This window comes from Paenibacillus sp. 10L310, from assembly GCF_056395745.1.
Window position 1 is genome coordinate 57672 of record NZ_JBFTKC010000018.1, and the last position, 57671, is coordinate 115342.

The 57671-nt window shown below is 46.4% G+C and carries 56 protein-coding genes and 1 riboswitch (1 of these 57 only partly in view); of the genes, 8 read left to right on the top strand and 48 right to left on the bottom strand.

Annotated features, from left to right (window positions below; all coding sequences use genetic code 11):
- Positions 1-343: 343 nt before the first annotated feature.
- Positions 344-2161, bottom strand: a complete 1818-nt coding sequence (gene thiC / locus AC1DE7_RS26180) for a phosphomethylpyrimidine synthase ThiC (RefSeq protein WP_477535494.1) — start codon at positions 2159-2161, stop codon at positions 344-346.
- Positions 2162-2545: 384 nt separating this feature from the next.
- Positions 2546-2659, bottom strand: a riboswitch (TPP riboswitch).
- Between the two features lie 149 nt (positions 2660-2808).
- Positions 2809-3552 carry an IclR family transcriptional regulator gene (locus tag AC1DE7_RS26185; RefSeq protein ID WP_017690772.1) on the bottom strand — a complete coding sequence of 248 codons (744 nt, stop codon included), beginning with the start codon at positions 3550-3552 and terminating at the stop codon, positions 2809-2811.
- Positions 3553-3911: 359 nt separating this feature from the next.
- Between AC1DE7_RS26185 and AC1DE7_RS26190 the strand changes: the two genes are divergently transcribed.
- Together AC1DE7_RS26190 and AC1DE7_RS26195 are read left to right on the top strand one after the other, a co-directional pair.
- Positions 3912-4937 (top strand): alpha/beta hydrolase, encoded by a 1026-nt coding sequence (locus AC1DE7_RS26190; protein WP_036614129.1) that lies wholly within the window; start codon positions 3912-3914, stop codon positions 4935-4937.
- 154 nt (positions 4938-5091) lie between these two features.
- Entirely contained in the window at positions 5092-6372 is a 1281-nt protein-coding gene (locus tag AC1DE7_RS26195; protein ID WP_477535495.1) for a Fe-Mn family superoxide dismutase, read from the top strand.
- Positions 6373-6519: 147 nt separating this feature from the next.
- On the opposite strand, the gene AC1DE7_RS26200 is transcribed toward AC1DE7_RS26195, so the two are convergent.
- From AC1DE7_RS26200 to AC1DE7_RS26235, 8 genes are all read right to left on the bottom strand, one after another.
- Positions 6520-6744: a hypothetical protein gene (locus tag AC1DE7_RS26200; RefSeq protein ID WP_477535496.1), complete on the bottom strand. Its 225-nt coding sequence runs from the start codon at positions 6742-6744 to the stop codon at positions 6520-6522.
- 70 nt (positions 6745-6814) lie between these two features.
- Positions 6815-7669, bottom strand: a complete 855-nt coding sequence (locus AC1DE7_RS26205) for a lipoate--protein ligase family protein (RefSeq protein WP_477535497.1) — start codon at positions 7667-7669, stop codon at positions 6815-6817.
- Positions 7670-7858: 189 nt separating this feature from the next.
- Positions 7859-8452: a GTP cyclohydrolase I FolE gene (gene folE / locus AC1DE7_RS26210; protein WP_036668229.1), complete on the bottom strand. Its 594-nt coding sequence runs from the start codon at positions 8450-8452 to the stop codon at positions 7859-7861.
- Positions 8453-8690: 238 nt separating this feature from the next.
- Positions 8691-8954 (bottom strand): YneF family protein, encoded by a 264-nt coding sequence (locus AC1DE7_RS26215; protein WP_017690778.1) that lies wholly within the window; start codon positions 8952-8954, stop codon positions 8691-8693.
- Between the two features lie 165 nt (positions 8955-9119).
- Entirely contained in the window at positions 9120-10151 is a 1032-nt protein-coding gene (locus tag AC1DE7_RS26220) for an HD-GYP domain-containing protein (protein WP_017690779.1), read from the bottom strand.
- 15 nt (positions 10152-10166) lie between these two features.
- Positions 10167-12047: a tRNA epoxyqueuosine(34) reductase QueG gene (gene queG, locus AC1DE7_RS26225; protein ID WP_477535498.1), complete on the bottom strand. Its 1881-nt coding sequence runs from the start codon at positions 12045-12047 to the stop codon at positions 10167-10169.
- Between the two features lie 172 nt (positions 12048-12219).
- Complete coding sequence (lepB, locus tag AC1DE7_RS26230; RefSeq protein ID WP_036614252.1) at positions 12220-12804, bottom strand: signal peptidase I; 585 nt, start codon at positions 12802-12804, stop codon at positions 12220-12222.
- 347 nt (positions 12805-13151) lie between these two features.
- A complete protein-coding gene (locus tag AC1DE7_RS26235) occupies positions 13152-13577 on the bottom strand; it encodes a GNAT family N-acetyltransferase (RefSeq protein WP_017690782.1) in 426 nt (141 codons plus the stop codon).
- Positions 13578-13997: 420 nt separating this feature from the next.
- Between AC1DE7_RS26235 and AC1DE7_RS26240 the strand changes: the two genes are divergently transcribed.
- Positions 13998-14609: a superoxide dismutase gene (locus tag AC1DE7_RS26240; protein WP_036614138.1), complete on the top strand. Its 612-nt coding sequence runs from the start codon at positions 13998-14000 to the stop codon at positions 14607-14609.
- Between the two features lie 138 nt (positions 14610-14747).
- Here the strand turns inward: AC1DE7_RS26240 and AC1DE7_RS26245 are convergent, their stop codons facing one another.
- The 5 genes from AC1DE7_RS26245 to acpS form a co-directional block, all read right to left on the bottom strand.
- Positions 14748-16463 carry a DUF2326 domain-containing protein gene (locus AC1DE7_RS26245; protein ID WP_477535499.1) on the bottom strand — a complete coding sequence of 572 codons (1716 nt, stop codon included), beginning with the start codon at positions 16461-16463 and terminating at the stop codon, positions 14748-14750.
- Positions 16454-16729 (bottom strand): ABC-three component system middle component 6, encoded by a 276-nt coding sequence (locus AC1DE7_RS26250; protein WP_477535500.1) that lies wholly within the window; start codon positions 16727-16729, stop codon positions 16454-16456. The genes AC1DE7_RS26245 and AC1DE7_RS26250 overlap by 10 nt, the downstream gene beginning before the upstream one ends.
- A complete protein-coding gene (locus tag AC1DE7_RS26255) occupies positions 16668-17642 on the bottom strand; it encodes an ABC-three component system protein (RefSeq protein ID WP_477535518.1) in 975 nt (324 codons plus the stop codon). Before AC1DE7_RS26255 ends, AC1DE7_RS26250 begins: the two co-directional genes overlap by 62 nt.
- Positions 17643-17914: 272 nt before the next feature.
- Positions 17915-19276, bottom strand: coding sequence for an A/G-specific adenine glycosylase (gene mutY, locus AC1DE7_RS26260; RefSeq protein ID WP_477535501.1), 1362 nt, complete (start codon positions 19274-19276; stop codon positions 17915-17917).
- Between the two features lie 29 nt (positions 19277-19305).
- Entirely contained in the window at positions 19306-19704 is a 399-nt protein-coding gene (gene acpS / locus AC1DE7_RS26265) for a holo-ACP synthase (protein WP_076216711.1), read from the bottom strand.
- A 250-nt stretch (positions 19705-19954) separates the two neighbouring features.
- Here acpS and AC1DE7_RS26270 point away from each other — a divergent pair, with 250 nt between their 5' ends.
- Positions 19955-20770 (top strand): alpha/beta hydrolase family protein, encoded by an 816-nt coding sequence (locus tag AC1DE7_RS26270; RefSeq protein WP_477535502.1) that lies wholly within the window; start codon positions 19955-19957, stop codon positions 20768-20770.
- A gap of 159 nt (positions 20771-20929) precedes the next feature.
- Here the strand turns inward: AC1DE7_RS26270 and nadE are convergent, their stop codons facing one another.
- The 3 genes from nadE to AC1DE7_RS26285 form a co-directional block, all read right to left on the bottom strand.
- Positions 20930-21739, bottom strand: a complete 810-nt coding sequence (gene nadE / locus AC1DE7_RS26275; protein ID WP_017690787.1) for an ammonia-dependent NAD(+) synthetase — start codon at positions 21737-21739, stop codon at positions 20930-20932.
- A gap of 139 nt (positions 21740-21878) precedes the next feature.
- Positions 21879-22313: a BrxA/BrxB family bacilliredoxin gene (locus AC1DE7_RS26280; RefSeq protein ID WP_017690788.1), complete on the bottom strand. Its 435-nt coding sequence runs from the start codon at positions 22311-22313 to the stop codon at positions 21879-21881.
- Positions 22314-22534: 221 nt separating this feature from the next.
- The gene (locus AC1DE7_RS26285; protein WP_477535503.1) at positions 22535-24211 is read right to left on the bottom strand and encodes a two-component system sensor histidine kinase NtrB; all 1677 of its coding nucleotides are present in this window, start codon (positions 24209-24211) and stop codon (positions 22535-22537) included.
- A gap of 213 nt (positions 24212-24424) precedes the next feature.
- Here AC1DE7_RS26285 and AC1DE7_RS26290 point away from each other — a divergent pair, with 213 nt between their 5' ends.
- Complete coding sequence (locus AC1DE7_RS26290) at positions 24425-25693, top strand: BaiN/RdsA family NAD(P)/FAD-dependent oxidoreductase (RefSeq protein WP_036668236.1); 1269 nt, start codon at positions 24425-24427, stop codon at positions 25691-25693.
- Between the two features lie 143 nt (positions 25694-25836).
- Here AC1DE7_RS26290 and AC1DE7_RS26295 read toward each other — a convergent pair whose 3' ends face one another.
- The 8 genes from AC1DE7_RS26295 to AC1DE7_RS26330 all read right to left on the bottom strand — a co-directional run bounded on the left by AC1DE7_RS26295 (position 25837) and on the right by AC1DE7_RS26330 (position 33375).
- On the bottom strand, positions 25837-26220 hold the full coding sequence (locus tag AC1DE7_RS26295; protein ID WP_127550857.1) for a hypothetical protein: 384 nt from the start codon (positions 26218-26220) through the stop codon (positions 25837-25839).
- Positions 26221-26332: 112 nt separating this feature from the next.
- Entirely contained in the window at positions 26333-27580 is a 1248-nt protein-coding gene (locus AC1DE7_RS26300) for an ABC transporter permease (protein WP_477535504.1), read from the bottom strand.
- A 21-nt stretch (positions 27581-27601) separates the two neighbouring features.
- Positions 27602-28333, bottom strand: coding sequence for an ABC transporter ATP-binding protein (locus AC1DE7_RS26305; RefSeq protein ID WP_477535505.1), 732 nt, complete (start codon positions 28331-28333; stop codon positions 27602-27604).
- 96 nt (positions 28334-28429) lie between these two features.
- Positions 28430-28597, bottom strand: coding sequence for a hypothetical protein (locus tag AC1DE7_RS26310; RefSeq protein ID WP_315373176.1), 168 nt, complete (start codon positions 28595-28597; stop codon positions 28430-28432).
- A gap of 2 nt (positions 28598-28599) precedes the next feature.
- Positions 28600-28863: an AbrB/MazE/SpoVT family DNA-binding domain-containing protein gene (locus AC1DE7_RS26315; RefSeq protein ID WP_315373177.1), complete on the bottom strand. Its 264-nt coding sequence runs from the start codon at positions 28861-28863 to the stop codon at positions 28600-28602.
- Positions 28864-29012: 149 nt separating this feature from the next.
- Complete coding sequence (locus AC1DE7_RS26320; protein WP_477535506.1) at positions 29013-30437, bottom strand: hypothetical protein; 1425 nt, start codon at positions 30435-30437, stop codon at positions 29013-29015.
- Between the two features lie 49 nt (positions 30438-30486).
- Positions 30487-31836: a hypothetical protein gene (locus AC1DE7_RS26325; RefSeq protein WP_477535507.1), complete on the bottom strand. Its 1350-nt coding sequence runs from the start codon at positions 31834-31836 to the stop codon at positions 30487-30489.
- A 207-nt stretch (positions 31837-32043) separates the two neighbouring features.
- Positions 32044-33375 carry an MFS transporter gene (locus AC1DE7_RS26330; RefSeq protein WP_282319496.1) on the bottom strand — a complete coding sequence of 444 codons (1332 nt, stop codon included), beginning with the start codon at positions 33373-33375 and terminating at the stop codon, positions 32044-32046.
- A gap of 347 nt (positions 33376-33722) precedes the next feature.
- Between AC1DE7_RS26330 and AC1DE7_RS26335 the strand changes: the two genes are divergently transcribed.
- Positions 33723-34184 (top strand): MarR family winged helix-turn-helix transcriptional regulator, encoded by a 462-nt coding sequence (locus AC1DE7_RS26335; RefSeq protein WP_017690799.1) that lies wholly within the window; start codon positions 33723-33725, stop codon positions 34182-34184.
- A gap of 459 nt (positions 34185-34643) precedes the next feature.
- Here AC1DE7_RS26335 and AC1DE7_RS26340 read toward each other — a convergent pair whose 3' ends face one another.
- From AC1DE7_RS26340 to AC1DE7_RS26350, 3 genes are all read right to left on the bottom strand, one after another.
- Complete coding sequence (locus AC1DE7_RS26340; protein WP_244988619.1) at positions 34644-36149, bottom strand: MDR family MFS transporter; 1506 nt, start codon at positions 36147-36149, stop codon at positions 34644-34646.
- Positions 36150-36421: 272 nt separating this feature from the next.
- Positions 36422-36994 (bottom strand): GNAT family N-acetyltransferase, encoded by a 573-nt coding sequence (locus AC1DE7_RS26345; protein WP_076254763.1) that lies wholly within the window; start codon positions 36992-36994, stop codon positions 36422-36424.
- Between the two features lie 198 nt (positions 36995-37192).
- Positions 37193-37489, bottom strand: coding sequence for a hypothetical protein (locus tag AC1DE7_RS26350; protein WP_036614170.1), 297 nt, complete (start codon positions 37487-37489; stop codon positions 37193-37195).
- A 185-nt stretch (positions 37490-37674) separates the two neighbouring features.
- Between AC1DE7_RS26350 and AC1DE7_RS26355 the strand changes: the two genes are divergently transcribed.
- On the top strand, positions 37675-38172 hold the full coding sequence (locus tag AC1DE7_RS26355; RefSeq protein WP_036614172.1) for a GAF domain-containing protein: 498 nt from the start codon (positions 37675-37677) through the stop codon (positions 38170-38172).
- 151 nt (positions 38173-38323) lie between these two features.
- Here AC1DE7_RS26355 and AC1DE7_RS26360 read toward each other — a convergent pair whose 3' ends face one another.
- From AC1DE7_RS26360 to AC1DE7_RS26390, 7 genes are all read right to left on the bottom strand, one after another.
- On the bottom strand, positions 38324-39136 hold the full coding sequence (locus tag AC1DE7_RS26360) for a MerR family transcriptional regulator (RefSeq protein WP_477535508.1): 813 nt from the start codon (positions 39134-39136) through the stop codon (positions 38324-38326).
- Between the two features lie 369 nt (positions 39137-39505).
- The gene (locus tag AC1DE7_RS26365) at positions 39506-40930 is read right to left on the bottom strand and encodes an aldehyde dehydrogenase family protein (protein ID WP_477535509.1); all 1425 of its coding nucleotides are present in this window, start codon (positions 40928-40930) and stop codon (positions 39506-39508) included.
- 246 nt (positions 40931-41176) lie between these two features.
- Positions 41177-41599 (bottom strand): universal stress protein, encoded by a 423-nt coding sequence (locus AC1DE7_RS26370; RefSeq protein ID WP_340388864.1) that lies wholly within the window; start codon positions 41597-41599, stop codon positions 41177-41179.
- An 18-nt stretch (positions 41600-41617) separates the two neighbouring features.
- Entirely contained in the window at positions 41618-42838 is a 1221-nt protein-coding gene (locus AC1DE7_RS26375) for an MFS transporter (protein ID WP_127551738.1), read from the bottom strand.
- 228 nt (positions 42839-43066) lie between these two features.
- Positions 43067-43519, bottom strand: coding sequence for a helix-turn-helix domain-containing protein (locus AC1DE7_RS26380; protein ID WP_101315043.1), 453 nt, complete (start codon positions 43517-43519; stop codon positions 43067-43069).
- Between the two features lie 194 nt (positions 43520-43713).
- On the bottom strand, positions 43714-44112 hold the full coding sequence (locus AC1DE7_RS26385; protein WP_282319501.1) for an SdpI family protein: 399 nt from the start codon (positions 44110-44112) through the stop codon (positions 43714-43716).
- A gap of 163 nt (positions 44113-44275) precedes the next feature.
- Positions 44276-46603: a heavy metal translocating P-type ATPase gene (locus tag AC1DE7_RS26390; protein WP_477535510.1), complete on the bottom strand. Its 2328-nt coding sequence runs from the start codon at positions 46601-46603 to the stop codon at positions 44276-44278.
- Positions 46604-46830: 227 nt separating this feature from the next.
- On the opposite strand from AC1DE7_RS26390, the gene AC1DE7_RS26395 reads away from it, so the two are divergent.
- Positions 46831-47202 (top strand): ArsR/SmtB family transcription factor, encoded by a 372-nt coding sequence (locus AC1DE7_RS26395; RefSeq protein WP_036614212.1) that lies wholly within the window; start codon positions 46831-46833, stop codon positions 47200-47202.
- A gap of 151 nt (positions 47203-47353) precedes the next feature.
- Here the strand turns inward: AC1DE7_RS26395 and AC1DE7_RS26400 are convergent, their stop codons facing one another.
- The 12 genes from AC1DE7_RS26400 to AC1DE7_RS26455 form a co-directional block, all read right to left on the bottom strand.
- Positions 47354-48514 carry an AI-2E family transporter gene (locus tag AC1DE7_RS26400; RefSeq protein ID WP_036614215.1) on the bottom strand — a complete coding sequence of 387 codons (1161 nt, stop codon included), beginning with the start codon at positions 48512-48514 and terminating at the stop codon, positions 47354-47356.
- Positions 48515-48823: 309 nt separating this feature from the next.
- Positions 48824-49858, bottom strand: coding sequence for an LLM class flavin-dependent oxidoreductase (locus tag AC1DE7_RS26405; protein WP_017690813.1), 1035 nt, complete (start codon positions 49856-49858; stop codon positions 48824-48826).
- Positions 49859-50017: 159 nt separating this feature from the next.
- Positions 50018-50329 carry an ArsR/SmtB family transcription factor gene (locus AC1DE7_RS26410; protein WP_017690814.1) on the bottom strand — a complete coding sequence of 104 codons (312 nt, stop codon included), beginning with the start codon at positions 50327-50329 and terminating at the stop codon, positions 50018-50020.
- 114 nt (positions 50330-50443) lie between these two features.
- Positions 50444-51025 carry an NAD(P)H-dependent oxidoreductase gene (locus tag AC1DE7_RS26415; RefSeq protein WP_477535511.1) on the bottom strand — a complete coding sequence of 194 codons (582 nt, stop codon included), beginning with the start codon at positions 51023-51025 and terminating at the stop codon, positions 50444-50446.
- A 166-nt stretch (positions 51026-51191) separates the two neighbouring features.
- On the bottom strand, positions 51192-51635 hold the full coding sequence (locus AC1DE7_RS26420) for a MarR family winged helix-turn-helix transcriptional regulator (protein WP_477535512.1): 444 nt from the start codon (positions 51633-51635) through the stop codon (positions 51192-51194).
- A 161-nt stretch (positions 51636-51796) separates the two neighbouring features.
- Positions 51797-52474 carry an NAD(P)H-dependent oxidoreductase gene (locus tag AC1DE7_RS26425; RefSeq protein WP_282319505.1) on the bottom strand — a complete coding sequence of 226 codons (678 nt, stop codon included), beginning with the start codon at positions 52472-52474 and terminating at the stop codon, positions 51797-51799.
- A gap of 210 nt (positions 52475-52684) precedes the next feature.
- The gene (locus AC1DE7_RS26430) at positions 52685-54430 is read right to left on the bottom strand and encodes a methyl-accepting chemotaxis protein (protein ID WP_477535513.1); all 1746 of its coding nucleotides are present in this window, start codon (positions 54428-54430) and stop codon (positions 52685-52687) included.
- A 195-nt stretch (positions 54431-54625) separates the two neighbouring features.
- A complete protein-coding gene (locus AC1DE7_RS26435; protein WP_340937095.1) occupies positions 54626-55084 on the bottom strand; it encodes a 2-thiouracil desulfurase family protein in 459 nt (152 codons plus the stop codon).
- Between the two features lie 59 nt (positions 55085-55143).
- On the bottom strand, positions 55144-56232 hold the full coding sequence (locus tag AC1DE7_RS26440) for a hypothetical protein (RefSeq protein WP_477535514.1): 1089 nt from the start codon (positions 56230-56232) through the stop codon (positions 55144-55146).
- Between the two features lie 45 nt (positions 56233-56277).
- A complete protein-coding gene (locus tag AC1DE7_RS26445; protein WP_477535515.1) occupies positions 56278-56427 on the bottom strand; it encodes a hypothetical protein in 150 nt (49 codons plus the stop codon).
- On the bottom strand, positions 56424-57002 hold the full coding sequence (locus AC1DE7_RS26450) for an RNA polymerase sigma factor (RefSeq protein ID WP_477535516.1): 579 nt from the start codon (positions 57000-57002) through the stop codon (positions 56424-56426). The genes AC1DE7_RS26445 and AC1DE7_RS26450 overlap by 4 nt, the downstream gene beginning before the upstream one ends.
- A 230-nt stretch (positions 57003-57232) precedes the next feature.
- Positions 57233-57671, bottom strand: partial view of a class I SAM-dependent methyltransferase gene (locus tag AC1DE7_RS26455; RefSeq protein ID WP_477535517.1) — the 3' portion only. The gene runs 296 nt beyond the window's last position; only the last 439 of its 735 coding nucleotides appear in the window; its start codon lies off the right edge, out of view — the gene reads right to left on this strand; it ends in the stop codon at positions 57233-57235.

Genomic DNA, 57671 nt, shown 5'->3' on the forward strand with positions numbered 1-57671 from the left:
CTATGCAACTATGAACTCACTTACTTAGTAACACCACAAATTAACGAGGTGAACTAATATGCGATTCCTCTATATTGTTTTACTGTTTATAGTAGGTTTTTCCTGTTCCGCATTTCTATACGGAGGAGCACCAAAACTCAGTGATGCTCTTTTATTCGTTATCGCAGGAATTCTGTATAAGATATGGACCACACTTAATCACAAAGCTAATTCTGATAAAGGCTGAGTATGGTTAAGAATACATACATGACATAAAACTAAAAAAAGCCGTTCTTCTCTGCAATGACAGAGAGAAACGGCTTTATCTCTATTTCAGACTGCCCAGCTTGCGCTGTACCGGCGCCTAGGAGCGTGTCCGATATTCCTCGGCCTTTTCCTGCATCCCGGCAGCTACAGCCTCATTCTCGGACAACCCTTTGTCTGCGGCAAAGGCACGAATGTCCTGCGTAATGCGCATGCTACAGAACTTTGGTCCGCACATGGAGCAGAAATGAGCTTCCTTGGCCCCTTCTGCTGGCAGCGTCTCGTCATGGTAGGATAATGCCCGTTCCGGGTCCAGTGACAGGTTGAACTGGTCCCGCCAGCGGAACTCAAAGCGTGCCTTGGACAATGCGTCATCGCGGCGTTGAGCACGCGGATGGCCTTTCGCCAGATCGGCGGCATGAGCTGCGATCTTGTAGGCGATGACCCCTTCCCGCACATCATCCTTGTTGGGCAGGCCCAAATGTTCTTTTGGCGTAACATAACAGAGCATGGACGTGCCGAACCAGCCAATCATGGCCGCACCAATGGCGGATGTGATGTGATCATATCCTGGCGCAATGTCGGTCGTTAGCGGCCCAAGTGTGTAGAACGGTGCTTCTTTACAGATCTCCATCTGCAAGTCCACATTCTCCTTGATCTTATGCATCGGCACATGACCCGGGCCTTCGATCATCACCTGCACATCATGCTTCCATGCGATCTGCGTCAGTTCCCCAAGCGTAGCCAGTTCCGCCATCTGAGCTTCGTCATTCGCATCGTAGATACTGCCTGGACGAAGTCCATCTCCCAGCGAAAACGCCACATCATACCTTTTCATAATCTCGCAGATTTCTTCAAAATGGGTGTACAAAAAATTCTCCTGATGATGCGCAAGGCACCATGCTGCCATAATGGACCCACCTCGAGACACAATGCCTGTCATCCGCTTGGCGGTCATGGGGATATAACGCAGCAGTACACCTGCATGAATCGTAAAGTAGTCCACGCCCTGCTCTGCCTGCTCAATGAGTGTGTCACGGTACAACTCCCAGGTCAGCGCTTCCGCTTCGCCATTCACCTTCTCCAGCGCCTGATACAGCGGCACCGTACCAATCGGCACAGGTGAATTGCGGATAATCCATTCCCGGGTGGTATGAATGTTTTTGCCTGTGGACAGATCCATCACCGTATCCGATCCCCATCGTACCGCCCAGGTCATCTTCTCCACCTCTTCCTCAATGGAAGAAGATACAGCAGAGTTACCTATGTTGGCATTGATCTTCACGTGAAAATGACGACCGATCAACATCGGCTCACTCTCCGGGTGATTGATGTTGGATGGCAGAATGGCCCGTCCACTCGCCAGCTCCTGCCGCACAAATTCCGGTTCCACGCCTTCACGAATGGCGGCAAACTCCATCTCTGCCGTAATGACTCCCTGCCTCGCATAATGCATCTGGGTCACACAGCGTCCTGGCTGTGCTCGCAGCGGTTTGCCTCGTAATCCGGGGTACTCTTCAGCGCCAGCTCTCTTCCCTCCGGGCTTTAGTCCGTTATCCTCCGGTTTAACTGTACGGCCTTGGTAAGCTTCGACATCGCCACGCTCTGTGATCCAACGGGTGCGCAGAGCTGGCAAACCTGCACGGATATCCGCATGAAATGCGGGATCGGTCATGGGGCCGCTCGTATCGTAGACACGCAGCGGTTCGTTATGCTCCACCCCTTGGGGAGTATTCGTGTCATGAAGGGCTATCTCACGTTCCGGTACAGCAATGTCCGGCCGTGAGCCCTGAATGTAGACTTTGCGGCTGCCCGGAAAGGGCTGAACCCGTCCGGCCGCTCCTGTTTCTTTTTCCACCTGCTGATCGTTATGTCCCTGCTCCGTCGCTTGTTGTCCCGTTTGATTTCCTGTACTCATGTTCGCTTGTCTCCTCCTCAGTGTTCGTCGCTTGTTTGGTTGGTTTCATCATTAGCTCGCTTACGTACCTGTCCCAAATCATGCGCAATGCAGAGAAGAAAGAGCGATCCTACACCAGACCAGGGGAGACACTTTTCATGTACAGTTAACAACAGACGGAGGCTGCCACAGATCATCGATCTATAAGACTTCCCTCCTCATCCAAGCCCACTTCCGCAGGTTATCGAAAAAGAGGCCCATAAAATCCGCGCTATATCGCCCGTTCCCTGTATATAAAAAAGCCGGTCCCCGAAGGAACCGACTTTTATGTCCATCACCAATAATGCACCTTCAATCAGCTCCTTAACAGAGCCCTACAAGGGTCACATCATGTGGTGGTTGTGGTCATATCGCCGATTACTTCCCTACGCTGGTATGATCCAGATCAGGTGCAAAGGGTCCGGAATCTCATGCGATTCCGTCTCAGTCCGGACAATTCGGACTCCCCCAGTAACGTTAATAAGTTGCGGCTTACATAAGCCGCCGTTCATATTCAATGAAGCTGGCCCCGTTGGGCCGTCCATTACAGAGTAGCGCAACCGGAACATAAAAACAACCTTTATATTCCAAATGATCAAACTCTATTGGAGAAAAAACTTACATCAACATCAGGATAACATGAGCCCCATTTGCGTAGCAGCATCCTTCAACACAGGTGCGTATTCATGCAATGTCTCCTGCGAGAGTCGACTGACAGGTCCTGAGACCGAGAGCGCAGCTGCAATATTGCCTCTGCGATCCATAATCGGTACAGATACCGCGGCAGCTCCCGGCTCACGTTCCTCATAACTTGTGGCATATCCGTTATCCCGGATATCTCCCATCTGCGCTAAATACACCGCGGGATCAATAAACACCGGCCATTCCGGCCCGTTCATCAGTTCTTCACGATCCTCGTCCGTGGCAAACGCCATCAGGACTTTGCTGGAAGCGCCCACAGACAGCGGCAGTCTAACACCAACGGGGGCAACTCGGCGAATCGCCTGATCACTTTGCACAGCCTGAATCCGAATCCGTTCACTGCCATCACGCAGGTACAGACTCACGGTCTCCCCCAATCGATCTCTCAGTCGCTCCATCGCAGGCAACAGCAGAATAGCGGGATCATCACTGCGGGACATATGAGCTGACAGCTCCCAGATTCGGATGCCAAGTCGGTACTTCTCTGTTGCTGCATCGCGGATCACGAACCCTCGATCCTCCAGCGTAGCCATCAAGCGGTGGACTGTACTTTTGTGCAGGCCGATCTGGCTGGCAATTTCGGTGAGTCCCAGATCACTGCGTGTGGTAAAACATAATAATATATCCAGCGCCCGTTCCACAGCCCGGACGGTTAACTTGCGATCTTCCATGGCATAATGCCCTCCTCATGTTTCATCACATGAAACTTGGTTACATAAATTATATGAGAAACGGTCTCATCTGTAAACCAAAAAGAGCCAAAATCAAAATAGGCCAACCTGAAAATTTTTCCTTTTTATAAGACTTAATCCCCTGTAATTTACACACTAAGGTAATGTTACCCATATATCTTAAGAACTATATAACAATTGCGTAACAAATGCCCTCAATCAATTGACTTTGACTATATTGGAACATACGATAAAGATATATTACATTAAGATATCGCTCTGAAGCAGGCTCTGAAATCGACGCAATTCTCTTTACATGTCGTTGTTATCTTCAACTGAACTTCAAAGGAGGGGCATTCATGTATCAATCATCCCAGAGCGAAGCCCCGCTGCAAACAAAAGTGTCCGATCTGCCCTCTTCCCTATCACCGAGGCTGATTCGGTTCAAACATATTATCGTAGCGTTGCTGCTCTCCGTTGTATTTTTTCTACTGTTTTGTTTTATTGCACTGCATGGTTATATCGCATGGGTATTATCCAATCCAACGGTAGCGCCAGTCTTCTCCAATCCGATGCAAGCCAAGAACATGAAGTATGAAGATATCACGTTCCCGGCAGCAGATGGCAGCCGGACGATGCAGGGATGGTATATACCTGCTGACAATGCTGCAAGCAAAACGATTATTTTCAGTCACGGCTATGGTGCCAATCGTGAAGAAACATGGGTACCCATGTATGACCTGGCACACTATGCCCATCAACTTGGGTTCAACGTGGTCATGTTCGATTATGGCTTCGCCTCACAGGTGAACAAAGCTGTAGCCACAGGTGGCAAAGCTGAGTCACAGCAATTGCTCGGTGCGATCCAGTTCGCCAAGCAACGTGGTGCGCAGGAACTAGTTGTCTGGGGTTTCTCGATGGGTGCCGGTACAGCGTTACAAACCGGACTGATTACGAAGGAAGTGGATGCAATGATTCTGGACAGTGCGTTCCTGCTGGAGCCTGATACGCTGTACCACAACATTCACAACCAGATCGATCTGCCACGTCAGCCTACACTGGAGATCATGAAACTGTTGTTCCCTGTTCTGAATGGTACCGGATTACAACAGATTCCATACCAGGAAGTGAAAAAGGAAGATTATCCGTTCCCGATTTTCTTCATCCATGGTACAGAGGACGAGAAGGCGCCTTATCCAATTGCGGAGCAACTCGCTGCCAACCAGACCAATCCGTACTCGGATGTATGGATTGTCCAGGATGCGCATCATGAGTTGATCTTCCGGGAGCATCCAAAGGAATATCTGCGCCGTGTCTCAACTTTCCTCAGTCATGTAACGAAAACAAGCAGTGACGATGTGCAGAACACGAATAATGGAGAATAACCAAATTTCAATCCCGAACTTTTCGTTGATTCCAGAGCCCTCAGGGGCTCTTTTTTTTCACTCATAGGACAACAAGCTCGGAGAATATACTCTTAGGACGCATGAACAGAGGGTCTGCATGCAATGAATTTCATCTGAAGGAGGTTCAACATAGATGAACTGGTATGAATATGGTCACCTGCTGCCTCTGCGGACATTGGAGGAAATCCGTTTCTGGAAAGAGCAGGAGAAAGAACATACACTCGTCATTCGTGCCCTGGTTCCTGATCTGGAGCCCCCATACGTCAAGCTACTGGAGGAATGGGAGGTTACCTTTGCAAACAGTGAGCGAGTAGCCAATCAGCTTTTAAAACAGCTATTGCCCGCAACCCATCCACCAGCCCCCTACATCGTTCGTTGTATCGATCAACTTGTGGCGGCAGCTCGTAAGCAATCGAGGGAGTTCATCAAACAGCTGTATGTTCTTCTGGAGCAAAGTGCTGCTGTGCAAGTTGTTCCGCTTGCCAAAGTACTCATTCTGCATTTTATCCGCGAGTCGGAGTATTTTCTGGGCGTATTGGATACGCTTGGCCAACCTGGCATCTTGCGTGAAACGGATTCGGAACCGTCACTTTTTCTGGAAAATGCGCTGCATACGTCAGGGCCAGGAAGCATCCATCGCCAAGCTTCAGAAGCCCCAACTTCTCCAGAGGGAAATGTAAATGCACCTGCCGGTTCAGCTCATATCCAATCCGCAACCATTCAACCACCTTCTACCGGAACAACACAAGCCACACCCAGCTCTACAGCACCTCCTGTAAAAGAAAAGCCGGTTCCCATTGGAGGACACACACTGCCGCCTCTCCCCTATGCATACAATGCGCTGGAGCCACATATTGATGAGCTGACGATGCGTATCCATCATGACAAACACCATCAATCTTATGTGGACGGACTAAATGTAGCAGAGAAGAAGCTGGCGGAATCGCGAAAAAAGAATAACTTTGAACTCATCAAACATTGGGAACGTGAACTTGCCTTCAACGGGGCAGGCCACTACCTGCATACGATCTTCTGGACAATTATGAATCCTGCTGGCGGCGGCAAACCTTCCGGTATGCTCGCAGAGCAGATCAAGCGAGATTTCGGGAGTTATGAAGCGTTTAAGAATCAATTCACAGAAGCCGCGAACAAGGTGGAAGGCAGTGGTTGGGCGATGCTTGTCTGGAGCCCGAGAGCACATCGTTTGGAGATTTTGCAGGCGGAAAAACACCAGAACCTGTCCCAGTCCGATATCGTACCACTCCTGCCACTGGATGTGTGGGAACATGCCTACTATCTGAAACATCAGAATGAACGCAAAAAGTATATCGAGGATTGGTGGAACGTTGTCTACTGGCCCGCTGTTGCCGAGCGTTACGAAACGGCACGCAAGTTGTTGTGGCCGCCTTATTAAGCTTGGGGTTAGATGGATTAGAGAAAAAAGAGATATCTCCAGCCGAATGACTGAACGATATCTCTTGCCGTGTATACAAAAAAGCAAGCCTCCTGTAAAAAGAGACTTGCTTGTATTTTGAGAGACTTCCTATTTCTAAATGTTCACTTAAGAAGCACAGCCCTCGCACGCCACATAGTTGTCGCCAACCTGTTTGCTAATGGAGATCAGATCGCCCAGCTTGATATCAGACTCATCTGTAAACTCCAGATCGGCTATACGTGCAACGATCAGTGAAGCAGCCTCTTCCTTGCTTGTTGCCATTTGGCTGAACTCGGATTTTTCGCCTGTTGATACAACCTCATATAAATACGTATATCTCAATGTGTCCATCCTAACACTCTCCTTCCGAAATCACATCATATCATCTCTATTAACCAATTCCAAGCCCTAGTAAAAAGTGTTAATCGTAGCGCAGCTTCATCTGCTCAGCTGTCAGGCGTACTTCTTCAGAGCCAACGCTAAGCACCCTGCTGGTCTCCGCAAGTGGATAGCGATCGCGCAGTGTTCGAACCAAAGCCGCAGTATATGCCGCAGCTGAAGGTACACCTGCCAATTCTTTCAGACTTGCCATCGTGCCAGGCTGAACATCGGGATATCCTTCACTCGCCCCGCCTGCTGCATGCTGATAGAATTGTCGCACATCTGCTGCCAATTGATCACCCTGACCGTCCACGATGATAAAAGCCGTAATGATATACGCCTTTGCCTGCCTGCGCTGGGCAATACCACAGAATTTCAGGCCACCTACACTGACATCATAATCTCCCGGGCAAAAAGCACCCTGAACCTCGCCAGTTTGCGCCTGATTCGACCACGGCTTTAGCGACTCGGCAATAATCGAAGCCATCTCCCGGAAATCATCATGAATATTGATGGCATGTCCGGGATTAGGCAGAATCAGCGACACATTAACTACCCCTGGGTTCAAGGGTACTGCCGCTCCACCGGAAGGCCGAACACAGACCGCTGTCCCTTGGCTTCTAATCTGTTCCATCGCTTCTACAGCCTGTGGCAACCTGCGGTCACGCAGACCCGCTACAAAGGCATCTGGGTGTCTCCATATATGTGCAACTGGTAGATGCCCTGCCCCAACCCGCCTGCACATAACTTCTTCCCAAGCAAAAGCTTCGAGTACACTACTACCTTGTCGCATGAGTGGTGTCTCCCAGATTTGCAGACGCAATGAAGCCTGTTGATCTGCCTGTAGTCCCTTTTCCGGCTGAACCGGTTGATCTGAATGGGAAGGTACACTCATCGTTCCATTACCTCCGGCTTAACGAATTCATATGTATCCAGTATATAGGAATGACAACGCATATATAAATAAGCCGGTTCCCAGGGAACACGGCTTATTTATATCATATCCTATGGCTTAGAAACTGCTGCTTCCAAAACCAAAGGAACTTACTCATCCGGCTTGTCCAGCGAGTGGACATACCAGATCTTAATCTTTTACCAAAGACAAGAACTCTGCACGTTGTGCCGGATTCTCACGGAAAGAACCACGTACAGCAGACGTCACCGTCTTGCTTCCCGGTTTCTTCACGCCGCGGGAACACATGCACAAGTGCTCGCCTTCCACAACGACCATAACTCCATGAGGTTCAACGGCCTCTGTCAGAATGTCAGCGATCTGTGAAGTAATACGTTCCTGAACTTGAAGGCGACGTGTTACTGCTTCGACCAGACGAGCCATTTTGCTCAGACCAACGATCTTGCCGCTTGGTACATACCCAATGTGCACCTTGCCGAAGAACGGCGCCATGTGGTGCTCACACTGACTGTAGTAGACAATATCCTTGACGATAACCAGTTCTTCATGATTCTCGTCAAACGTGACACCGAGCACATCGCGTGGATCTACTTCATATCCACCAAAAATTTCTTCATACATTCGCGTCACACGTGCAGGCGTTTCAAGTAGCCCTTCACGTGTACTATCTTCTCCGATCAATTTCAGGATCTGCTCTACATGATACTCGATCTTCTCCCGATTGTCGGATACTTTTGAATTCAAATAATCTTTAACGCCAGCCACTGCCAAACGCCTCCTTTCGAACCACATACTTTAAGAGGTTGTTCAAAAAGTACGCTTTTGATTACGATGGATGCCTAACGGCATCATCAACGTCGAATATGAAATTCAGCCGAAATGTCCGTTGCTCACGTAGTTTACTACGCTCCGCTACTCCATTTCTAGCTTCATCCCATCTTCTCGGTACTGAAAACCCAACTTTTTGAACACGCACTTTAAGCAGTTATTCACTTCACTGCTATTATTTTCGGCGGCCCGAACTTTTACGCGCAGGATGCTGTTGCGGCTGAGGCATTTTCGCTCCTGGCTGCTGATTCTTCATCATCTGCTGGGCACGCTGCATTTGCTTGCCATTCAGGTTGTAGCCCATTTGCTTCGCCATTTTCTGAAGCATGTCCGGATTGCTTTGCATTTTCTCAAGTTGTTTACGCAAGTAGAACACCCCGATGAAAAATCCCCCGACCAGACCAACAATCAATGTAATAATCGGTATAACAATATCCATCTCTTAGACACCTCTGTATGCATTCTAAAAAGCCTGATAATCCGTGTCACTTCATGATGTTTGACACACATGTTGCAAACCTGACACAGAGCGGATTTCCTGAAAGTATCATAGCATTTCCGCACGCCTTGAGCAAACGGATTTTCCAGTTGAACCGCACACAAGCTACGTCATGACAGCTTCAATGAAAACGGTTGTATGCTGAGCCAGATCGATTTCAACCACATCCAGAGAATAACGCGTACTTCCGCGTGCCACCCTGATTACAGGTCTGCCGGGCAATCCCCGATGTTGACGCACAATGACTCCAGTCTCTTTGGTGGACAGTCGTACCGCTGTACCATTGGGATACACGGATACACTCTTGTTGAACTCAATCAGAATGTCCCGATCCAGCTTTGTACCAGACAACGCCATCATCTCTTCACAGGCCTCATGTGGCATCAAACTGTCCTTGGATAAACCATTAATGAGATTATCATAGATATTAGCCACGCTAACGATTCTCGCAAACAGATGAATGTCACTTCCCTTGATCCCTCTCGGCATGCCTGTACCATCTACATGCTCATGATGTTGCAGGGCTGTATGGGCGACCAACAGACTGAACTCCCGTTTGTTCTTAATCACTTCGAATCCACGCCATGTATGATGCAGCGAAGAATTTGCAGCAGAGCCACTGCCAGGAGGTTCCCCCACTTTTCCAATATCATGCAATAATGCCCCCACAGCAAGGTCCTTCAGTTGATTATAATTGAGTCCCATATTCAGTCCGATGACCGAAGACAACAAACATACATTCATCGCATGAACATACTGTGCATTGTCTTTGGTACGAATATCGGTGAGCTGCACAAGCATTTCACGCCCGTTCAGTACATCATTCAGCAACTTTTCTATACTGAGGGCAACTTTTCTCGGACTCCAGTCTTTCCCGGATCGAATGGATTCGAGTGTGACACTCATTTCGTTAATTATTGCCCGTTTCGTGGTTTCATCCAGAATGTCTTCTGCATCCACATCTTTATACGCTTCATCCTGGATGTATAACATGGTCACGCCAATACGCTTCAGCGTATTGACCATGTATACGGTGAGCTGGACTCCGGCAGACAGCAGTACCGTGCCGTTACTGGAATATACCGTCTTGCCCAGAAGCTCCCCCGCTTCCACGCTCTCCACGTTTACATACTTCATGAACGTCCCCCGCTCTTACGATAGCTGCTCCAATGCGAGCAATTGCTCCTTGGTTTGCAGACCGCCTACATAACCCACCAGGGTACCGTCTTTACCACTGATACGGTGACAGGGAATAATAATCGGAATCGGATTCTTGCTAATGGCGTCCAGAACTGCACGAACAGCCTTGGGTCTGCCGATGATTTCCGCAACCTGTTGGTGTGATGAGGCCTCTCCATAAGATATATCGGACAGAACTTGCCATACTTGTAGCTGGAATGGTGTTCCAAGCCGATCAAGTTGCAAGTCGAACGTTTTTCTCTCCCCTGCAAAATACTCCTTTAACTGCTTTGCAGCTTCGCTGAGCTTCTCTTCATTCTTCTCATATCGATACTCGCCAATCCAGATGCGTGCCCATTGTTGCAGATGAGCTTCGCGTACGTGAAAGGCGCCAAAATCGATGTGACACAGCCCTTCATCCGTCGCGCATAACGTAAGAGTACCAATCGGTGTCAGTACCTCATCGTAGTATACGGGCTTGCCATGAAGACCTGTAACGGCTGAAGGTTTCCACGCTGCGGCTTCCGGTTTGTCAGGCTGTGCAGACTGCTCACTACCCGGTTCAATCCCAGCTTCCATTTTCAAATCCTGTTGTAACGCACGTAAGGAATTGTTCTCGTTGTTCTGTTCCTCTGGCTGCTTCTCACTCACTTGCCCAGCCTGTGGCTGTTTGGGTAAGGTCTCGGACGAACTCAGTCGCTCCTCGGCCTTCTGCAGCATGCTTAGTACGTTCCCATCTTGTTCGTTAGCGGCAGCTTCCCCAATTGCTCTCATGGCGTCTTCTCCTCCAATTCTGCTTAACGCCCAGGCTGCAGTTCCCCGCAACTCGGGGCGCGGATCACGTTTTAATACTTCTGTAAGTTTGGGTACAGCACTTTTGTCTTTGAAATTGCCCAGGGCAATAACGGCGTTGCGTTGAATCGGTTTTTTGCCCCGCCAAGCGGCGGAACTCTGACCGAAACGTTCCTTGAATTCCCGGTTACCGATGTCCAGCAGCGGCAGTAGGAGTGGCTTCACAATCTCCGGATCGGGATGAAACTCGGGATGGTGATCCCAGTTCTTGCCCCGGTTCTTCGGACAAACAATCTGACACGTATCACAACCGTATAGACGGTTGCCTATTTTCAGCATAAATTCTTCATCCACGAACCCTTTCGTCTGGGTTACAAAAGAAATACAACGCTGTGCATTCAACTGCCCCGGCCCCACCAATGCTCCTGTAGGACAGGCATCAATACATTTTGTACATTCACCGCAGTCTTCGGTCACAGGTGTGTCTGGTTGAAAAGGAATATTCGTTACCAGTTCTCCGAGAAAAATCCATGAACCAAATTTGGGTGATATAATGGCACAGTTTTTGGCACTAAAACCAATCCCCGCACGCTGGGACACCGCACGATCCACCAATGCTCCGGTGTCTACCATGCTTTCGATCATGGCTTCAGGTACGCGTTCCTTTATAAAATTGACCAACTTGTCCATCGCTGCACGCAGGACCTGATGATAATCCTGACCCCAAGCCGAACGGGCAAAAATGCCTCGATACGCACCAGGCTCCGATTTCGGCGGATTCACCATTTTGGATGGGTATGCCACGGCTATTGCAATAAGTGAAGCGGGCTCGCCATCTTTTAAGGCGGGGTGCACCCTTTTTTCAATATCCGGCTCTTCAAAACCTGAAGCATACCCTTTATCCCGCGACTGCTCCAGTAGCGACTTCAGGGAAACAAAGGGATCAGCCGAAGCAAAACCGATATCATCAATGCCCAGTCCGGGGCCAGCTGCCTTGATCTCCTGTTTTAACTTTTCCCATACGGAGGCATCCTGTGCTACCTCGGTCTGTACGCTCGTCATTTCTCTTCCCTCTCTTCTTCCGACACTTATTCCGTAAATAGTGAACGCCCGCCTCACGGTAAGAGGACAGGCGTTAATTTCTATATATGCCTTGCATACTTGAATTCAAACGGAACGAACTCTATATGGTTTAACGCAAAATGCAGTCTGAAGTTGTTGTCCTGTAAACATTTTACAATTTCTTCAATTCAGAAAACGGCCAGAAAATAAATTCAGCCTTGCCTACAATCTGGTCGGATGTAATACTGCCAAACACTCGGCTATCCTTACTTTTGCCTTCATGACGATTATCCCCCATCACGAAGAAATGATCCGGCTCCAAGGTGATTGGGCCAAAATCTGGGTCCTGCACCTCAATATCGGTGTACGTTTCCGCTTGTTGCTCGCCGTTCACATATAGATGGTGATCCCTAACTTCAATTGTATCTCCCGGAAGTCCAACGATCCGTTTCACCAGAAAATCCTTCTTCTCCACACCTTCGCTTGGATCACGAAGTACGATCACATCTGATCGGGAAGGATTACCCAGATGGTATACGATTTTGTTGACGAAAAGGCGATCTCGCTCAACCAGTGTCGGCTGCATGGACTGTCCCTTGACCATTGACAGATTAAACACAAACAGGTTCAGCAGCATCATAATTACAAAAGCAACAACAATCGTTTTGACCCAGTCCCACAGCTCGACAACCCAGGATTTCCCCGGTTGTTCAGGCTTTGACGGTTCATTTCGTTGCTCGGAAGTCACATGTTCCATTGAATGATTATTGGAATTCAAAGGGACACCTCATTTATTAAATAGTTGAATTAAACTTGTAACATGGTAACCATACTCCCTTTCAGTCTACTCCATTTGGGAGAGTGAAACAATTGGTTATGAGCACCAATACCTTGGTTATCGTGAATACAGCCGGGATAGTCAGGGTGATTTAAATAGAATTCAGGGACTCCGAAGCATGTTCAGAAAATGAGGAAACCAGAGGAATATGACGTGAAGAACACTCATATAAATAGAAAGGCACATCCCTCACGTTCTTACACGTTAAAGAGATATGCCTAATATGAAATGAAAATCTTTTTTTTATTTCTTTTTAAACATGCAAACTAAGCTTTGGACAAAATACTAAGAGTCTGGAAAGCGCTCATAATCTGATTGGCACCGTAACCCATTGCTTCATATAGAGGCATGGCTACTTTGTTGTGCTCATCACCCGCCACCCATACTTGGCTGACTTTACGCTGCTGGAACCGCTGTTCCATAGCCTCGACAAGTGTTTTGCCGACTCCACGGCGACGATAGTCTGGATGTACCGCAATACGGTAGATACAACCCTGGTTGTGATCAATCGTACCGATCAAAGCGCCTACGAGGTCTCCCTCTTCTTCCGCAACCATGATCAGGTCAGAATCCCATGACAATTGACGGGCAAACGGGCCCATTGTGTTCTCATAACACTCTTCCGATAGTGCAACCTGGAGAAGCTCCGTCATCTGGCTTGCATCACTCAACTGAAAGGAACGAACGTGCATGTCTTAAATCTCCCTTTTCGTTAGCTTAGATGAGGTTTTTTACAAAAAGGGAATCCCTTTTTACCAAAAACCCAATGTTCATATAATGACAAAAAACGAGAAAATACCGCTTCTTCGTCAATTAAACCATACTTTTCTCCATAAAACACGCATTTTCTTTTGAAAGCGCTTAATTGTAACCGTTTACATACGAATATTAAACTTTTCATCTATTTAAACGCCTGAAAACACATAAATAGTTGCATAAAGGGTAAAATATGTTTGTTATCTCTGGCCCATCATTAGATCAACGCTTCGGGGGACTTAATAAACAAAAATGTTGCTTAATTAGCTCGAATGCGGTTTAATATTAGTGGCAAGGGTATTATTACATATGTACCTGTTTTCAAAAAAACCTAAAATCTCAGGAGGTATTTCATTATGACTTTTCAATTACCAGCACTTCCTTACGCTAACGACGCACTGGAACCACATATCGATGCAAAAACGATGGAAATCCACCACGATCGCCATCACAATACTTATGTAACTAACTTGAACGCAGCTCTGGAAAGCGCTCCTGAACTGCAAGAAAAAAGCTTGGAAGATCTGATTGCTAACCTTGACAGCGTACCTGAAGGCATCCGCACAGCGGTTCGCAACAATGGTGGTGGACATGCTAACCACAGCCTGTTCTGGGAAATCATCGGACCTAACGGCGGCGGCGCTCCTACAGGCGATATCGCAGCAGCTATCGATAGCGAACTGGGTGGCTTTGATAAATTCAAAGAAGATTTCGCTAAAGCAGCTACAACTCGCTTCGGTTCCGGCTGGGCTTGGCTCGTAGTTGGTAAAGATGGCAAGTTGTCCATCACTAGCACACCTAACCAAGACAGCCCTCTCTTCGAAGGTCTGACTCCGGTTCTGGGTCTGGATGTATGGGAGCACGCTTACTACCTGAACTACCAAAACAAACGTCCTGACTACATCGCCGCTTTCTGGAATGTAATCAACTGGGATGAAGTGAACAAACGTTACGCTTCTGCAAAATAAGACTGTTAGTTCAAATTCAAAAAAGCCCAACATGGTATATTTTCCATGTTGGGCTTTTTTACTTCCTAAATCCATATAATCCATGAATCTCACAGTAGCAAAAAAATAAACTGCTATTTAAGTCACTTATGTTTTCTCTTACTCAATTTTGAAGAGTTTTTCACTCTGTGACAATTGAACTACGAAATATCGTTCATCCTTAAGTGCAAGTGGTAGTTTATCTTTGAGAATTGAAGTAACCATCTGCATACTTTTATCCTCAATATATTTAGAAACATTTAATAACTGATTATCATGCATAAGTTCTTTTTTATCATTGAGTAAAAAATGTAAAGTTGGTATGCTCTCTGAGTCAGCAAACATTATATAAGCTAAGTCAAAACATAGTATTTCACCTTGCTTTTTCCCAGAACTTAAATTGGCATTAAAAGCAGTGAATTTATATAGTGGTTGATTGTTCTTATTATTAACAATGTCGTGTTTTAATGCATATTTTTCTCCATACAATTCATTCGAAATTGCAGCAAAGAATTTGTTAAACTTATTCATTTGATTTTTTACAAACTTCTCAAAATCTTGAGAGAATATCATTCCATCAAGAGATTTTAATCTAGTATTATAATTTTCTATATTAGATTCCACTTCTTCAATTTGTGAAATTATGCTCTCGTACTCACCTTTCCTTCTATACATTTCATTAAGTTCATTAAGTAATTTCTCCAATTCTGAAAACGAATCACTTTTCGCAACAATCTCAGTTAGTTCTTGTTCCTTTGCTAGTAGATCCTGCATTTTTTTTGTTTCTTGATCAATTTTCAACTGAAGATCCGGAAGTTCTTTTGTTACAAATTTTTTCTTTTCAAATATCATCTTATTATGATAAGTTAGTAATTCTTCAAATGACCTTTGAATTGGACCAATAAGATCGGTGGCCTGATCATAAATAAATTTGAGCTGTTGAACATCAATTTTTGAAACATCTGTATCAAGTTCTTCGATTGTTTCTATAATTAATTCTTTCCGAATCTTATGATTTCCCAGGACAGAACTTGTTCGATTAATCCGATATTTTATATTGTTAAGTTCCTCGAAATCCCTCTCATAATTTTCATTAATATTAAACTTTTTTTTAGCATCATTTAAATCATTAATCTCAGAGTCAATTAAAGAAAGAGCTGCCTCGTAAGCATTTTTAGTTTGAAATTTTTCTAGCCTGTTCTTATAAGTTTCTTCTTGCTTAAGCTTATGAAGGAGTACTTGTTTATCCTCTCCCCCTTCAAAATCACAGCCTAATAAGAACAGATATAGAGTTTCGTATTCGGCATCTGTTGTATAGCGGTCTAACGTCTTAGTGGTGTTATTAATGCTATGGTCACTATATCTAATATTATGAGAAATAATCTGTCTAAATGTCGGTTTACTATGTTTGTGATGTGGGAATAAAAGTTCCATTAATTTATTAAAAAATTCATCTTCTGTTAATTGTTTTCCGTCTATCCGACGGATAATTTTGTTTCTCTGCAGAAAATTCCTCTCAATTTTTATTTCTTTTGAATCTTTTTTATCTAAGTCTTCTTTTAAAACAAGTGTTACTATCACTTCATTGTTAATTAAAAAGTCTTTAACGACTGCGTAGGTATCCTTCTTAGACTCGGTATCCGAATAAACAATAGCCGGTTTTGCTCCTAAACAAACATCAATTAGTTTTAGAACCGTTGTCTTACCAACATTATTTCCAGTGCTTTTCGAGTCATCACTCGGTGTCTCATCCACAATTAAATTGAGTCCCATATGAAATTCAATATTACGTATAATCTCACCAAAAGAAGAGATTATCAATGTCTTTAAGAACATAACTGTACATCTCCCCTACTATTTAGTTCCGCTACTCCTATTAGATATAGCCAATCCAAACATAAAATATAGACTGGAAAAGATATTTTTTTACGATTAATTACATTCTCGTATAAATCAAGAATACTTTGAGTTGAGTTATTGTGTAACTGTTCTAATAAAAAGGAAGAGATATAATATATGCTATGGTCAGGATGAATGTTGTCAGGAAGTAACATAAATATACCCCTCCGGATTATTAAAAATTTTACAACGAACGAATGCATCCACTACCAAAATATTTATACAAACGTCTAATTCCTCATATGGTATTTCATTACACTCATTGTTGCTTTTTAAATACTTATGGATTTCATCAATTACACCAAAAAAAGTTTGATCTGAGCTATATTTCCCCTCGTTACACAATCTCATATATCTACCTCGAATAAATTGAAGAACAGATAAACTCTTATTTTTACCTTCCAGGTCATACTGCTTGTATTTGGTATCCAATTTCACGTGATGAATAACATAATCATGGATAATCATACCAGCGGTATTAAGCTCATTAAATTGGATCTTACTTTCGACATCAAAACTTTTCTTTACAGAAATATCGGCACTATTGAGGTCTTCCTTTGACAATACATTAATTATAGTCGCCAAATTCGAATCTAACTTAATAATGCTGGGCTCCTGTCCTAATTCTTTTTTTATAAATTCATATACATGAGCCTGTTCATCAATATCAATTGAAGAAAAATATTTTAAGATACTTACAATATCTAGAATATCTTTTGTTGGAGAAAATTCAAGACCATACGGATTATCAAATGTCTGTTTTCTTAAATTAGATGCATCTTTAGAAATAGAAATAAACTTAAAACGATAAGATGAATGATTTTTCAAGTACTCTTTATTTAGTGAATTTCTAACTTTCGCTGGAGTACATGTTGCAGAGACTTGAACTACAATTTTATTATCTTCATCGAGTAAATCAATCCCTTCAACATTTTGTTCAGAAACATTCAAATTTTTCAGTTTCCAACCATAAAGTAGATTTACAAAATGCATGTAGAAATCTTCAGAGTGCAGATGAAGATCCAAAATATTTAATCTCCCTCTGACACTGATTCTTGTTGCTAAATGAGACAATTTATCTTCTATGTAATCAAAATGCTGAGACCTATTCACCATAACCATCCTTTCTTGCTAGTACTATAAAAGAGTTATATACCTATCCCTTTTCTACTTACCTTTTCTTATTATAGCATTTGCGTCTAGTTCCTAGCATAGTGTCAAATGATCGTGATGAAACAGACTATTAAAAATCTATAAAAAAAGTAAATTTAATACAAAAGGAAACACCACCCAGTTAATGGTAAGGATGGTGTGGTTTTATTGATCCTTTATAAGTAGTATGAAACTTTACTCAGGTCTTCGATTTGCTAGAACTGACATTAAATCTTTCAATTTTTATCATAAGCCCCGGCAAAATAACTGCTGATCAGCTTCAGGAAGATATTCGGGAATGCCATCTTGTCCATATCTTCCGGACCGATCCAGCGGTAGGTCAAGCCATCGCCTTTACCTGTCAGTGTCGGAGTGCTCAGCGCTAGGTCACTAACATCAGATGATGACATCAACATCTCTCCATCGTTAAGCGATGTTGAGATGTTCTGCGCATTAGGCGTGCCTGGCTCCGATGAATGCGTCGTGTCTGACTCAGGTGACACAGCTGATGATGAGGCTGTGCCCTCCCTTGTTGCCGCCTGTGCATCGTAGGCGGCTCTGGCTTCCGCTGCGATCAGCGGAAGCTCACTGCTCTGGTCCTGCTCGGTACACTTGTACACCTGCAGGCTCCAGACAATGTGGCTGAACACATGCTCCGCATGGGTAGCCAGCCCTTCCGGGCGGGCAGCGAAGCCTTCCGCCCATAGACTGCCGGCCAGCAATGCCATGGCCGGCTCATCCGCCAGCGGCGCCGCCTTCTTGCTGGCTGCGGCGGGCGCCGCGAGCACATGCGGCAGCTCCCACATACGGGCCAATAGGCCCGTGTCTGGGCGCTGGCGCACAAGCACTTGGCCGCGATGAGCACCGCGGCCCTCCACAATCGCGACCAGCCGCTGCTCAGGGCGCGGCGGCTTCGCCTTGGTCTTGACCGGCAGTGTAAGCTCTCTTCCGGCGATGCGGCCGGAACATTGCTCCATGACCGGGCAAGTCAGGCAGTGCGGCGCTTTGGGGGTACATACCAGCGCGCCAAGCTCCATCAGCGCCTGATTGAAATCACGCGCCCGCCCTTCCGGAATGAGCTCTCCTGCGAGCTCTTCCATCAACACCCGGGTGCTGCCCTTCATAATGTCCTCATCGATGAGGAAGTATCGGGACAGTACCCGCATGACATTGCCATCTACCGCAGGCTGCGGCTGGTTGAAGGCAATGCTGAGAATGGCCCCGGCCGTGTAGGGGCCAACCCCTTTTAATGCAAAGACAGCCGGCTTGTCCTGCGGCATCTCGCCTCCGTGTAGCTCCATGACTTGTCTCGCGGCTGCCTGAAGATTACGTGCACGGGAGTAATAACCGAGTCCCTCCCAATTTTTCAACACATCCTCTTCGGGTGCCTCCGCTAACGCTTGCACGGTCGGGAAATTTCCGATAAAACGATTGAAATACGGAATTACCGTATCTACCCGAGTCTGCTGAAGCATAATCTCCGATACCCATGTGAAATACGGATTGTTGTGGCGACGCCACGGCAAATCCCGTCGGTTGACCATATACCAGTCCAGCAAATTCACGCTGAAATGTTGTTTCTGTTCCTGTAAACCCATATTTCCGTCCTCTCCTATTGCCAAGCTAACTACTTTTCCATCTGCTCCACGATCGCAAAGGCCGCTGCCAATTCCGTCTGATGCGTAATACTCAAATGAATGTCATATTGCTTATCATATGGCAGCTGCAGACGTTCCCAGGCTTGACTGGACAGCGAGGCCACGGGACGTCCTGTCCCATCAGGCAGCACTTCAATGTCAGTGAAGCCCATGACACCACCAATACCGCAGCCAAATGCCTTAGACACCGCTTCTTTAGCTGCAAATCGACCGGATACAAACTCCGTCATACGCTTCCCTCGACGAACTGCGATCTCCCGCTCTGCTGGCGTTAAAATTCGTTTCAGAAAAGCTTCCGCATGGCGACCGGACAGTAACTTCCGCATACGTCCAATCTCCAGCACATCATTACCTATGCCATATATCATCAACGCTTCACCCGCTTAATCTTTTATACTGTAAGAGGTTATTCAAAAAGTCCCATCTTCTTGGTACTGAAAACCGCTCTTTTTGAACCTTCATTGTAAAAGATCTCCATTCAATCACATGATCCGTAACTCTCCGAACACGTATTCTATTGTAGCAGGAGGGGCGATCAGAAGCGAGTACCTATCCGCATTACCATATATGCTAAAATATGAATTAGGAATCGTCTGAAATTCTTAGGAGGTCTGAATAATGCCCATAACTTTTGAATTGCCCACTGACGTAGATGCGATCATTCGCGGGGACTTTTTCCCTGCACAACAACCCGCTCAAGGTGTTATCGTTCTGTCTCACGGATACAAAGGCTTCAAAGACTGGGGCATGTTCCCCTATGCAGCTTCACAGCTAAGCCAGACGCATCATGTGCTGACCTTTAATTTCTCTCACAACGGTATCGGCGAATATCTGGAGCAATTCTCTGAACTTGAAAAGTTCGCAGTGAATACCTACAGCCGGGAGCTTGCCGATCTGGCCCTGGTATTGGAACATGTGGCTACACAACCTGAACTCACTGGACTTCCTGTATACCTGGTTGGTCATAGCCGCGGTGCAGGCGTAAGTCTCGTCTATGCACTGGATCATCCCGAGCAGGTGGCAGGTGTCATCTCCTGGAATGGCGTAACCAATCTGGATCTCTTCACAGCGGAGCAAAAAGAAGAAATGCGTACGCATGGCCGTAGCCATGTCGTTAACGGACGAACAGGCCAGCAGATGCCACTGGACGTGGCTATTCTGGAAGACCTGGACAAGCATAGCAAACGTTACGCTATCATTGACCGCTTGGCTTCTTCAACTTTGCGAGTCGCACTCATTCAGGGAACAGAAGATCCCCAGCGTCTGCGGGACGGTTCTGCCGCACTGGTTCAAGCCCGCCCTGATATCCCATGGCACCAGGTACCTGAAGGGAATCACACCTTTAATACGGTACATCCATTTAAAGAAACCACTCCGCAACTGGAGCAAGCCATCACCCAAACCCTGCAACAGATCAAAGACTGGAATAGTTAACTCATCTTTAATATAGTAATCACCTGGATTTTTGCGGTTTCTTGCTCCACATAACAAAAGAGTCACTGCGTGAGCAGTGACTCTTTTGCATTCCCTAAGAGGGACGTTATTTCAATGTTGGTGTTAACAGCCTATATCAATCATGCTCATTCATCCGTATTAGATACCAGGAATGGCATTGCGTTTGTGATGTGTACGCGTATAGAACGCTTCAAGACGCTCTTGTGCAGCCGGATCGATCTGTTTGCCTTCGAGATAGTCGCTGTTCGCTTCATACGAAATTCCCAGCTCATCTTCGTCCGTCTGACCTTCCCATAGCCCTGCTGATGGTGCTTTGTCCAAAACAGCCTGTGGAACGTTCAGATATGCTGCCAACTGGCGTACCTGACGTTTGTTCAGGGTGCTCAGTGGTGTGATATCCACAGCACCGTCGCCCCATTTGGTATAGAAGCCTGTAATGGCTTCAGAAGCGTGATCCGTACCTACAACGAGCAAGTTCTCTTCAAACGAAAGCGCATATTGCATAACCATACGAGTTCTCGCTTTGACATTACCTTTGCCTTGGTGAGTCATATGACGTGGGCTACCCAAGGATTTGAAACCTTGCTCCACCTCCAGCGCAATCTCGTTAACTGCATCTTCGATATTGGTTTCCACGACATGCTTCAGATCGTATGCTTTGGCTACAGCGTAGCTGTGGTCGATATCGGATTGTTCACCATAAGGTTGGAACACACCAAGCGTTTTGTACTCTTGGTTGTTCTCTTGCGTAAGCTCGTCCGTCGCTTTTTTGCAAAGCGCCGTAGCCACTGCACTGTCAATACCGCCGCTGATCGCAATCAGCAAACCCTTTGCACCCGCATTTTTCACATACGTCTTCAGAAAATCAACACGCTTGCGTACTTCCTCTTCTTCATTAATGCTTGGTTTAACCTTCAATTCAGCGATGATCTGTTGTTGCAAACTCATCGTTCACACACCCCGTTTCTAAATGAATGAAATTTGATGTCCAGCTTGAAAGGTCCGAATGGTTCAATAACCTTATCTATCCAAAATGAAACGCCCCGGCATCGGTGATCCGAAGGGCGGGGCGTTCTATTGGAGCGAATTAACGGCAGTAACGGTCAAATGCACTTTTGAGATCAGCCGCAATATCCTCTGCAGAACGGTCTTCCACTTGATGACGCTCGATAAAGTGAACGAGTTCGCCGTCTTTCATCAGAGCGATGGACGGTGAAGATGGAGGATACGGTGCAAAGAATTCACGTGCTTTTGCAGTTGCTTCTTTGTCCTGACCAGCAAATACAGTGTACAGGTGATCCGGTGTAATATCGTGTTGCAGTGCTTGGGACACACCTGGGCGACATTGACCTGCGGCACATCCGCATACAGAGTTAATGACAACCAGCGCTGTTCCTTTTGCATCCGGAAGACTTGCTTCCACTTCTTCAGGAGTACGCAACTCCTGGATTCCTAGACGAGTTAAATCATCCCGCATCGGTTGAACCATATCTTTCATGTATTGATCAAATGACATCGACATTCGGCTTCACTCCTTATAAATGGTTGTTCTATGATCTCGATAGAATTAAAGGCCAATTACTCTCCAAAACAACGTTACATTCATATCGAACATTATGGATGTAATGATGTGCTATTCCTATTATACATCCATAAGCAATGAAAGCAAGATTCAGAAACCGCCTGCGGAAAGGCTTCTTCCATAATATTATGTCTCAATGTCTGGCAATATATGCTGAATGACTAACGTTCAAATGCCACTTTGAAGGTTGTGCCCTGGCCTTCCTCCGATTCCACAGTAATGGTTCCATTATGTCGTTCCACAATACTCAGGCACATGGACAATCCAAGTCCGGTTCCCTTGGCTTTTGTCGTATAGAAAGGTTCAAACAGCTTTTCCTTCTTCACTCTGGGTAAACCAGGTCCTGTGTCACGTACACACAGTTCCACCTTATCATCCACTATCCGCGTCTCCAGCGTAAGCACACCCTTCTCATTCATGGCTTCCATCCCGTTACGGGCCAGGTTCAACACCACCTGTTTGATTTCCTTAGAATTGAGATGCAGCTTTGGCACATTATGGGCCAACATGAGTTCTATACTCTGACCACGCAGGTTCGCATCCGCCCATAACAACGGACTGAGTTCATGGATGATATCGTGCAGCTGGGATTCTTCTTTCTCGGCAATACGATTCTGAGCCAAAGACAAGAAATCATTAATGATACTATTGGCCCGGTCCAGCTCTTCCAGAACGATCCGGTAATAGTGATCGAGGGAATCAGGACTCTTTTCCTGCATGAGTTGAAGAAAGCCACGTACAACCGCCATTGGATTACGCACCTCATGCGTAATGCTTGCAGCCATCTGCCCCACCAGACTGAGACGATCCACATTATCCAGTTCACTTCGCAACATCTCAAGCTCCGTGATATCCTGGATGATCAGCATGGCTCCTGTAACTTCTCTCGCAGACTCTGTTGAAAAGGCATAAATCGGTACGGTTCGGGATTGAAATACGTGTGCACCGTAACGAACGGTCAACCCACTAATCTCACCATGAACGACGGCTCTGCGAATGCTTTTATCCATCTTGTCCGCCTGACCTTGTTCAACAAATTGACTGGCAGGCTGTCCAATGAGATCAGGCGTGGAGGTACAAGGTAGCTGCTCCCTTGCCGTTTGCTCCATCATCTCATTGACAAACATCACTGTGCCTTGTTTATCTACGGTGGCAATGGAGAGAGGCACTGCGTTCAGAATCTGATGAAGTTTCTCCGTTTCGGCTATGTATCGCTGGTGGACTTCCGAGAGATGCTGCTCCAGCCCGCGATAGTGTTTCATCCGTTCCAGCCATAGCAGACTCAGACTGCCCGCAACAATGGCTCCAGCGGTATATCCAAGTGCTGTAAGTATCATGTAGGTCGCAGAGTATGTGGATTCATTCTGGAGGGATGCGATCCATAACAGACTCGTTACAATCAGTTCCATTGTAATCAGGATGATGAGGATCGCCATTTTGCGTGAAGGTGTATTATGCTTGAATCGTTTGGCAGACAACCATACAATAGGATAGAGAAGAATGCCCGTATGAAGGAGAAATCCGTACAGATCATAGGGATGCGCAAAAAGAAAATAGAAGAGAATATGTAGAATGGACAGCGTTACGCCAATAGCGGACTTACAATACAAAATAACAAGTATCACAGGTACGATGCTTAATGATATGGGTACGGCCACCGGGCTTGCATAGAGCGCAAACAGCAGACACAATAACATGCTCAGGGCACTTGTCACAGCAAAACTGGTATGAACAGTTCCGGCATGTTCCATTCTGGCAATAGCCCGCTTGGAGAGTACCAGGCGGAATAAGGGAATCAGAAATACCGCCGACCCTGCCAGCAGTACTTGTAAAAGCATGTCCTTTAACGCAACCACAATGCCATCTCCTCCTCTGCCTGCACATTCCCTCATGTATTTCTGATTAAAACATAGGCGACAGTATATTACAATATATCCCTTAAGACTGCGCAATAGAACTGCTCATAACTCCATTATATTTCAGAAAAAGCCAGGAGTAGACACATTTTTCGTAAAACAGACAAAATCAATGAAAAAAGAGGGTAATAACATATGTATGATGTCATTGTAATTGGTGGTGGATCTGCGGGCCTGATGGCTTGCGTTGCTGCTGCCGAGCATGGAGCCTCCGTGCTTCTGCTGGATAAAGGAGATCAACTGGGTCGTAAACTCGGCATCTCTGGCGGAGGTCGATGCAATGTAACCAATGCCAAGGAAACGGATGAACTCATCCGACATATTCCGGGTAATGGACGCTTTTTATATAGTTCGTTTCAAAATTTGGACAACCAGGGAATCATGCGTTTCTTCGAGAATCTCGGAATTGCCCTGAAAGAAGAAGACAACGGCAGAATGTTCCCTGTAACCGATAAAGCGAAAACAGTTGTGGATGCGCTGGTTGGCAAAATTGTCTCCCTCGGCGTTGAGATTCGCACCAAAGAACCGGTCAAGGAAATTATTCAGAATGGTCAGCAGATACAAGGTGTTAAATTGATATCCGGTAAAACCATTCTTGGGCGCTCTGTCATCATCGCTACCGGCGGCAAGTCCGTACCCCAAACGGGATCTACCGGAGATGGTTATCCTTGGGCTGAGGCTGCGGGTCACACGATAACGGAGTTATATCCGACCGAAGTGCCCATTGTGTCTGGAGAGAGTTGGATTCAGTCTAAAGAACTGCAAGGTTTGTCTTTAAGGGATATCGCTCTATCCGTAGTAGATGCCAAAGGAAAAACAGTCATCTCTCATCGCGGGGATATGATCTTCACGCATTTTGGCGTGTCAGGACCGGTTGCACTGCGCTGCAGCCAATTTATCCGCAAGGTTCAGATGAAGTCTGGAAACCCACAGGTCATTATGAGCATTGATCTGTTCCCGGAACTGTCCTTAGGTGCATTAGAAGCACAGGTGCAACAAGTATTGGAACAAGAGTCCCGCAAAGCTGTCAAAAATATTTTAAAAACATGGGTTCCTGAACGTATGATTCCCTTAATGATGAAACGGGCAGAGATCAGCGATGACCTCACGTTCCACCATTTCCCCAAAGGTATGTTAAGCAACTTGTGTGGGCTAATGAAAGCTTTTACCTTCCGTGCAGACGGAACAAGATCGCTCAAAGAAGCCTTTGTTACTGGGGGAGGAATCCACTTAAAGGAGATATACCCAAAAACAATGGAATCCAAGCTGCTGCCTGGACTATTCTTTTGCGGTGAAGTTTTGGATATTCACGGCTACACCGGAGGGTATAATATCACCGCTGCATTCTCCACGGGATATACGGCTGGCATGCATGCGGCTGAATATAAACACGTTACATCATAATAGTGTATTACACCTTTTAACCCGATAATGAATTAGCTCAGATGCCAAAAACCCCGATATCCACTATTGTGGACGATCGGGGTTTTTGGGCATTGTTCCATTTTAGAAAAATTGGCTCGAACTGCTCTTAGCTTGTGATGCTTCTATGCTTTCACACTGCCTGAGAATCCATCAGCCGAATCATCGTATGTTGGGTCATCGCTATAGTTATGTCTGCCTTGCTCCGTCTGGCTTCCCTGGTTTTGGCTCGCATAACCCTCATTCCAGTCTTCATTCACGAGATGAGCCGGAATCGATATATTCTGAAACTGATCCAGCTCTTCCGTTTGCGAGGCAAATACGGCACTTCCTCCATGAGATTGTACAATCTCTACGGCAGACTGAGGATCTTGGCGATCTGTAGGGATGTACAGTTCCAGCGGCCCGGACTGATACGGCTTATATCCCAACTCCTCCAAGGTTGCCCTGGCGGCATTCAACGCTGAATCGTCTGAGAAGTGCACCTGTAGTTCGCTATTATCCATCATCGTCTCTTCCTCCTTGCTACAGCTAATCTCTCATCATCCATAGATGAGATTCTTCTTCTATAGCATGGTCAGTTATAGCGCACGATATGCTCCGAATTAGAAAGGAATTCCTTTAGCCCCGGGTCAGCCGGACCCATCCGGCAATAGATAAGACACAGAGTCCGAAGGCCACCGCACCTGCAGCTGTCAGAATACCGACGATCCAGCCGAGCCAGGCCAACCCCAGCGTGAATCCCATAAGAATACCAATCGGGATGAACAACATCCGAACCATCATTGAACCTGCAAGATGCAGCGCCTCCGTGTCATACGTTATAAGCTGAACATAGTCGGACGTGGCAAAAACATCCCAGGAACGATAAAACATCACCGTCAACATGATGATTAATAACGCACACACAATGACATTGACCGGAAAAGGTGGTAATGCAACTGCTGCGATGGATAGTCCGCCAAGCTGCAGATACAATTTCATCGTGGCCGAGTTTCGGAAAAATGCCTTGAATGCAATCTCCGCTGTCCGATTCGCGATGGAACGATTACGTAACAGTTTACGCGGTTTACGGAAGATGATGGACCGTGTTCGTGGGGCTTTCGGCTTGCTCACCGCCCGGCTTAACATTAGAGCTGTAAGCTGCAGCCTGCTCCGCAGATCCTCCCGCACATCCCCTTCAAACGTTCCCTTCATCAATAGCCTCATCTGTCCAACTGTAATTAGAAGAAGCATGATAATTACGATTCCAAAACTGATTTTCCACGTCTGTCCATGCATCCATGATGTCGCATGAATGGTCATGTAACCTATGCCAATGACGAGAGGGATCATCTGAATCCAGCGTCGCCATCCAGTATGTCGAACCTTCGTCATATGTAGTGTTATGGCTTGGAATGAAGCTACCGCACCAAACCAGACAGCCATAAGTGCAATCTGGAGATTCGACATCTCATAGACACGGGACCACAGGGGTGCTGTCAGCGCTGTAATCAGGATCATTTTGCCCAGATGTTGCAGACAGGACCGGTAGAGCCCTTGCCTCATTAGCGTTCGCATCCACAACGGTCTTGATTTCAAAAACAATACATCCGCTTCCTCCACAAATATCAACACACCACCGGTAAGCATAACCACGTCGATCAGCCCAGTCAGTACGGGGAGCGGTAATCCTGTCGCCCATGCAGGCAGCGGTTTGGTCCACAGACTCGTGTACCATCCAATCAGATAGAGCAGACCCGGAACAAGCAGGTATACCCACACTGTCCAATCCACGACGAGTCTGAGATTTTTCATCTGTTCCTTGAAATGCTCTTTGCGTCTTCGTCTGTATAAACGAAGTGGGGTATAACGCTGGGAAGTTTCCATTCTCTCTCACCCTCTCTCTATCTAAGACGTCAGTACATCAAAACAGTCAAACAAAGAGGCTTCCGGCAATCCTGCCACTTCACGGATCTCATCCAATGTTCCCTCGGCAGCAGATCTGCCCGAAGCAATCAGAATAAACCGGTCGCAGATTCGTTCAGCGGTATCCAGTACATGCGTAGACATAAGCACACCCGCGCCGCGGCGACGTTCATCATCAAGTAATTTTAGAAAATCCTTGGTTGCACGAGGGTCCAGTCCGATGAACGGCTCGTCCACAATATAAATATCCGGCGAAGACAGAAATCCGATCATCAACATCATTTTCTGCCGCATGCCCTTTGAGAAACTGGCTGGAAGATCATTCCGAACGTGGTCCATACCGAAACGAACCAACAGTTCCTCCGCTCGGGCAACAAAAGCTTCTTCCTCCATTTCATACGCCGCTGCGGCCAGATCAAGATGTTCCCATAGTGTCATATATTCATAAAAAACCGGTTGCTCCGGGATATAGGCATAACGACCATCTCCCCCAATCGTCACTTCATAGTTCGCATGTTCCAGCAGACCAAGAAGCGTTTTGATTGTGGTACTTTTGCCCGCACCATTGGGTCCGATAATACCCACCAGTTCTCCTCGCGCCACATTCATTCGAATATTGCGTATGGTTGATTGTCCCGGCTCGTATCCTGCCTCTGTAATATGTACGTCCAATATGGACTCCTGTACTTCCGTGCTTTTATATTCCGTTTCCATATCATTCACTCCCTGTTCTGATCAGGTGTTTATTTCATTCTTTATGTTTTATTGTAATCGAGTTGCGGGCTGTGTGTTTGATCATTTTGAGCATTTCTATATAGATGGGTAGGCTTCGTTACCAAAAGCTGGTGATTGTGCTCTTACAACCGCAGATTCAAGCAGATCAGAATCTTTAACTCCAATCTGCTCTCCAGGACTGTAACGCTTAATCATAGCGACGTTGATCGCAATAACCTCTTGAATACTCAAATACCGGGTCATGATCATCTGTCCTTGAGACCTTTCAAGGTTTGATCATATTCACCCATCACATCAGCCAATGTATCCATAAAATCACTACTGATTCCGTTAGGCAAATTAACTTTTGCAGACTTTTTAATAATAATCTCCCCATTGGACTGATTTACTTCGATTTGAACCATATCGCCTTGCTCAAGACCAATTTGTTTGAAGGCATCCGTCATTTTTAATCCAAGACTATTACCGAATTTAGTTACTTTTCGTTCCATCTCACTCACCCTATTCATTCATTAATCCCCACTAGTTGTACCATTCAACTGTTATAACAATAACACTGAAACTTTTGTCTATTTGCATATTATTTCAAATTTTATAATAAAAAAGAAGCAGGGGTTCCGGAGCCCCTGCTTCTTCATATTACAATGAAAATCTCATATTACCGATTTGTCTCCACCACAAGAGTAGTTTCATTCTCTGCATCTGCATCCACGTTCAGATCCAGTGCGCCGCGGCTTTCGCTCGCAGTGCTACTGTTTACGTTACGCTCACGGTCATTCACGCTATTGTTGCGTTCGGATTGAGTCCATGTCGCACTCTCTCCTTCGGCTTTGGCGTTCAGCCCCAGATCCAGTGCTCCGCGGCTTTCGCTCGCATAGCTGCTGCTGTCGGTACGCTCACTGTCATTCACACTGTTGTTGCGTTCAGATTGAGCCATCGTTGCACTCTCTCCTTCGGCATTCACGTTCAGACCGAGATCCAGTGCGCCACGGCTTTCGCTCGCAGTGCTACTGTTCGTGTTACGCTCGCCGTCTTTCACGCTGTTAGTGCGTTCAGATTGAGCCATCGTTGCACTCTCTCCTTCTGCTTTTGCGTTAAGACCTAGATCCAGTGCTCCACGGCTTTCGCTCGCAATGCTACTGTTTACGTTACGCTCACGGTCATTCACGCTATTGTTGCGTTCGGATTGAGTCCATGTCGCACTATCTCCTTCTGCTTTCGCGTTCAGACCCAGATCTAGTACACCGCGGCTTTCGCTCGCATAGCTGCTGTTCGTGTTACGCTCTCTGTCTTTCACGCTGTTGCTGCGTTCAGATTGAGTCCATGTCGCACTCTCTCCTTCTGCTTTTGCGTTCAGACCAAGACCCAGTGCTCCACGGCTTTCACTCGCGTAGCTGTTGTTTACGTTACGCTCACGGTCATTCACGCTGTTGCTGCGTTCAGATTGAGTCATCGTTGCACTCTCTCCTTCGACTTTTGCATTCAGACCGAGATCCAGTGCGCCACGGCTTTCACTCGCATAGCTGCTGTTCGTGTTACGCTCGCTGTCTTTCACGCTGTTATTGCGTTCAGATTGAGTCCATGTTGCACTCTCACCTTCGGCATTCACGTTCAGACCGAGATCCAGCGCTCCACGACTTTCACTCGCATAGCTGCTGTTTACGTTCCGATCATCGCCGCCTCGTGAATAGTCGCTCATCGTTGTACCTTCTCCCGACACATTGGCATTCAGGCCAAGGCCCAGCGTGCCAGAACTGTTACGCTCAGCAGTGTGATTGGAAGAACGATCATTGTATCGGTTTATGCTCTCTGAGGATAAGCCGGCATTAAGGCCAAGATCCAAATTCAATGCTCCAGTTGCACTGGATGAACCTCCGTAGCTACCATGGTTTCCGTAACCTGTGTCACGGTGTCCTGACAGAAGAGATCCCAGTTCCAGGCGCAAACCTGCATTTAGATCCAGATTGCCACTGCTGTTATTGCTATAGCTATCTGCATAAGTTACCTGCGAAGCTCCCAGCAATCCAGCTACCAAAGTACCCGACAATACCGACAATTTTACCCAACGATTCACTTTTTTCATGATTATATACACTCCTTCTCAATTTTGGTTGAATTAACGCCATTGTTGCCTAAGAGAAAGAGGTATATTGCGGCGGCCGCCCCGGCGGTGCCTGTGACCATTGACTGAACCCATCGAGCCGTTCCATTCGGAAGGCAAAATCGTAATCTGGCGTAACCAGACCCGTTGTTGCTCCCGGAAGTGCAGCGGCTGGAGCGGTTGCTCCACCTCCAGTTACACCGGACGAACCGGAGCTTGTCCCGGCGGAAGCATTAGCTGCTCCGGGAGAAGTTGCTGCAACAGACCAACTGGTTGGTCGTTCTGTGCGAGGCTGCAATGGAGATGTTGCATCGACATCATCTTGTTTCAGATTGGCTTCCTGGTTACTCTGCACTTGTTCAGTGACAGCTGGTTTAGCAGCTGTCTGATCTACGAGGAATAACTCGTTATCGGGAAAACCTGCATTAACATCGGAATCCTGCGTCAGATCGGTTACTTCCACAGGCAATGCCTGCGGGACAACAGGTTGTTCTGGACGTACTTCTGGTTCCGAGGCGACTTCAATCACTTTGCCCGTAACCTGTACTGCGTCTTGTCCTTCCTCGTTGTTCTGAGATGAGACAGGATTTGCGAGCGCACTCGTATTGGAAGTTTCAACATTCGGTGTTTTGACGAGCGTCGGCTTTTCCGGAGTGACTACAGGCGGTTCCGGCTTCACACTTGGAATCTCCACCTTTTCCTGATCAGGATTGAGTTCAGCGGATACGTCTACAACTGGAACTTCTGCTTTCACAGAAGGCAACTGTACATATCCCTTACTCAGATCCACACGGGATGAAGAGATATTGACCGAAGTAACTTCAGGTACATCCACCTTCACGGAAGGCAATTCAACCTTACCCTGCCGAAGATCTGTTTTCACAGCAGACGTCTCTGCCTTGATCACCTCGGGTACCTCTGCGGTAACGCCAGGCAAGGAAGCTGTACCTTCGTTGAGGTTCACCTGACTGCTTGATACATCGGCTTTGATCACCGGTGTATCCGCCTGTACAGACGGCAGTTCGACGGTTCCCTTCTTCGCATCAATCCCAATCTCTGATGTTCCGGCCGATCCAAGCGGTGTATCTACTTTCAGCTCAGATACACTCAGCTTACCTGTCGATTCATTTCCTTTGATCGACGGAACTTCAACATCCAGCAGTGGTGTGGATACCGATACTGACGGAGTCAGGTTCAACCCGCCATCCGAATCACGTGAAAACAAACTGAGCGACAATCCGCTGGAAGGTTTTTCAGAAGATACCTGAGCCTCGTCTGCGTATACATGTGATGATCCAAACCCCAGCATCAAAGTCCCGGCAAGTATAGCCAGTGGTATGCTTCCAAGACGCACAATCGATTTTGGTAACTTTACATTCAAGTTGCTTCACCCCCTTTCCGCTAATGCGTTGGTGGGACAAGGCATATGAGTTTTCCCCTAGGAATAATTAGAATACAGGGATTTCTGCCTGTTCCTCATTAAACGTGAAGGCGTTTACTCAAACGCTTTATAATCATAAACTTAAAATTTGAAGTAAATTCAAACCTTCATTTCAACTGTTCTAACCTGAGCAGATCCGGCCTGTTTTCAGTCGCCTGCAATCATGGTCTTGGCTTCAATGGAGCCAGTCAAATCGGCTTTTTCCCCGCTACGTTTCATCAAATAAATCAAACCAAGCAGGGTCAGCAAAATGCCTGAACAGACAAAAGCCGGCACTACACCAAATGAGGTGACCATAAATCCGCCTACCACCGGGCCCATAATATTACTGGCTGTCATCACGCTGCCTACCGTTCCAAATACCCTGCCTGTCATCGCCTCAGGTGTTTGTTCCTGCAACAGGATCTGAAAGGGGACAATCGCAAACCCAATTCCGACACCTGCCAGGGCAAAGAGGGATACTAACAACAGATTGGCACCTAGCCCGGCGTGCGGCCAAATCCCAACAATAACTCCGGCTCCGCCGATAACCAGACCCATAAGTGTGGTACCCAGACCCATTTTCAAAACATGCCCTGCATGCTTCCACTTCCGTACACTCATCGCTGCAATTAATGTACCTGCGCCACTTGCTGCCACGCACCATCCCAGCAGATCAGTTGAAATTCCGGGAAGTTGTCTGAATAACACCACAGTCTGTGAATCGGCAAATTGCAGAAAAAGTATGGCTGAAGCAAGCAAGATCAGAGACGTTCCTACATGAGGGAGAGATGCGAGCATGCGGATACCCTCAAGTGTTTCTTTCCAAAAAGAGCCTTTTGAGCGGTTGCGAACATCCCCAGCTGTCTCTTCCTCTACTTCTGTTACGTTATGAATTGCGGTTTGGATCACCCGAGTTCCAGGAATCCACAATAAAATGATGCCGGAGATAAGAAAAGACGCTGAATCGAGAACAAAACACCAGGTAATTCCAAAGGCGGCTACCAAAAGTCCGCCAAGCGCCGGACCAATAATTTTGGACATCTGTTCAATCACCGAGCTGATGGATACAGCTTGGGCAAGGTGTTCGCGAGGTACAATTTCCTTCAGCTTTCCGTTTTTGGCCGGAGAGAAGATTACATCAAACAGGGATTTGAGGACAAGCAGTATGTAGACGTGCCAGATCTGATCAGCAAAAATTAACGCACCCACGATGATGATCCGTGCACCATCGGCTACAATCATCAGCCATTTTCGGTTCAGGCGATCTGCAAGCGTGCCTGCGAATGGCCCTGTCAACAGAATGGGTAGTGCTGCGGAAAGTGTGACAAATGTAATCTCCCATGGCGTTGCATTCCAGCGGATACCCACGAGGGTCAGAATTGCGAGCAGATGCAGCCAATCACCCAGATTGGAAATGGCCTGTGCCACCATCAATGTTACAAAAGATCGGTTATTCTTCAGCGGTCGTTGTCCTTCAAACGTTAAATCACTTGTCATCCTTCTTCTCCTCCATTATATTCCAATTCATAGTATGAACTCATTATATAGAGCAGCCCTTGACTCGACCTCCTGCCAGAGGCGGAGAAAAAGCGACATCTGAAGGATAATTTTTCAGCATGACGAATGATCAAATTTTAAATGCTAAAAATGCAAATCTTGTGACATATCGCATGTTTTTCGTAGAAATAGAAGTTTACAATTAAACTATGGCGACAACCTGAATCGTCAAACATAACTAACCAACTCATATAAGTTGAAATACTCTTTTACATGAACAGCATAACGGAGAGGACCCCTCTTCATCATTTCAACTTATAAAACTAATCTGAAAAGGCGGGATCAGCATGCTGGAATTACAAGAAATCGGAACCGAACGTTCACTTCATCTGTACCGCACCTTGGCCCAGACATTCAAGAGCGTGAATGAACACGCTGTATCCGGAAGCAAAGTGCATGGCTTCAACCCCACCGCATACGGGGTGCTCGAAGTGTTATATATGAAAGGAGCTCAGCCGATTCAACAGGTTGGCGCACAACTTCTGCTGCAAAGTGGTAATGTGACCTATGTGATCGATAAGCTGGAGCAAAAAGGATTGTTACACCGCAAACATTGTCCGCAAGACAGACGTATCATCTTTGTGGAACTGACCGAAGAAGGACAGCGCACCATGGATGACATCTATCCAGGCTATGCGTTGAAGATTGATCGGGCGGTAAGTGGACTAAGTGAGGAAGACAAGGAATTGCTGTCCGAACTCTTGGGAAGGCTTGCACATTCCGCAGACCGTTTATCAGCGAGCAGCTAGAGCGTATCTTAAAACCTGTCGAAAGCGGGAGCGTAACTGAATGTTCTGGAGCAGATATGGAGCGGGAGCGCTAACGCTAACGAACCTGTGACGTCTTATTCAGGGGTTTGAAGCGCTCGCAGCATTTTAAGGAATCTGACACACGCTATCTTTGAATAAACAGCCGTTTACAACGTGTTTTTCAGGTGATTTCGGGAAATAAGTTGTCTCATGTTCCTTACAATTGAGAAAGAGGAGCAGAAGGTCAAATAAGACGTCCTCCGTTCCTTAGAAATTCGTCTGGACGATTCACCAGGATCAGCCAGCCTGTACTTCAAAATGCTTTAGACCCGGACATCCCCCAACGTATCACTTGCCTGAGTTTGAAGATACACTCTAGTCCACTGCACATGTGCCAACAAAAATAACCGGATTTGCCTGACATCGGCGAATCCGGTTTTTCGTATACATATCTTCTTTTTACTTTGAGCCTTGTGGCTGCGGTGGAGCATCTGCATCTTCGGGTACAATTAAACGTTTGCGTAAAGCAAGCGTCGTTACCCACGAGACCAATGCAATGACAAACATAATCACAAACAAGGAATGCAAGCTTCCTTCCAGAACGTTACGCAGTAGCGCCCATTTGTCATCCGATAGGGCAGCATCCGTATGTGGAGCGAGAAGCTCGTTCAGATCATTTTCCGAAATTCCGGCTTCCGCCAGATTCTGCTCACTGGATAACGTGGAGATCCGATAGTTCAACCAGGTACCAAAAGCCGCTGCACCAATCGTCTGTCCCAACGTACGCATGAACGTATGCAGTGCCGTAGAGGAACCACGTTCCTTATACCCTACAGACGACTGCGCAATAATGGTGAAGATTGTAAACGCAAATCCGAAGCCGAGACCATAAATAAAGGTCAATACAAATAGTACAGCCTGTGGAGATGTCCCGCCCACCAGAAAGAGTCCACCCGATCCGATCGCAATACCGGTTAACCCAATCAATGCGGTCATACGTGATCCAATTTTCATCAATAGACGGCCTGCCATCACACTACCAATGAGCCAACCCACCGACATCGGCGCGAGCAACAGCCCGGATTCCGTCGCATTACCTCCCCGAACCCCCTGCACCCAGAGCGGCAAATAACTGGTCAGGCCGATCATCAGAGTACTGGTCAGTAATCCGGCGATATTCGCCACACGGATGTCCCGAATTCGGAACAGATGTAGTGGAACCATTGGAGCCTGAGCTCTTTTTTCCACCACGAAAAATAAAATGATAAACAGAGCGGCGACCACACTCAGCACAACAATCAACGGAGAACTCCAGGCATAATACTGCCCACCCGCCGACAGGACAAATAACAATGCGGTAATGCCCACCGTGAAGGTCAGCGCACCGACATAGTCAATTTTGGCTGTACGTGGAGAGATATCTTCCTTCAGATAACGAAATACAAACCACATCGCGAGCAGACCAAACGGCACATTAAAACCAAAGATCCACTGCCAGCCGAGATTATCTACAAAATAACCGCCAAGCAGCGGTCCCGCCAGAGAGGAAATGCCCCACACGGAGCTAATCCATCCCTGGATTTTGCCACGTTCTTCAATGGCGTAGATGTCCCCAATAATCGTAAATGTAACAGGAACTACCGCACCCGCACCAATCCCTTGAATAGCACGGAAAATAATCAATTGCTCCATGTTCTGCGAAAGACAGCACAAGAGTGAACCCAGTAAAAATAACGCACAGCCAATCAGAAATACAGGCTTTCGTCCATACAAGTCACTGATTTTACCGAAAATGGGCGTACTCACAGCCATCGTCAACAGGTATGCGGTGAAAATCCAGCTCAGCAGCTGTACACTCCCCAGCTCACTGACAATGGTCGGCCCTGCCGGACCAATTACGGTGCCTTCAATCGCTGACAGAAATGTCGCGAGCAACAGCCCCGTCAAGATGAAACTGCGCTTCAAACCTCCGGTTGCATTCACACAAACCCTTCTCTCTTCATTCTCTATATAATTGGTACGTTAATTTACACCTCTACTACGAACCAGAACAAGCTTCCAATCGCTGTTATCCCCAGATTTTTTCTTCTCCTCTCTAAAGGAGAAATCCGTTGATAGCGTATGCTTCCGATGTAGCTTTCTTTCAGAAAGCTTTAAAGGCGATCGCTTCGCTTCTCCAGCTTTGTTCTGTTTCTTCGTTTACGTGTAAATTTAAAAGCAATTATATATTGTCTCTTTTATTTACCTTTCTTACGAAGAAACTCATCATACAACATGGAATACATCACCATATCCTTGTATCCAGTGGACGTATGTTGCACCTGTCGCAGCAATCCTTCACGCGTGAAGCCGCGGTTTGTCAGGAACTCGCCGGAAGCCAGATTACGCGGATCAACCAGCGCTTCAATTCGATTAAGACCCATGGTCTCATATCCAAAGGGCAGCAATGCGGAGAAAGCCTCCGTCATATAACCATGTCGCCAATAATCACGTCCCAGCTCATAACCGATCTCACCCCGGAATGCGCCTTCAAGCTGCCATGTGTTAAAGCCACAGCTACCGATGAGCTTGCCTGTTTCTTTGAGTTCGATCCCCCAGCGGATCGCATCCTCTTCTCCTGCCATTTGGTTGAGCAGTCCAATCATGTCCGCCGCCTCGCTTGTCCCAATCATGGGTGCAAGATTCATGTAACGGGTCACCTCGCGATCTGACCAGCATGCGAACATCTGGGCCGCATCCCGGCGACGCATTTTACGCAGACGAAGCCGCGCAGTCTCCATTTCGGGAATTCTTCCTTTGCATTTATACATATAAAGACACTCCGATCCGATCTATCTCCGCAGACCATAATATTCACTAGTCATCTAATCATAACCTGCGCCGAATGGCAACTGTTCAGTCATGCACACACGTCAAAAAACCGGGCCAATGTCGCTCCCGGTCTTATTGTACGTATGGAACAATTCAAGTTTGAGTGAATTACGGAATCATGGCTTGTCCTAATGATTTTAAGCTTTGGACGTTTTCTTGCCCTTCCCCAGTAATTCATCGCTAACCCGGCCAAACACAGCCGTGATTTCCTTGAATTCTTCGATGCCAGTCCCAGTCAGGCTCCATTGGTCCCCGTGGGCGGTCAGGAAATTCTCCTGTGTCAGGTGTTCAAGCTCCTGCTTGATCTCCCGCTCTCCAACGCGATATCCCCGTTCTTCCAATAGGGGCAGTGCCTCGCTAACGTTCAAATCCTGATTTTGCGCGAAATATAGTAGATGAATCCGTACAAAAAGATTCTGTACCTCTGCATGCATAAGCCAAGCTCCTTCCCGGGTTATAGCCCTCCGTGGTTGCTAAGTAATTACCCCACGTAAGAAGCTGAGAAACAGGAGGATTCTTCAGGTATTCCCTTCCCTTTCCGAAATCCTCCGCTTGACTAACCGCATCCTCTGCACTATCTTGAAAATAAGTACCATTTTGCTCGGGAGGGTGATTTACCATGTTTCAAGCTGTTTCCTATGAAGGAACACGAAGTGAGCAGCACACCGCCGTCCTGGGACAGTTAAGTGCTCTGATCCGCGATGAACCTAGTGCGATTGCCAATCTGGCCAACGCTGCTGCGCTGCTCAATGTATTTATGACCGACACCAATTGGGTCGGCTTCTATCTGTATGATGGAAAAGAACTGGTTCTCGGGCCATTCCAAGGACTGCCTGCCTGTATCCGAATTCCATTGGGACGTGGTGTATGCGGCACATCTGCTGCGGAAAAACGTACCCTGGTCGTTGATGATGTTCATGCCTTCCCAGGCCACATTGCCTGTGATGCAGCATCGAACAGTGAGATTGTCGTACCTATTATCAAAAACGGCGAACTGTACGGGGTGCTGGATATCGACAGCCCGATCAAAAACCGTTTTGACGACGAAGACCGCGTCTTCCTGGAGAAAGCCGTAAGCCTGCTCACAGAGCAGTTGGAGGCAACCATACCCCTTTAGGAAATGATGAATAAGGTGATCGGAGTCTCATCACACACGATGATGAAGAACCCGTAATAACAAAGAGCGCAGTCCTCTCAGAGGTCTGCGCTCTTTGTTATCCATTATGATTCACACCCATGTTCTTGCTCGCCCATGTTACTTTATGCATCTAGGATAATTCATGTTCCGCTTTAATCATCATCCCATCCCGCAGGAATTCAGCCAGCCTCGGGTGGTAACCATCATACATCTGACGGAAATTTTTATGCTCTACATACAGATTGGCCAAATCCCGATAGATCTCAGCGGTGGGTGTATAATAACCTTTGATCCATTCAAGATGCCTGCCAATAATCTGTTGTACTTTTGCACTACCGGGCTCCAATCCGTCCTCAATGGCCTGTTGCAAGTCCAGATGAACTTGATCAATTTTCGCCTGGGAATCCAGATAATCTTCTTTTGACTTCATCTCCTGATTTTCAGGTAATGTGGATGAATTGGAAGATTGGATGTCGGACCTCTGAGCATCGTCTGTCTGCACATGGTTCATATCATTAGTGACTACAGCTTCAGAACCCGATTCATTCAGCAACTGGTGACGCCCCTTATTTACAAAACCGATATAAAGATCATGTTCATCAATTTCCTGTTCACCTTGCAAATGAGAGATCGTTTTGTCCAGTGTCTGAATCAATCCATGCAGACGGAGTGCCTTCTCCAGAATATCAATGCGATGCTGCTTCATGATGCGTATGACATCCTGAGGATTATCCCGGAGCATCGGGGCAATCTCATTCTCCTTCATACCTACTTCCTTACAGAAAAGGATTTGCTGGAGTCTCAGCAATTCCTGCTTTTCATAATAGATGTCCTCATCTATATCCCCAAAAGCCGGATTCAGAAGACCTGTCTCCGCATACTGGCTCAGTTCGTTCAGACTTACGCCTGACATTCCCGATACGTCAACCATGGAATATGCCATTTGAATACACCTCCTGCCTGTCCTGCAACTCCAGAGTTCAGGCTTAATTCATACTGCATTGTATTTGAATAATGAGAGAATATAAGACTTTCGGCAATGCTGTACCGCTTCATTCCGCTCGTGCTCTGGATGGGTACATCATGCTTCGGTGATATGAGCGGCGTTTGGTCAGTTATGTTGCGGTATGTTAACTATGTTATACCCGTCTCATCAGATGTGAACCCGCAGTCGGCGAAGAATCCGCATGTATTTTTGAAAACTTTTTCCATGATCTTCATATAAAAAAACCTGTGCCATTATTCTGGCACAGGAGTGTGTGGTTATGTTTTCATTGGCATACGGTATATTGAGTAAAATAATGGAAGAGAATCACCCTTTGTTAAACATAACAAATTTCAATTCCGTCATTTCCTCTACAGCATATTTTACACCTTCACGTCCGATACCACTCTGTTTCACCCCACCATAGGGCATGTGATCCACTCGGAACGTCGGAATATCATTAATCATAACTCCGCCTGCTTCAATCTGATCGACAGCTTGGAGGGCGGTATGGATATCGTTTGTAAATACGCCTGCCTGAAGCCCGTATATCGAATCGTTAACATGTTCAATACCCTCTTCAACGGAATCTACCGTATTGATCACAACGATGGGTGCAAACACTTCCTGACAGGATACCTTGGCATCACGCGGAACGTTAATCAATACCGTTGGACGAAGAATGCCTCCTTCAGCTTGACCGCCTGCTGCCACCTCAGCCCCTGCCTGTTTGGCTTCTTCAATCCAGTCGAGTGTACGCTGTACATCCTTGGAGGTAATCAGCGCAGAGACCACCGTATCCGGGCTCAGTGGGTCTCCGACCACCACTTGTTTAGCCGCTTCAGCAAAACGCCGGATGAATTCTTCCGAGATGTCACGATGTACGTAGATTCGCTGTAGCGAGATACATACCTGTCCCTGATACGTGAAAGCTCCCGTCACACATCGAGGAACCACTTTGTCCAGGTCTGCGTCCTTATCCACAATGACCGCTGCATTCGACCCAAGCTCCAGTGTCACGCGTTTGAGTCCTGCTTTGCTACGAATGCTCGTGCCTACCGCTGGACTGCCTGTAAACGTAATGTGAGCAACACGGGGGTGCTCCACAAGCACATCACCAATGGTTTTGCCATCACCGCTCACCACGTTCAGTGCACCATCCGGCAATCCGGCTTCCTGAAGCAGATTAGCGATGTAATAGGAAGACAGAGGCGTCTGCTCCGCAGGTTTGAGAACAATCGTATTGCCTGCTGCCAGCGCTGGACCTACCTTGTGGGCTACCAGATTCATTGGAAAATTAAACGGTGTAATCGCACCGATGACACCTAGAGGTTGCCGCATCGTGTAACCGATACGTCCTTCTCCACCTTTGGCTGCACCCATCGGAACCGTCTCTCCGGTCAGTCGCTTGGCTTCCTCAGCGGCAAAACGATACGTTTCCACCGTCCGGTCAACCTCGGCCAGCGCTGCGGTAATCGGCTTCGCCGCTTCAAGCGCTATTATTCGCGCTGCTTCTTCCTTGCGTTCTTCGAGCATGGAGGACAACTTGTACAGAATATCTGCACGCTGATGTGCAGGCATCTGGCGCATTGCCTTCCCAGCCTGAACGGCAGCTGCAATAGCAGCCTCCGCTTCCTCGGCTGAAGCCGACGAGACTTCTGCGAGCGTTTCCCCGGAGTATGGTGCTTGAAGTGTTTTATAATCTACGGATTCGGTGGGTTTGCCACCGATAAACAGATGTTGTTTTTTCATATGCTGCATCCTCCATCCTTTTAGAACCTATTGAACTAGAGAAAAGAATATTACACTGCCACTTCGATGACAGAACAACCCACCAATCGCTGTCTCATGTAAAAGTTCAGTTTAATTTATATAATCTATTTATACACTATTTCCGTGCCATCAACCCACTACGGTATTCGGCAATCATAGCTTGTAACGTACCTGATGAGCCATTGTGGCGATCTTGAGCTATTGCATTATAAAGGATTTCACAACCTATTTAACCGTCAGGACGGGGCATTCTGCATGTTTTAACACGCCATGACTGACACTGCCCACGATCATCTCTGCGAGCATGCCTTTCCCGCCTGTACCCATCACAATCATTCCACAATCTCGTTCACGCGCCACACGGCAGATCTCATTAACGGGATCACCTGCAATCAGTAGTGTTTCATATGCAATGTCACGCCCGGACAACTGATTAGTCACAGGTTCTATAATATGTTGCCCTTCTTCGGCAATCCGAGCTTCCAGATCAACACCCAATGCAGGTTCATTGATAGAGATAGCCGGATTCACATGCACGATCAACAGACTTGCGGGATGTTTCATATCTTCAGCCAGGATCAGTGCTTGCTCCAAAGCCTTATGCGCATGATCCGAACCATCAACAGCAACTAATATACGTTTCAACATTGCAATTCCTCCTGTGAATTAATGAGATGTAATGGCGGAATCGATATCCCGCAGATGATGACGGCGCACCAGCAGTACCACGACTCCAACCAGAACCATTAATGCACCAAAATAAAACGGCGTTTCCGGCAGGAACCACTCGGACAATTTACCCGCAAGCCATGGAGCAAGTGCACCACCCAGGAAACGAACGAAGCTGTATGCAGCAGAAGCAACAGAACGCTCTACAGGTGCAGCTTCCATAACAGCCGTTGTAATTAACGTGTTGTTAATCCCAAGGAAAACCCCCGCTACAATGACTGCCACAATAACGGTAGTTGGTGAACCCATCACCGTACCTACTGCCATAACAACCAGATCAATCGCGAACAATGTAAGCATGACACTCATGGACGGAACCGATCCGAATCGGCGTTGTAATCTTGGTGCCACGAATACCGACGTAATCGCCAGCATCAGTCCCCAGCCAAAGAATACATAACCCAAGCCGTGCTCATCCAGATTCATGACATATGGTGAATAAGCCATCAAGGTAAAGAAACCAAAGTTATACAGGAAGGCGGTAATCGCCAATGTTTTCAGTGAAGGATAACTTAATGCTTTAAACGGATCGGACAAAGAACTGCGTGTTTTCGGTTTGGCCATCTTGGGCAACATAAATGTAATGCTGATAAAGGCAATCGCCATCAGAACAGCCACGCCATAAAACGGGCCACGCCAAGAGATGGAACCCAGCTCACCACCAAGCAGCGGACCAACCGCAATCCCGAGACCAAGTGCTGCTTCGTACAAAATAATCGCTTTGGCTGTCCCCGACGTGGACAGTCCCACAATGGCAGATAACGCCGTTGCGATGAACAAGGCATTCCCTAGTCCCCAACCGCCACGGTAACCGACCAGTGCACCTACCGTGTCTGAGGTACCGCCGAGGAATGAGAAGATAATAATCAACAATATACCGCTGAGCAGCGTCCACTTCACACCAATCCGGCTGGATACGACACCCGTAATCAGCATCGCTACCCCGGTTACAGCGTTATAACTGGTAAATAGCAGTGACACCTGGCTTTTCGAAGCATGCAGCTGATCTGCAATCGCGGGCAGGATCGGGTCAACCAGACCCAGACCCATAAAGGATATGATACACGCAAAGGCAACCGCCCATACCGCTCGTGGTTGGGATAACAGGCCCCCACGTGATGACGGCAATTCGTCCGGTAATGATGGCTCTCTTTTCATACGTAATTCCTCCTGTGAATAATTTATGTGGTTAAGCTTTATATTTGAAAACGACCTTGAAAATAATGAAAATATTCTATACATTTTCAGAATTAGAGGTAACAAAACGGCACAAATGACACCGAAACATCCGGTGTTTGTACAGGATCGCCACAGGTACTATGGTGCTCACTCCATGTAGCGATTATGTGTATACAGTTTTGTTTATTAAATATTAGATGCTTTCGGTTAGCCGTCTTCATCACCCTGCGGATCATGTGCCTGTAACTTCTGAATACCGCTCCGAACGCGTTCACGCAGCTCTTCCAGTTCAGTCTGTACGGCATGTATGCTCTGAAGTTTCTGCTCAATCAGTTGCAACTGCCCATCCAGCGTTGTTTCCATCGCGGTAAGCTTCTCGATCCGTTCTCTTACTTCGGTCGTCTGCTGGTAGTCAAAACGTTGTTCGTTCAAGGCATCTGCCGTTGCCACATAGGTATGTAACTCCTGAAGGGAGAATCCAAGTACCTCTTTGGCGCGAACCACCTTCTTCAGATAATCGATATCCTCCCGAGTGTACAACCGCGTCCCGCCATCTGTCCGCTGAGGTGAAGGCATGACACCAATCTCTTCATAATACCGAATGGTTCGCTTGGTCAAACCGCATTCCTTGGCTACGTCGTCGATTTTATATAAACTCATTTCCCTCACCTCTTTCTTCTTTTTTATATGTCTATAATGTTATGTACATAATTATATATAATATTAACGTTAACGTCAACGTTAGATTTTAAAGTCTTACCGAGTTGAACATCGACTTCCATTCTATATCTTCAACAAAAAAAGACCCGCTTCACACGCAGGTCTTCCTCTGTACACTATTCATTCAAATTACCTTAAATATTCTGCTCATTCTGTTGCTGTTGAGCACGCTGCATTTGCTTCAACCGGCCTTCAACTCTGGTAAACAATCTGAACGTATAAAATCCTGTAGCAACCAGACTCAGCACCAAAGCTCGTACATCTGTAAGCCAGAAACCGATAATGCCGAATATCGTGATAATCACACCAAATTGCATCATTAGATTGGCGCTGTAACTTTGCGCTTCATCCCACAAATCGGGATTACTCATTGCACGCGGGGTCCGATAACCATATATTCCGTTAATCATTTTCGGTGGTTTTTTGAACACCATGAACCCCAGAATGAAATAACACACTCCGATGATGATCCCTACTACTGCTCCTGCCAAAACGTTCTCCCCTTCACTGTTGTCTTCCATAGACCTGCTCACACTGACACTCCGATGACAGAATAACCTTCCGATGTAGCTTCGCTTCTTCAGGTTATCTCTGTCCTCTCCGTTCTCGTGTAAATGTCTAGTTAGACTTATCTACATAAAAATATAAAAACGGCTCTACGTATATACGAAGAGCCGCCTGGATCGTTTCGTAAACTTAGATATTCTTCACACGAAGTACACGCATGGCGTTCAGGACAGCTAGCACCGTGACACCGACATCCGAGAATACCGCTTCCCACATGGTAGCTATGCCAAACACACCGAGTAACAGGAAGATCGCTTTAACTCCCAGAGCAAACGCGATATTTTGCCACACAATCATTCGTGTACGCTTAGCAATGCGGATTGCACTCGCTAGTTTCGACGGTTCATCGGTCATGATGACCACATCTGCCGCTTCAATCGCGGCATCTGAACCAAGTCCACCCATGGCCACACCCACATCGGCGCGTGCCAGCACAGGTGTATCGTTGATACCGTCACCGACAAACACCATTTTTTCCTTCGGAGATTTGGCAGCTTCCAGTTGTTCCAGTCGCTCGACTTTATCCTGTGGCAACAATTCAGCGTAGACCTCATCCACACCCAGCTCACGTCCTACCGCTTCACCTACGGCTTTGGCATCACCTGTCAGCATGACCGTTTTGCGGATGCCGAGTTTCTTCAGAGCCTGAATAGCCGCGGCTGCGTCATCCTTCACTTCATCGGCAATGATCAGATGACCAACATACGTGCCAGCTTCAGCCACGTGGACTATCGTTCCAGCCGTCTCTGGTGTGGTATAGGATATACCTGCCTGCTTCATTAATTTGGCGTTGCCTGCCAGCACTTCCCGACCATCGACGCTCACCTTAATCCCATGTCCGGCAACTTCGTCATAACCTTCAACACCTTGCGTGGGAATGGCTTTGGCCCAAGCTGCGCGAATGGATTCAGCAATCGGATGATTGGAATTGGCTTCGGCAATGGCTGCAAGCTCCATCAGTTCTTCTTCCGTGCGTCCACTTTCGGGATGAATGGCTGTTACTTTGAATACACCTTTGGTTAGTGTACCCGTTTTATCAAAAACAACAACTTTCACATCGTTCAACGCTTCAAGGTAGTTACTGCCTTTGACAAGAATCCCGTTACGTGAAGCTGCTCCGATACCACCAAAGAATCCAAGTGGAATAGAGACCACGAGCGCACAAGGGCATGAGATAACCAGGAAGACCAATGCACGATAGATCCAGTCAGCAAATGTTGCACCACTAAGTATCAACGGCGGAACAAATGCAATCACGGCTGCAAGGATAACAACAACCGGTGTGTAATATCGGGCGAATTTACTAATAAAATGCTCTGTTTTCGCTTTCCGACTGCTCGCGTTCTGCACCAGGTCCAAAATTTTGGATACCGTTGATTCACCAAACGTTTTGGTTACTTCAATCGTCAACATACCATTTTTGTTCACAAATCCACTCAGTACATCACTTCCCGACTCCAGCTCACGAGGTACGGATTCCCCTGTCAGAGCAGAAGTGTCCACCATGGAACGCCCAGCTCTAACGATACCATCCAGCGGTACTCGCTCTCCTGCTTTCACGACAATACGATCACCAATCCGTACGTCTTCCGGAGATACACGCCGGGTCTCGTCACCCGAACCCGTCAGGATATTCGCGTAGTCCGGGCGAATGTCCATCAGTGACTGAATCGACTTGCGTGACCGATTAACCGCCATGCCCTGAAACAGCTCCCCGAGCTGATAGAACAGCATAACCGCTACCCCTTCCGGATACTCTCCAATGGCAAAAGCACCCAAGGTAGCGACGGACATCAGGAAGTATTCATCGAACACCTGACCGCGGATGATGTTTTTGGACGCCTGGAGTACGATATCTCCCCCGGCAATCAGATAAGCGAGCGCATATAGAGTAAACTGTGCCCAGCCCTCCAGCGGCGACCAGATTGCGGCTGCGAGCAACACAGAACCTGCAGCAAGACGAGCAAGCAACACTTTTGTCTGTCCTGCACCATGTTCATGCGAGTGGCCTGCATGGGCATCATCATGCGTATGGCTGTGATCATGTCCAGCATGACTCCCGTGCTCATGTGTATGACCATGTTGATGTTGATCATGAGTATGCGAGTGTTTGCCATGTGAATGTCCATGATTATGTCCGGCATGGTCATGACTGTGGTTATGCGCACCAACTGCACTCCCTGTATGGGTGTGCACATGTCCGTTCACGTGTTTTCCTTTTTCCGAAATGCGAATATGCGGCTCCAGCCGAAGCACTTTGCGCTTTGCTTCTTCCACTACCTGTTCATCCATATCGGAAGTGGTGTGTAGCGATAGTGTTTTGGTAACAAAATTGACAGAGCATTCGTTAATGCCCTTAATTTTTTTGACGCCATTTTCAATCTTCAATGCGCAGTTCGCACAATCCAGTCCATCAAGCAGCAGTTCCCTTTTCACCTGTTCCTGTCCGGTTCCCATGTGAATTCTCCCCTTTGCAGTACAAAAACGATGTTATATTTCAATTGTATTCAATATATGAGCACTCATTCATATGTTTGGTTACCCCTATTATATGCACGCCTAAACATGAGTGTCAACAATCGTTGTTGATTTTTCATACAGATTATGCTAATAGTAATCATTTCGCTTTAGGCGGGTTTTGGATATAATAGAGCTATAGTTGTTAACATAGGCGGTGATAGGAAATGGAACAACCGGTTAAAGCACCAAGCGAATGTGATGCAGCCTGCTCAGGTACTGAAGCCGACGTGCAGACGATTCGCACTTCACTCATAGATCGGGAGACGTCTTCCGAGATGGCAGATTGGTTCAAGGCATTCAGCGACCCCACACGTCTACGTATTATTGATGCGCTGTTACAGAAGGAATTATGTGTTCATGACCTGACGGTTCTGCTCGACATGGGACAGTCGGCCATTTCACACCAGCTGCGTTCACTCCGCAACATGCGGATCGTCAAGCGGCGCAAGGAAGGCAAGACCGTGTACTACTCTCTGGATGATGCTCATATTGAGCAGATTTTCTTGCAAACGCTCCAACATATTAAACACAGCTAGGCAGCAGCCAAGCTTGTTCATGAAGAAGAACCCCCGCCTCTCGGCTGTATGCCGATGGACGGGGGTTCTTCTAGGTAAGGGTACCGTTTTATACAGGATACAAAGTGACTAAATCTTCTGATTAACTATCTCTAGGAGCTTGCCACTTCGGTTATAAAAGATTGTTCTTGTTCGGATCGTACAGGCCCGATCTGTCCTTAAACCAGTTGAAGATATGTGATACACATACTTTGAGCACCGCGTATCCTGGAACAGCGAGCAGAATGCCCACGACTCCAAACAGATTACCCGAAGTCAGAATGACAAAGATAATCGTGATGGGATGAATCTTCAGCGTTTTGCCCATGATCTGTGGTGAGATGAATTTACCTTCAATTAACTGTACGATCGTCCATACGGCAACCATTTTCAGCAGCATCACCGGAGAAGTGACGAGTGCCACGATCAATGCTGGTGTAATCGCAATTGCAGGTCCCAGATACGGAACAACACTTGTGAACGATGCGATAATTGCAAGAATCAATGCATAATCCAGACCAATGACCATATAACCGATGTAGAGCAGAATACCGATGCAGAAGCTGACGATAATCTGTCCACGAATGAATGAACTGATCTGGTGATTGATGTCTTCCAGCACATGCATTGCACCTGTACGGCTCTTGATCGGCAGGAAAGACAGAATTTTCGCTGGCAGCTTCTTGCCGTCTTTCAGCAGATAGAACAGAATGAACGGAACCGTTACGATGGACAGTACGGTCTCAGTGAAAGCTCCGAGGAATCCGCCCAATTTGGTCCAGGTCGAGTTCAGAATTTCAGTAGCCTTTTGGGAGATTGTTCCCCACCAGTCCTGCGAATTCAGATTCACCGTTTCCTGGAACTGACCGAACAATTTACTGCCCGTAAGCTCCTCAAACTGCTGTTTTACCGTCTCACTGTAGGTTGGGAAATTTTCAATCAGCCCCACAATCTGGTTACGCACAACCGGAATGACCGCCAATACTACGACTGTCAGAATGCCTCCAATCGCAAGATACAGGATCAGAATGGACCAGCCACGCTTAATTTTCCACCGCTCCATCACATCCACAATCGGATTCAGCAGATAGTAGAGTATGCCTGACAGAATAATAGGTAGCACAATGGTTTTGATGAGTACTGCGAGCGGATGAAGAACAAAGGATACTTTGGTCAGAACCATCACGTTCAGTCCCACCAACAGCAGAATCAGCAGAAATAGAACAAATTTGTTGTTAAGAAAAAATCGCTTGAACCGCTCCGGCCAAACGCGGGGTTGCTCAGGTTGCTCCATAGGCGTGTCGTCCTCTCTTATGACCCTTAATCAAAACTAAACTATAAAGCTAAATAAATGCCCACACACGAAAAAAATACCTTGTACAAGCCAACATATGTATAACACTCTGGATTTATACGTATGGTGCTGATTAACCGTTTCAAATTAAACCGGTAAAGTCATTTTACCCCAAAATGAGTCTTCTGCCCCACACGAACCATTTGCAAATTCTCCCTATTCAAAAACGGCTCGCCTCACTGGGAGACGAACCGTAAATTTGTAACTATACCCTACCATTAATCCAGCTTTTACGCTGAAAAATGAAGATTAAGCTTTTCCCGCCAATTGTGCGATTAACTCATAGGAGTGCAGCCGTGCCTTATGATCATAGATCATCGACGTAATAATCAGCTCATCTGCCTGCGTCTGCCGAATGAAAGACTCCAACTGTCCACGTACGGTTTCTGGTGAACCATTAACAGCTGCCTTCAGCGTCTGCTCCACACCTGCTTTCTCACGATCCGTCCATTTGCCTTCCATCTCTGCCGGAGGCTGTACCAATCCCGTTGTGCCACGAATAATGTTCAGGAACTGCTGTTGCATCGTTGTACCCAGCCATGCGGCTTCCTCGTCTGTATCTGCAACAACAGCGTTAACACCAACAATTACATGCGGCTCCTTCAAGCTTTCAGATGGTTGGAAGTTGTTTCGATACGTCTCTAATGCAATCCGGGTGTAATCGGGCGAGAAGTGGCTGGCAAAAGCAAACGGCAATCCCAGCTGACCTGCCAGACGTGCACTGAAATCACTGGACCCCAAGAGGTAAATTGGAATATTTAATCCTTCTCCAGGAACTGCGCGAACAGGCGCATGATAAGATGTCGCCGAAGCATCAAAGTATGCTCTGAGTTCTGCCAAAAGCTCAGGGAAATCTTCCCCACTGTTCAGATCTTTACGTAGTGCAAGCGATGTACGGCGGTCACTACCTGGTGCGCGACCCAGTCCCAGGTCAATTCTGCCAGGATAAAGGGATTCCAGAGTACCAAACTGCTCAGCGATGACAAGCGGTGCATGGTTAGGCAACATGATGCCTCCTGAACCCAGACGAATCGTTTTGGTTCCACCAGCCAGATATCCAATAACAACCGAAGTTGCGGAAGAAGCAATACCCGGCATGTTGTGATGTTCAGCTACCCAGTAACGGTGATATCCCCAACGCTCTGCATGCTGTGCCAGATCGAGACTGTTGCGTAAAGCATCAGCAGGTGTTGCACCCACAACGACGGGAGCCAGATCCAGGATGGAAAGCTTAACGTCATTAATATGTTCTTTATGGGATGAAGCCGTATTTTCTGTAGTCATTATCGTTTAATCTCCTCGATGATTATATTTTTGTATATCCAGATATATAGATTAATTAAATCACAACTGGATATGGTGATGTGTTCATAAACTAGCCGTTTACATCCGGACGGAATCCCTGCCTGCATATGCATCCTAGCTTCCGTTCCGGCATCCGGCTTATAACTCGTTCTGTACGTACTCGGCAAACTGACGTATCGTCTCCTCGTTGCGCCGATAATACGTCCATTGTCCTCTGCGCTCGGAGAGCAGCAGCCCTGCCTTGAGCATAGTCAGCAGATAACTGGATATAACCGACTGAGCCAGTCCAGCCTTCAGTTGAATCGTGCCAACACAGATTCCGTTCTTGCCACCATCCGGATGCTGAGATAGTTCCAGCGGTGGGAAGTGTTGCTCCGGGTTTTTGAGCCACAACAGGATTTGTCTACGTGTCTCGTTCGATAATGCTTTAAATATAAGTATAGGTTCCATGGGTACGATTATACCCCCTTTCATCCATTTTGCAAACACATGAACAAACAAACCGACTCATGATCGAGTCGGTCTGGTATCATATGGAATCCGTATCTGGATTCAACATCCATATTAGAAATTGGTTGTAATCGTCTGTTTAACCTGATCCAACATGGCTTGATATGCGGGTGCATCCAGGTATCCAATACTACCGAAGAGCAGATGATCTACGGCTTCAATACCTACAAAATCGAAGATGCCTACGTCTGAAGTTAATTTCAGTCCAGCAGTCATGCCAATCTGATCATAAATTTCACTTGGTGTACCATGTGTGTTGATGATGAGTCCTTTTTTGCCTGTCAGCAATTTCTCAATTCCCGCTTCACCTGCTGCATATGCAAAACCATAGGCGAATACACGGTCAACATATCCTTTCATAATGGCAGGAAGACCTGTCCACCAGATCGGATAGATGAATGTGATAACTTCTGCATCCGTAACAAACTGTTGCTCTGTTGCGATATCCTGTGGTGTCTGTCCTGCACGCATGGAAGCTGTGTCAGCTTCAGTCAGTACGGGTTGGAATCCAAGTTTGTACAAGTCACGAACAACCACTTCATGTCCTTGAACTTCGAGAGCTTCTACAGCAGTATTGAGGATTGCGTTATTCAAGCTGTCTGTGTGCGGGTGAGCATATACGATAAGATGTTTCATGGTGTGAATCCCTCCAGGTTTGGTTTGAGTTAGGTTGCAAAAATGGGGTTACATTGATACATTCCATATACATAGATATCTATGTATATGATTAAAAAAATATTTGGTCTCCTCTGCCTCCACCCCAGTCAAATCTGGAAGGGTTGCAGACAAAAGAGTTCATTCATTATAACTTTCGGACAATAATGGATAGCAAGCTCTCCAATTGCTCCGACTGTTCATCGGACAAGCTACTATAGATGATGTCATTAATCTGCTCTGATACCTGATGGAAGATCGGTTCGAGTCGCTTCCCCTGTTCGGTTAGGCGAATCATCGTCACTCGGCTATCTTCGGCACTCTTTCTGCGTTCAACATAGCCAAGCTTCTCCAGCTTGTTGACCAGTACCGTTACCGTTGGTTGCGTGCGTTGAACACGTTCAGCCAACATCTTGATCGACAGCGTCTCTTCCCGGTACAAGAACATCAATACATCTCCATGAGAAGGAACAATCCCTGTTACCTCATGCTGTTCCAATTCGTGTACAATCCGTTTGTTGACATGGTCTCTGATTCTTGCAATCAGTGCAATTGCGTTGTATTTAGGCATGACCCCATTATACATAGACATCTATGTATTTTCAAGTTCTTTTTATAAAAAAGAAAAACAGCCCTTTCCATCCTGCTAACATGTGGAAAATATCGGGCTGTTTCGATTCTACTTTGATCCTGATCTATAATGTTAGATCTTAGCTAATCGTTTTTTGAATTCATGTTGGATTCATGCTGAATTCAGTTAATCCATTGCGTGATTTTCTCAACGGATTGTCGGGACTTCTCACGCTGGGGCTCCTCTGCCCGATAACCGAAGGCTGCCATCATAGAGACGCCCCATGCGCCATTTTCCAGCAAGCCCTCTTCTTCCATAATAAGGTGGACGCCCTCACGGCTGAAACCTTCGATTGGACAAGAATCAATCTCGATCTGGGCTGCCGCCGTCATCATGTTGCCGAGTGCAATATATGTTTGTTTAGATGCCCAGTCGAATAATGATCGTGGATTATCCAGAATCTTCTGGTTATTTTGAAACTTTCCATAAGCCTCACTTGTTAGCTCAAATACGTTATTTGGCATTCCCTTTGTTTCCTTCAACATGTACTCCGCATAGGGAGAATTATAACTGGCATCTGATCGGGCCAAAATAACAACAAAATGGCTTGCTGTAGCCAATTGCTTTTGAGCGCCGGAAGAGACTTCGGACAGACGCTTACGCAGGTTTGGATTTTGTACAATCAGAAACTTCCACGGTTCAAGTCCAATGGAACTTGGAGATAATCTGCCTGTTTCCAATATAAATTGGAAATCCTCATCCGAGATTTTGCGTGTATCATCAAATATCTTTGTTGCATGCCGGAAATGATACGCCTTTAAGATGTCTTCCTTTGTCTTTGACTTTGCTGTAACTTCCATGGAGCTCCACGTCCTTTTATATTTTTTTTTATGTTGAACAATAATGTTAAAGTGGTTTCATCTCAAGTATTAGTTTAGGACCTATGTGTATAAATTAAAAGTACGCACATTATTGTTTCTTGGTTTATAAAAGTAAGTATTGGATGAAAGACAGCAATAATCCACTGGGCACACACATGGCCCTAGTGGATTATCTATGACTCTTTTCTTTTAAATCTTGAAATCTTGAACCAGCTTATTCAGATTTAATGCACTATCCTTGACTTGATCAGATTGTTTAACTACTTCCACAGATTGCGCAGCAGAAGCGACCATATGTCCTGCAATTTCCTGACTGGATGCGGCTGATTGTTCACTTGCTGATGCAATCTCGTGAATGGAACCCACTAGTATTTTGATATTCGCAGTCACTTGTTGTGAGGTTGCATTGAGATCTTTAACTGCATTGGCATGATCAAGAGAATCGACATAATACTGTTCAGCTGTATCCTCCAATAATTTATAATCTTTGCCAACCTGATTAAACATAAAGGATAGCAACTCTTTGGCATTCGAGGACAGATTGGTTACAGACTGCATAACTTCCTCCGTGACCTGCTGAATTTGATCGGCAGCCTGTCTGGAATCATCAGCCAACTTTCTAATCTCGCTTGCAACAACCGCAAAACCCCTGCCTGCTTCCCCAGCCCTTGCAGCTTCAATGGATGCATTGAGTGCAAGCAGATTAGTCTGCGCTGTAACATCCAAAATAGATTGAGATAATATACCAATCTGATCTACAGCAGTTGCACGTTCCAGCGCTTCTGACATCTTCTTACTCGTATGATCGTACATGTCTATGGCTGCTCGGCTCGATTCGCGGGCTTCCTGCTTCAACTTTTCAGCCTTCGTGCTGGTCACATAGGCGGACTCTGCTTGTTTAGATGTCTGTTCCGATATATATTCAGCTCCCTGTTGCATCTCATTAGCCGAATGATTCATATTTTCCGTATGGGCTGAAGCCTCTTCCATTGCAGCAGAGAGCTCTTCAACTGTAGCTGATACTTCACGAATTCGTTCATTCAGACCAGCCATGTTCTGGTTGGTAAGATCGCTAACCTGGTTGATATGATGAGATTCCTGAACTACACCACGAATGACATTTGTTGTGGAATCGGTCATTGTACGAATAGCTCGTGCGATGACACTTATCTCATTATTTCCCTGTGTTAGATGCGGATCTAAGGATGCCGTTAAGTTGCCTTGTGTTATTTCTTCACAATAACGGGTGATCGCTTTCATTCGTTGACGTATACTGCGAATCACTACAAATGAAATAAGAATGAGTGCTACAAGTGAAAACAAAAGAACCGAACCGAGCACCAATGCTCGCTGCTGAATTACTTCCTGTGTATCCGCATAGAGCTTGGCTGACTCTTCTTCGTTATGCGCACTCAACAGGGTGATCGTCTCCACAATCGCTGTACTGCTTTTGTTAATTCTTCCTCTCTCTTCACTATCGTAGGTGCCCGACATCTTTTTGGTATCCATGATTTGCTCAATATCCTGATAATATGTATCCATCTTTGCTACCAAATCTGCAAATATCTCTTTTTCTTTGGTATCCAATGTTCTTGCTGAAAATTCATTCAAGCCATCCGTGATACTCTTCTTACCTTTCTGAACCTGATCGTACTGTTTGTCGGTATACTCTGCATTATCAAGAACCTTTGTATAATTGGCGCGCATATTATAGAAATTACTTTTCAGTTCCAGAACATTGGTTTGATGCTGGAAGCGGTCATTATAGAGGATGCCTTGTCCCGTTTTTGCTTCGTTCATTCCGAAAATCCCAATCAGAAAAACAGTAAACAAGCCGATTAGACTAATTACAGTCATGATGACCATCGTTGTTGTTAATTTCATATTTTTGAGTTTATTTCCTTTCTTATTTTTTGGCTTAGACTGAATTGACATGATTATTCCCCCACTTTAAATAGTAGATAGCCTTATATATCTTATATCTATATCGTATGTATCCATATTGTTTGTTAGCATTTCAGGAAAATTGACTTTATTCATTTGATGAGAAAAGTAATGGGAGACAACAAAAAAGCCGCCAGGATATAATCCAGCGGCTTTTCTGTGAATATGAAACGATATCTGTTCGACCTATAGTTGCTCCATCCACTCATTTTCAGAAATGACGGTATATCCTTCTTGTCTCAACAATGCTGAGGTGACACCTTCTCCAGTTACCTTTTGATTGGCAAAATTCCCATCATAGATCATCTGTGTACCACAGGACGGACTAAACTCCTTCAGTACCACACAAGATACATTCAATTCTCGCGCCCATTCGAGCGTCTGATAGGCTCCCTTAATATACAACTCTGTGACGTCCTTGCCACTTTTCTCGATCACTTTTGCAGTGCCTGCCAGTACGTCCTTGCCCGTGCCACCGATAATTTCAGCTGGTTCCCGTGGAGTGGAGAATCCGCCAAGCAGCTCCGGACATACCATCTTAGCCTGCTCCTGCTCCACCAGCTCCTGAATCTTCTCATCCAGGCTCGCTGTTCCATTGTAACGGCAAGCTACCCCTGCCAGACATGAACTCACCAAATATTTCATCGTTATCTCCTTATACACATTCCATCTATGAAGTAAATTGTAACATATAAGATCAAGCTCTATAACTCGCCTCTGGTGATCATCTTGATCCGTCCATCTTCCCTGTATTCAACCTGAAAAACATCCTTGCTCGACTCCAGTTCAAATGTGACCGTGCCTGGATGGTCAGGATTACGGTGAAGTTTATACGCTTGAAGATCCATTTTAAATATTTTTTTAATTATAGGTTCTACTTCTCCTCTAAGAAGAGACTCCTGTATGTTATATAGTTCCTGATAATAAGCCTCTATTTCTTCCCAGTCTGCAAAGTCTTGCTCATAGTGATTAGCATCCCCAACCGTATAACCCATGCCCGCTTTTCCTTCGGTCATCTGTACAAAGTAGTTATCTTTAAAGGAAAAAAAGACTGTATCCTTACCCAGTTCATCATCTTTGCTTCGGCTTGCTCTTACCAGATCAAGATTAACTTTACCAGACAGAGCCTCAATCGCGTTTCTGGCATCCGCCAGTGCTGCCTGGGATACATGATCAGGTCTAAGGTCACCTCTGATCGAGACAGCCTTGTCCTGCTGCCATACAATCTCCCCATAACCATCGCCAGTCTCATTCTCTAACGCTAATGTCGTATGTGATATCGGCTCCAATTCCCCTTGCTTCATACTCACAAAACGTTGGACTGATGTAGGTTTAAGCGTTGGAGTACTGCCTATACTTTGCAAAAGCGATGAAACTTGACGCAGATAACGGTGTTCCAGCTCGCTTGGCTGCATCTCACGTCTCATTCCTACCTCACGCAAATTTCCTGTTGTCGCATCGAGCCATATCTGCGCATACTCCTTCTCACTTTCATTTCCAGCCTCTACATATACTCTGCCGGACACAGGCAAGTCTTCCACTTTCTTAATCTTCAGCTGTTTACCCAGATCATCTCGCATCGTAGTCGCAACATTTTTTTTCATTTTGTCGGTTAGCAGATTTGTGTTCAAACCATCGGATAACTGTAACGCTGCTGTCGGATAGACCTGCTCGATCACGGGTTTCACCAGCTGTCCATCATCCCAGATCCATAGGAACAATCCAGCAGCAATAACCAACGCACCCATACCGGCAACAAGAGGCCCTCTTCTAGGGCGACGCTTGTGTGACACTTTACCTACTTGCGGTCTAAACGGCCTGGATAACCTGGAACTGTCCTATAACCTATCTCCCTTGCTTTCCTCTTCCGACTTCTTCATCCACTCCACCTGTTGAAGCACCTTTCGCTTGTGATCCTCTGTAAAAGGAGACAAAGCAAACGGTCCCTTCCGGATTTCCTTTTCCCACTGCTCATCCTTGTGTCTCATTTGCTTCGCTCCTCCCATTGTTTCCGTACCTTATCCTTACCTCGGGATAGTCTGGATTTTACTGTGCCTAAGCTGATTTTCAACATCGCAGCAATCTCACTCGTCGTAAGCTCATATTTCAGATTCAGCAAAAGAATCTCCCGAAACTTCTTTGGCAACGCCAGAACAATATCCCAGATTTCATGGATATGCTCCTTACGCATCACTTCCATCTCGGCCGAAGGATGTGCAGGCTGCTCTGCAATCATGACTCTTTGGTTCGAACCCCCATGCTCTGTCTCAATGGGTAACGTCTCTCCCCACAGACTGTTACGAAAAAATCTGGATTTTCGATATGTAAAAGTCGTGTTCCTAGTAATAGTCAACAGCCAGGTTTTCAGTGAGCAATCTCCACGATAATGAGCAATCCCCGAATACGCCCGAATAAATACCTCCTGTGACAATTCATCTGCCTGTTCGGCACTTTTGGTCAGAAAATAAGCGTAATTCCAGACGTCATTTCCGTAGTCATCCATTATGCTACTAAGTGTGTAATTGTCTATGGTCTGAGCCTGTGCCAGTAATTGATCATCCAACTGTTGTTCACCTCACTTAATATGACTGAGTCTAATGTGATTTGGTTCCCTGTTTTGGACATTATTTCTTATTATTGTAGCAAAATAAAAAAACAGCATGTTCAACATCGCTGGACACGCTGCTTCCTTCAAGTTTGCTTAGTTAGAAATCTCTATCAGAAAGCTTTTAAGCGAACGCTCCACTTCCTCAGTTTCTTTCTGCCCTCTGGTCTAACGTATCATTTTCATCGTTATACTTTCACCGCAGCAATCATCAGAAACATCGGTCTCCGATTTTCGTCTCGCATGCCAGGAACCTGTTCAATCATCTCCGGTGATGGTTTGGATTCAGCCACCTTTTGAATAGCAAACCCTGCCTTAATGAGTTCATTTAGATGTGTTGCCAGTGTGCGATGATATTTAACCACATCCTGATTCAGAAAGTTCGCCACACGTTTCCCTTCATCATGGTAATCATCCACGGGCCAGTGCAGGATTTCACCTTCGGGTCCGTAATGCCAATCCTGCGCAGCGCGAGCGGTGAAGATGGGATGTTCGGAAGATAGTACAAATGTGCCCCCTTCTACGAGAAAATCGTTGATCTTAGCGTACACCGTGTCTAACCGTTCAATATAATGCAAAGCAAGTGAACTGATCACAACATCGAATTGTCCCGGTGCAAAATCAATA

What these genes read in the sequence shown, in the direction of transcription:
- thiC (WP_477535494.1), bottom strand. Translation starts at nt 2,161, where the DNA reads ATGAGTACAGGAAATCAAACGGGACAACAAGCGACGGAGCAGGGACAT.
- AC1DE7_RS26185 (WP_017690772.1), bottom strand. Translation starts at nt 3,552, where the DNA reads ATGGAAGATCGCAAGTTAACCGTCCGGGCTGTGGAACGGGCGCTGGAT.
- AC1DE7_RS26190 (WP_036614129.1), top strand. Translation starts at nt 3,912, where the DNA reads ATGTATCAATCATCCCAGAGCGAAGCCCCGCTGCAAACAAAAGTGTCC.
- AC1DE7_RS26195 (WP_477535495.1), top strand. Translation starts at nt 5,092, where the DNA reads ATGAACTGGTATGAATATGGTCACCTGCTGCCTCTGCGGACATTGGAG.
- AC1DE7_RS26200 (WP_477535496.1), bottom strand. Translation starts at nt 6,744, where the DNA reads ATGGACACATTGAGATATACGTATTTATATGAGGTTGTATCAACAGGC.
- AC1DE7_RS26205 (WP_477535497.1), bottom strand. Translation starts at nt 7,669, where the DNA reads ATGAGTGTACCTTCCCATTCAGATCAACCGGTTCAGCCGGAAAAGGGA.
- AC1DE7_RS26215 (WP_017690778.1), bottom strand. Translation starts at nt 8,954, where the DNA reads ATGGATATTGTTATACCGATTATTACATTGATTGTTGGTCTGGTCGGG.
- AC1DE7_RS26220 (WP_017690779.1), bottom strand. Translation starts at nt 10,151, where the DNA reads ATGAAGTATGTAAACGTGGAGAGCGTGGAAGCGGGGGAGCTTCTGGGC.
- queG (WP_477535498.1), bottom strand. Translation starts at nt 12,047, where the DNA reads ATGACGAGCGTACAGACCGAGGTAGCACAGGATGCCTCCGTATGGGAA.
- lepB (WP_036614252.1), bottom strand. Translation starts at nt 12,804, where the DNA reads ATGGAACATGTGACTTCCGAGCAACGAAATGAACCGTCAAAGCCTGAA.
- AC1DE7_RS26235 (WP_017690782.1), bottom strand. Translation starts at nt 13,577, where the DNA reads ATGCACGTTCGTTCCTTTCAGTTGAGTGATGCAAGCCAGATGACGGAG.
- AC1DE7_RS26240 (WP_036614138.1), top strand. Translation starts at nt 13,998, where the DNA reads ATGACTTTTCAATTACCAGCACTTCCTTACGCTAACGACGCACTGGAA.
- AC1DE7_RS26245 (WP_477535499.1), bottom strand. Translation starts at nt 16,463, where the DNA reads ATGTTCTTAAAGACATTGATAATCTCTTCTTTTGGTGAGATTATACGT.
- AC1DE7_RS26250 (WP_477535500.1), bottom strand. Translation starts at nt 16,729, where the DNA reads ATGCATTCGTTCGTTGTAAAATTTTTAATAATCCGGAGGGGTATATTT.
- AC1DE7_RS26255 (WP_477535518.1), bottom strand. Translation starts at nt 17,642, where the DNA reads ATGGTGAATAGGTCTCAGCATTTTGATTACATAGAAGATAAATTGTCT.
- mutY (WP_477535501.1), bottom strand. Translation starts at nt 19,276, where the DNA reads ATGGGTTTACAGGAACAGAAACAACATTTCAGCGTGAATTTGCTGGAC.
- acpS (WP_076216711.1), bottom strand. Translation starts at nt 19,704, where the DNA reads ATGATATATGGCATAGGTAATGATGTGCTGGAGATTGGACGTATGCGG.
- AC1DE7_RS26270 (WP_477535502.1), top strand. Translation starts at nt 19,955, where the DNA reads ATGCCCATAACTTTTGAATTGCCCACTGACGTAGATGCGATCATTCGC.
- nadE (WP_017690787.1), bottom strand. Translation starts at nt 21,739, where the DNA reads ATGAGTTTGCAACAACAGATCATCGCTGAATTGAAGGTTAAACCAAGC.
- AC1DE7_RS26280 (WP_017690788.1), bottom strand. Translation starts at nt 22,313, where the DNA reads ATGTCGATGTCATTTGATCAATACATGAAAGATATGGTTCAACCGATG.
- AC1DE7_RS26285 (WP_477535503.1), bottom strand. Translation starts at nt 24,211, where the DNA reads ATGCTTTTACAAGTACTGCTGGCAGGGTCGGCGGTATTTCTGATTCCC.
- AC1DE7_RS26290 (WP_036668236.1), top strand. Translation starts at nt 24,425, where the DNA reads ATGTATGATGTCATTGTAATTGGTGGTGGATCTGCGGGCCTGATGGCT.
- AC1DE7_RS26295 (WP_127550857.1), bottom strand. Translation starts at nt 26,220, where the DNA reads ATGATGGATAATAGCGAACTACAGGTGCACTTCTCAGACGATTCAGCG.
- AC1DE7_RS26300 (WP_477535504.1), bottom strand. Translation starts at nt 27,580, where the DNA reads ATGGAAACTTCCCAGCGTTATACCCCACTTCGTTTATACAGACGAAGA.
- AC1DE7_RS26305 (WP_477535505.1), bottom strand. Translation starts at nt 28,333, where the DNA reads ATGGAAACGGAATATAAAAGCACGGAAGTACAGGAGTCCATATTGGAC.
- AC1DE7_RS26310 (WP_315373176.1), bottom strand. Translation starts at nt 28,597, where the DNA reads ATGACCCGGTATTTGAGTATTCAAGAGGTTATTGCGATCAACGTCGCT.
- AC1DE7_RS26315 (WP_315373177.1), bottom strand. Translation starts at nt 28,863, where the DNA reads ATGAATAGGGTGAGTGAGATGGAACGAAAAGTAACTAAATTCGGTAAT.
- AC1DE7_RS26320 (WP_477535506.1), bottom strand. Translation starts at nt 30,437, where the DNA reads ATGAAAAAAGTGAATCGTTGGGTAAAATTGTCGGTATTGTCGGGTACT.
- AC1DE7_RS26330 (WP_282319496.1), bottom strand. Translation starts at nt 33,375, where the DNA reads ATGACAAGTGATTTAACGTTTGAAGGACAACGACCGCTGAAGAATAAC.
- AC1DE7_RS26335 (WP_017690799.1), top strand. Translation starts at nt 33,723, where the DNA reads ATGCTGGAATTACAAGAAATCGGAACCGAACGTTCACTTCATCTGTAC.
- AC1DE7_RS26345 (WP_076254763.1), bottom strand. Translation starts at nt 36,994, where the DNA reads ATGTATAAATGCAAAGGAAGAATTCCCGAAATGGAGACTGCGCGGCTT.
- AC1DE7_RS26350 (WP_036614170.1), bottom strand. Translation starts at nt 37,489, where the DNA reads ATGCATGCAGAGGTACAGAATCTTTTTGTACGGATTCATCTACTATAT.
- AC1DE7_RS26355 (WP_036614172.1), top strand. Translation starts at nt 37,675, where the DNA reads ATGTTTCAAGCTGTTTCCTATGAAGGAACACGAAGTGAGCAGCACACC.
- AC1DE7_RS26360 (WP_477535508.1), bottom strand. Translation starts at nt 39,136, where the DNA reads ATGGCATATTCCATGGTTGACGTATCGGGAATGTCAGGCGTAAGTCTG.
- AC1DE7_RS26365 (WP_477535509.1), bottom strand. Translation starts at nt 40,930, where the DNA reads ATGAAAAAACAACATCTGTTTATCGGTGGCAAACCCACCGAATCCGTA.
- AC1DE7_RS26370 (WP_340388864.1), bottom strand. Translation starts at nt 41,599, where the DNA reads ATGTTGAAACGTATATTAGTTGCTGTTGATGGTTCGGATCATGCGCAT.
- AC1DE7_RS26375 (WP_127551738.1), bottom strand. Translation starts at nt 42,838, where the DNA reads ATGAAAAGAGAGCCATCATTACCGGACGAATTGCCGTCATCACGTGGG.
- AC1DE7_RS26380 (WP_101315043.1), bottom strand. Translation starts at nt 43,519, where the DNA reads ATGAGTTTATATAAAATCGACGACGTAGCCAAGGAATGCGGTTTGACC.
- AC1DE7_RS26390 (WP_477535510.1), bottom strand. Translation starts at nt 46,603, where the DNA reads ATGGGAACCGGACAGGAACAGGTGAAAAGGGAACTGCTGCTTGATGGA.
- AC1DE7_RS26395 (WP_036614212.1), top strand. Translation starts at nt 46,831, where the DNA reads ATGGAACAACCGGTTAAAGCACCAAGCGAATGTGATGCAGCCTGCTCA.
- AC1DE7_RS26400 (WP_036614215.1), bottom strand. Translation starts at nt 48,514, where the DNA reads ATGGAGCAACCTGAGCAACCCCGCGTTTGGCCGGAGCGGTTCAAGCGA.
- AC1DE7_RS26405 (WP_017690813.1), bottom strand. Translation starts at nt 49,858, where the DNA reads ATGACTACAGAAAATACGGCTTCATCCCATAAAGAACATATTAATGAC.
- AC1DE7_RS26410 (WP_017690814.1), bottom strand. Translation starts at nt 50,329, where the DNA reads ATGGAACCTATACTTATATTTAAAGCATTATCGAACGAGACACGTAGA.
- AC1DE7_RS26415 (WP_477535511.1), bottom strand. Translation starts at nt 51,025, where the DNA reads ATGAAACATCTTATCGTATATGCTCACCCGCACACAGACAGCTTGAAT.
- AC1DE7_RS26420 (WP_477535512.1), bottom strand. Translation starts at nt 51,635, where the DNA reads ATGTCTATGTATAATGGGGTCATGCCTAAATACAACGCAATTGCACTG.
- AC1DE7_RS26425 (WP_282319505.1), bottom strand. Translation starts at nt 52,474, where the DNA reads ATGGAAGTTACAGCAAAGTCAAAGACAAAGGAAGACATCTTAAAGGCG.
- AC1DE7_RS26430 (WP_477535513.1), bottom strand. Translation starts at nt 54,430, where the DNA reads ATGTCAATTCAGTCTAAGCCAAAAAATAAGAAAGGAAATAAACTCAAA.
- AC1DE7_RS26435 (WP_340937095.1), bottom strand. Translation starts at nt 55,084, where the DNA reads ATGAAATATTTGGTGAGTTCATGTCTGGCAGGGGTAGCTTGCCGTTAC.
- AC1DE7_RS26445 (WP_477535515.1), bottom strand. Translation starts at nt 56,427, where the DNA reads ATGAGACACAAGGATGAGCAGTGGGAAAAGGAAATCCGGAAGGGACCG.